The organism is Proteus sp. CD3 (assembly GCF_008808075.1).
Classification (GTDB): Bacteria; Pseudomonadota; Gammaproteobacteria; order Enterobacterales; family Enterobacteriaceae; genus Proteus; species Proteus appendicitidis.
In genome coordinates, this window is the sequence record NZ_CP019686.1 from 634,386 (window position 1) to 692,056 (window position 57,671).

A 57,671-nucleotide genomic window follows, 5' to 3' on the forward strand; every position below is an offset into this window, starting at 1 on the left:
GGCTGAATTACTTTCTCATGCACCAGAGCGTATTGTTGACGCGGTATGGGGAGAAAATTACTCCAGCGGTTATTCATTGGTAGTACGTGTTGTAGCGAATGATCGTAGTGGGTTATTACGCGATATCACGACAATTTTAGCCAATGAAAAAGTAAACGTACTTGGTGTGAGTAGCCGTAGCGATGTGAAGCAACAAATTGCGACAATCGATATGAATATTGAGATTTATAATCTCCAAGTATTAGGTCGTATTTTGGCAAAACTTAATCAGTTGCCAGATGTGATAGAGGCGAAACGCTTTTCTCACTAAATTATTAAAATGATAAGATGCCGAGACAACTATTCTCGGCATTTTTTTATCTAAAAATCAGAAAATCTGTATATTTAGTTAGTAATTTAATTGCTAGGGTTTATTTAAAATAAATATGGTTTTAAATAAAAGGGATCTAACGGATAACGATGAAGATAACTAAAAAATACTATATTAATAATATGTGTTGGGGATGGTTTATTGGCTTGTGTTTTTTATATCTTTGTTGGAATGATGAGTTTAGATATAAAACTATTTATTTAATTATTAATGTTTATGGAACTATATTTTTCCCTGTATCTAAATGGGCCGTTGAGAGTTTCTTTCTTAAATTTACGACAAGAGAATTTTGGAATCGGGGATTGTTTATGGATACACCAGGAAAAATGGGAGGGTTAGCGATATATCATGGTGTCATTTTTTTATTTACGATCCCAATTACAATTATTTATATTATAGTTGTGTTAATAAGGGGCCACTTATTAAATAAGTAACCACTTATTTAATAGAATCAAATTCCAATTAATTTATTGGCGCTTTCTACTAAATCATCATTTATTAATGCACTAACACCAGCCATGATTAATCCATAGCCTAATATCCCTATGGGGCCACCTAGAAGTACACTAAAAGTAAATCCAGCTACAGATGTAGCCGCCATTCCTACCATAATTGTTTCTGTTTTGACAAAAAAAGGACGCCAATTATCGGTTTGGATTGCTTTATATAATTCAGTAACCCAATCTGCAAAGTTAATGGCGTAAGTAGTGTAGGCCATACCTTTACTAAAATGTTTAAGGTTTTTGGCAATATCATCGATTTTGATCGATTCCAATGCAGTTGCAATAGCTTTACGATCTTTGGCATTAATTCTTCTATTGATATCCGCTTTGTATTTTTCGTAAGCTTTTAGCGCATCATCAACGTTACGGATGGTTTTTCCTCTGGCTTGTTGTGCTAAAGACTCCGCTAATTTTCTTGCTTTATCACCATAAGCATTAAACACTTCTTTATAAAAATCAGCAGTAAACTTTATTGAATCATGCAACTGCTTAAAATCATCGTTTGTTTGTTCTTTTTTATTTGCTTGTTGAGCTAAAATATCAGCAATTTGGAAATTACGACGTGTAAACGTCATATTCTTGTGGAAATTTTGGCATGCAGATTTAAAATCTTGTTCTCTGATATATTTTTGCATCTCAGGGAAATTATTTATATTGTCTGCACCTTTATCTGCATATAAGGCATGTAAAGCTAATCTAACTGAGGGTAACCAGCGGGAATATTCCCCAAATTTTTCACCTATATTTTGTAACATAGGGTCTGGATGAGGACTAAAATGAATATCAAAAAGAAAACCATTTATATAGTTCATTTTTTGGTAAAACATTCTACTTAGATTCAGGTCTGCTTCAAATATACGACCTATATTTTCATTATTTAATGGAATGTTATTTTCTTCCATATTTAATAATAGCAATGGAGAACTTTCATTAAACTCGTTTGATCTATGCATTAAAGCACGGCCATAGGGTCGCATTCTTAATGCTTTTTTTAATGCTAATTCAGTTTTCTGTTTTAAGTAAGATTTACATTCATTTTTAAACTCAGGGCAATTTTTCTTTCCGCAAACAGGGCATTCTTGTTTTTTATCCTGTATAAAATTATTACAAATAATATTTGTAGCTTGATTAAAAGAAAAACCATTATTAAAAGCATACTCAGGAATATAAGCACTATGTGGCGTTACAGTTAATGAACTAAATTGAATTATATTTTCACTCATTTTATTAATCCTTTAACAAAAATGACGTATTTATATGGTGTTGAAACGTGGATTTATAGTGAGGAGTATATTTGTAAATAACAAATTTATAGTTCAATTTAAAATGTCATTATTCTTTCAAAAAAGTTCTTTTTAAGATCTTGAGCTTGAAATGATAAGATGCCGAGACAACTGTTCTCGGCATTTTTTTATCTAAAAATATGTTAAACAGGATAAAGCTAACTCTTATTTAAAAGGCAATGTGATGTCAGAAAATCGTGAAATCTTTCGTTTATTAGAAATTATGGCACAGCTACGCGATCCTAATACTGGATGTGAATGGGATAAAGTGCAGACTTTTGATACCATTGCACCTTATACATTAGAAGAAACCTATGAAGTATTAGATGCCATTACGCGCAAAGATTTTGCTGATTTAAAAGAGGAATTAGGCGATTTGCTTTATCAAGTCGTTTTTTATTCACGAATGGCACAAGAGCAAAATCTATTTGATTTTAATGATGTCTGCGAAGCCATTAGCAATAAATTAGAACGTCGCCATCCTCATATTTTTGTATCTGAAAGTGACAATAATTTCGCCACCGAAAAGCACCGTTGGGAAAAGCTCAAAGCTCAAGAGCGTGAAGCCAAAGCTCTATTTTCATTGTTAGATGATATCCCTGTGTCATTGCCCGCTTTAATGAAAGCCGAAAAAATCCAAAAACGGTGTGCTTCTGTGGGATTCGATTGGGATGAACTAGAGCCTGTTTTAGGTAAAGTTTATGAAGAAATTGATGAAGTGATGGCTGAAGTGAAAAAAGAGCCTCAAGATGCCTCTCGAATTGAAGATGAGTTAGGTGATTTACTGTTTTCTGTGGTGAATTTATCACGCCATTTAAAACAAAAACCTGAACAAGCACTCAATCGAGCATGCAGAAAATTTGAACAACGCTTTCGTTTTGTTGAAAAAACGCTCTCAGAAGAAGGTATAGGCATAGAAAATGCCTCATTGGAAGAGATGGAGATCTGTTGGCAGAAAGCAAAAGGACAACAGATTGAGTGAATTGTGACACGCAAATTAACGCCAGCGTGACATAAAGTGCGATAAAAATAGTCTATAACATCTCGTTTTTTCAGCGATTTTTATAAAAGATTTTAAAAAGCGAAATTATAAAAGGTAATTTCGTTTTTTTGTTTTTGGGTGATTTAAAATCTTGTAGTTACATTTTATTGCATTAAAAATGTGATTAACCTCAAAAAAATTAAAAGCATGATCATAAGCAAAAGATCTCGCTATAAACCTGCTACACTTAATACCGTGAAAAAAATAAAGCATCTCTTCTTTAAAAGTGATATCTTAGCTGAAAGGATTAAGCTAAAATGCTTGAGAAATATTTTCACGGGTTTAGTTAATTGAATTTTTACTGTTTTTTCGTGTTTAAACGGATAAGTGGCGTGATGAAAAAGAACTTTATACTACTAAGAATGTTTGTAGCGAAAATAAGGTTCGGGTATACTGTGTTCCCGTCCAGTTATATCCATCATCCTAATACACCTAAACTTTCAGGTTCAGCATGAAAACGAATTATATTTTTGTGACCGGCGGGGTCGTATCCTCTCTGGGTAAAGGCATTGCCGCAGCCTCTCTGGCGGCTATACTCGAAGCCCGTGGACTCAATGTCACCATGATGAAGTTGGATCCGTATATCAACGTCGATCCAGGTACTATGAGCCCAATTCAGCACGGGGAAGTCTTCGTCACTGACGATGGTGCTGAAACTGATCTCGACTTAGGGCACTATGAGCGCTTTATTCGCACGAAAATGACTCGTCGTAATAACTTCACGACAGGTCGCGTATACTCTGAAGTATTACGTAAAGAGCGCCGTGGTGACTATCTTGGGGCTACAATTCAAGTTATTCCTCATATCACTAATGAAATCAAAGAACGTATTATCCGTGGCGGTGAAGGCCATGATGTCGTTTTAGTTGAAGTCGGCGGGACAGTTGGTGATATCGAATCTTTACCATTCTTAGAAGCGATTCGCCAAATGGCAGCAGAAGTAGGCCGCGAGCATACATTCTACCTGCATTTAACTTTGGTGCCTTATTTAGCCGCTTCTGGTGAAGTGAAAACCAAACCAACTCAGCATTCAGTAAAAGAATTACTGTCGATCGGTATCCAACCTGATGCGTTGATTTGCCGTTCAGACCGCGTTATTCCTGCAAACGAACGTGCCAAAATTGCACTGTTCTGTAATGTACCAGAGAAAGCGGTTATTTCATTAAAAGACGTCGATTCCATTTATAAAATCCCTGCACTATTGAAATCACAGGGATTAGATGATTATATCTGTAAACGATTCAGCTTAGATTGCCCAGTTGCAAATCTTGCAGAGTGGGAACAAGTTATTTACGAAGAAGCAAATCCTGAAGGCGAAGTGACCATTGGTATGGTGGGTAAATATGTTGAATTACCAGATGCCTATAAATCAGTGATTGAAGCATTAAAACATGGTGGTTTCAAAAGCCGTGTTACTGTAAATATCAAACTAATTGATTCACAAGACGTTGAAACCCGTGGCGTAGAAATGCTTAAAGGGTTAGATGCAATCTTAGTACCGGGTGGTTTTGGTGAACGTGGTGTTGAGGGCAAAATTATGGCTGCTCAATATGCACGCGAAAATAAAATCCCTTACTTGGGCATTTGCTTAGGTATGCAGGTTGCTATGATTGAGTTTGCACGTAATGTCGTTGGTATGGAAGGCGCAAACTCCACTGAATTTGCACCAGATTGTAAATATCCTGTTATTGCATTAATCACCGAATGGCGTGATGAAGACGGTAATGTCGAAATGCGTTCAGAAGACAGTGATTTAGGTGGCACGATGCGCCTTGGTGCTCAGCCTTGCCATTTAAGTGGTGATAGCTTAGTACGTACTCTGTATGGCAAAAACACCATTACAGAGCGCCATCGTCACCGTTATGAAGTAAATAATTTGCTATTAAAACGTATCGAAGATGCGGGTTTACGTATCGCAGGTCGTTCAGTAGATAACAAGCTGGTGGAAATTATTGAAAATCCAAACCATCCTTGGTTTGTTGCTTGTCAGTTCCACCCAGAGTTTACCTCAACGCCGCGTGACGGCCATCCGTTATTTGCAGGCTTTGTGAAAGCAGCCTTTGATAACCAAAAAGGTCTGCTGAAATAGGATATATGAGAAGAGATAGGGTATCTCTTCTCGGAAATTTAACTTGTACAGAGGAAAACCGAATGTCCAAAATCGTTAAAGTACTTGGTCGTGAAATTATTGATTCTCGTGGCAACCCAACAGTTGAAGCAGAAGTTCACTTAGAAGGTGGTTTTGTTGGTATGGCGGCTGCTCCATCAGGCGCATCAACAGGTTCTCGCGAAGCTTTAGAATTACGTGATGGTGATAAATCACGTTTCTTAGGTAAAGGTGTTCTGAAAGCGGTTGCTGCTGTTAATGGTCCAATCGCTAAAGCGATCCTTGGCCAAGATGCAAAAGACCAAGCTAGCATCGATAAAATCATGATCGATTTAGATGGTACTGAAAACAAATCAAACTTTGGTGCAAACGCAATCCTAGCGGTTTCTTTAGCAAACGCAAAAGCAGCTGCTGCTGCGAAAGGTATGCCTTTGTACGAGCACATTTCTGATCTGAACGGTACTCACGGTCAATATTCTATGCCTCTGCCAATGATGAACATCATCAACGGTGGTGAGCACGCAGATAACAACGTTGATATCCAAGAATTCATGATCCAACCAGTTGGCGCGCCTTCTCTGAAAGAAGCAGTGCGTATGGGTTCAGAAATCTTCCATCACTTAGCAAAAGTGCTGAAAGCAAAAGGTATGAACACTGCAGTTGGTGACGAAGGTGGTTATGCACCAAACTTAGAATCTAACGCTGCTGCATTAGCTGCTATCAAAGAAGCAGTTGAGAAAGCGGGTTACGTTTTAGGTAAAGACGTTACTCTGGCTATGGACTGTGCAGCTTCTGAGTTCTACAACAATGAAACAGGTAACTACGAACTGAAAGGCGAAGGCAAAACCTTCACTTCACAAGAGTTCACTCATTACTTAGAAGAACTGACTAAACAATACCCAATCGTTTCTATCGAAGATGGTTTAAACGAATCTGACTGGGATGGTTTCGCATACCAAACTAAAGTTCTTGGTGACAAAATCCAACTGGTTGGTGACGACCTGTTTGTAACTAACACTAAGATCCTGAAAGAAGGTATCGATAAAGGTATCGCTAACTCAATTCTGATCAAATTCAACCAAATCGGTTCACTGACAGAAACTTTAGCAGCAATCAAAATGGCGAAAGATGCAGGCTACACAGCAGTTATCTCTCACCGTTCTGGTGAAACTGAAGATGCAACTATCGCTGACTTAGCAGTGGGTACAGCAGCAGGCCAAATCAAAACAGGTTCTATGAGCCGTTCTGACCGTGTTGCTAAATATAACCAACTGATCCGTATCGAAGAAGCATTAGGTAACAAAGCGCCTTTCAACGGTCTGAAAGAAGTTAAAGGTCAAGCATAATTCTTGCACCTTTGATTAAAAAATCTTATTAATCTGAAAGAGGAGAACCTTGTGTTCTCCTCTTTTTTTTGGTTTTTTTACAGAAAAAACAGAATATTTATTCTTAACGCCTTTTAAAAAGTGTGATGCGTAAGAGAAAATAGTGTTCAATTATTACTCTTTTATTAATAAATTGGTTAATTCTCGTGGATGAGATCCCAAATATGGCTTTTGTGCGTTTTCAATGGCGAGAAATGTTTTTATATTTCACATATAACCTATTTCGTTAACAATTTAAGCTTAGTGAATCCAATGTTCATATCAGCTAATGTGGAGTATTATCATGGACGCATCCAATTTAGCCCCATCGGCGAAGTCTAGCCCGATAAACAAACGAGGGTTAATTATTCTGGCTATCGATGTGGTATTATTACTGCTTTTGCTAGAATTTTTACCTTATGATCCAAAGGCCAATGCAGGTTTAGCATTAATGGTGTTTGTTGGGGTGTTATGGCTGACAGAAGCTATTCACGTTACGATAACAGCATTATTTATTCCTATATTAGCCGTTGTACTCGGGCTAATGAATACCAATGAGTCATTAAAATCATTTGCAAATCCCATTATTTTCTTATTCTTCGGTGGCTTTGCATTAGCGACAGCGCTTCATATTCAAGGGCTAGATCGCTTAATTGCTAACCGCTTGCTGATGATTGCAAAAGGTAAACTTTCAATCGCGGTATTGTTGTTATTTGGTGTAACTGCATTACTTTCAATGTGGATCAGTAACACAGCAACGGCTGCGATGATGCTACCTTTAGTATTAGGTATTTTATCCAACTTAGATATTCGTTCAGAGCGTAATACTTTCGTATTCGTATTATTAGGTGTTGCTTATAGTGCAAGTATCGGTGGCTTAGGTACGTTGGTTGGTAGCCCACCAAATGCGATTGCTGCGGCTCAATTGAACTTAGATTTTATTACGTGGATGAAATACGGTATTCCAATCATGTTAGTGTTACTGCCTATCATGTTTATTGTGATGTACCTGATGCTACGTCCTAATTTAAAACATAAATTTGACCTCAAATTAGAAGTGTTAGAGTGGAATAACAAACGTGTTATCGCCATGACTATCTTCTTAGTTACCGTATTTTGCTGGATCTTCAGCTCTTTCATCAGCAGTGCTCTTGGTGGTGTAAAAGATTTAGATACAGTTATTGCGGTTAGTGCGGCAATTGTTATCGGTGTAACAGGTGTAGCAAGCTGGAGCCAAATCCAAGAGAATACAGAGTGGGGTGTGTTAATGCTGTTCGGTGGTGGTTTAACACTGAGCGCTATTTTACAGTCTTCTGGTGCAAGCCTTGTGATGGCAGATTTCATGAAGGAAACCTTTGGTGCAAGCCACTGGTTCGTGATTATCCTTGCGGTAACAACCTTTATCATCGTATTAACTGAATTTACCAGTAATACTGCGAGTGCCGCGTTATTAGTACCTATCTTTGCAACAGTAGCACAAGCATTAGGTATGCCAGTAATGGCGTTAACGATGATTATCGGTATTGGTGCATCTTGTGCGTTTATGTTGCCTGTTGCAACTCCACCAAATGCGATTGTTTTTGGTTCAGGTTACATTAAACAAAGTGAAATGGTACGTGTCGGTGGTGTGCTGAACTTAGTATGTATCTTAGTTATCGCTCTGTTTGCTTGGTTCTTCTGGCTATAAGTTAGTGTGCTAAATTAAGTACGCTAAATTAATCAAATAGAGATAAAAATGAAGCGCGTGATAGTTAAATATCAGGCGCTTTTTTTATTACCTAATATTTGCAATGGTAAAGGGGGAGCCATATTCAAGCAGAATAAAATAGAAGGAATAGACGAAAAGGATAAAAGGGATGAAAGGGATGAAAGGGATAAAAAGAGTGACTCATTGATAATAAAGAAAAAGCCATCTCTATTTATCACCGCTAAGGTATTAAATATATTGATGGCTTTCAAGACGTTTAAGTACAAAAACTATTTTATATACAGTGTTAATTGAGTACCCGGTTTTAACATTTTAATGTCAGCGTTCCAGCTCATTAACTGTTTTAGGTTAATGCCGTGGCGACGGGCAATACTGTAATAAGAGTCACCTTGGCGTACTTTATAGTAGCTGGGTGAAGGTTTTGCTGGTTTCGTTATCGTGGTATTACTGACACTACCAGCATTATGAATTTTTAATGTTTGACCAACCAGTAATGTGCTCTTGGCATTTAAGCCATTAATACGCTGTAAGTCTTTGACACTCATATTGTAGCGACGAGCAATAGCGTAAAACGAATCCCCTGAACGAACCTTATAAACACCTTCTTGCTTAATAGATTGATTCGTTTTGGCAACAGCCAAGCGAATTGTTTCTAATACCGCTTCATCCTCAAAAGCGTTACGGAATTGGTCAAGTTTATTGCGAGGCAACATAATGACATGAGGACCATTCGGTGCGGTTATTCCACGCTTATAACCGGGGTTATAATCTTTCACGGTATTAATAGGTAACTGACTTAATTCAGCAACTTTATTTAACGTGATTTGCTCGCCGACATCAAATGAGGCTAATGCTTTATCTCGATAGTTACTTTTTGGAAAAGTAATGGTCTGTTCGTTTTCACGAATAACTTTGCTCAACGCGAGAATTTTCGGCACATAATTCATCGTTTCTTTAGGTAAAGAAAGCGACCAATAGTCTGTTGGTAAGTTTTGACTCTCATTTGCCTTTATTGCTTGCATAACACGACCTTCGCCTGCGTTATAAGCAGCAAGGGCAAGTGCCCAATCACTATCGAACATCACATACAAGCGCTCTAGTAAATCAAGGGCTGCTTTAGTTGATGCCATAACATCACGACGACCGTCATACCATTGGTTTTGTGCCAAACCATAGTAATTACCGGTTATCGGTACAAATTGCCATAAACCAGCGGCATTTGCAGAAGAGGTAACATGGGGATTAAACGCACTTTCAACGACAGGAACAAGTGCAAGTTCCATCGGTAATTCACGTTTTTCTATTTCATCAATAATCGAATACATATAAGGTTCAGCACGAGAAGCAACACTCTGTATATGTTTGGGATTATTTAAAAAATATAATTCTTGCTGCGAGATCCTTTCATTTTCAGGGAGGTCCATTTTCAATTCACTTACCACATAACCCCATAAATTGGTTTTTACATCATATTGAGGTTGGTGAGAAGTTGAAGTCCCTTTCGTTGATGTTGGTGTGATCGCAGACAAATTAGGTTTAATGTTCTCAGATTGCTGACAGCCCGCCAATAGCAATATGGAGAACAAAATCGCTTTTGTCTTCATAATAGAAAAATTCATCCTGTGTGTTTTTTAAACCAAATGATACTTAGTGTGCCAAAATAAAACAATCAATAGAGATTAAAAGTTGTCTTTTAATTCTCTTAATTTTGTAAATGTCTTAATTGGAGCATAAGTATTAGTGGTTATATCTAAAATCCTTTGCAAATCAATATCGTCAGATTTCAAAAAAAGATTAATATTCTTTTCGTTTTTCAGTGTTATTGGCACAGTTGGTTGTGAATTTTTACGCATTTCACTAACTTGGGCTAAATAATCGGTAATAAGTGCATTTTCTGGCATGATATGATGCGCAAAGGTCATATTTGATAGGGTGTATTCATGAGCGCAACAAATTAATGTGTTATCAGGTAAAGCACTCAATCTTTGTAATGAACTAAACATTTGTTGTGCGGTGCCTTCGAATAAACGACCACAACCACCAGAAAAAAGTGTATCGCCACAAAATAAATATGGTTCACAGTAATAAGCAACATGACCTAATGTATGGCCCGGTGTGCCAATCACATTAAAAGTGAAGGTGCCAACAATGATGCGTTCTTGATTATGAATAATATTTTCAGCCCCTTTACTTTGTGTTTCTTGTGGGCCAAAAACGTCAATGTTAGGATATTTTTTTACAAGCTCGGCAACGCCACCAACATGATCCTCATGATGGTGGGTTAATAAAATCGCGATAGGCGTTAGTGAACGTTGTGAGAGCATTTCAATAACAGGTTTGGCTTGTGACGGGTCTACAATCACACATTCACTATTTTCATTACTTAATAGCCAAATGTAGTTATCGGATAAAGCAGGAATTCTGATAAGCTCCATATAAGTTACCTTACTTATAAAATATAAAGGGTTAAACGATGAAAGCAGCGCGTTCAGTAAAACCAATTACAATGCCAGACTCTTGGCGTGATATTCCTTGGGGGGAATATTATCGCATGGCGATTGAATTGCGTTTACAAAACTGGTGGCCGAAAATGTATGGCTTTCATTTGCTAAAACTCGGTCAACTCAGTGCCGAACTTGATACCAAATTAAGTATCGTTTCACATCAAGTCAATGTGACATCGAATGCAATAAATGCGGATGTTATCGCGTCCTTAGATTATCTACCCTTTGAAAATAAATCGATAGATGTTTGCCTTATGGCTCATGTACTTGATTATAGCGCAGATCCTCATTGGCTATTAAGAGAAGCTGACCGTGTTTTAATTGATGATGGCTGGATAGTATTAACGAGCTTTAACCCTATTAGTTTATTAGGGCTAGGTAAATGTACGCCTCTTTTACGACAAAAGCAGCCTTATTCAAGTCGTATGTTTTCACTTCGACGCCAAATTGATTGGCTTAGTGTGTTAAATTACGAAGTCATGACACAACAGAACTTCCAAATTATGCCATTTTCAAGACCAATAAAACGTGATGGTAGCCGCTATCACATCGGTGGCTGTTTAAATTTAATTATTGCTCGTAAAAGAACGCTTCCTTTAACACCCACGGCATTGAAATTTGCATTGCCACGCCTGAGTGTAAAAGGTCGAGTTTTAGGCGCTACACGCAATCGCTCAGAGCCATAAAATATGATTCATTGTGTTTTATCTTTCTGGCTTTCAATATAACCAGTGTCTTCTTGTGTAGGTGATTGAGCCGCCGTTTTTGCTAATTCATCACAACGTTCATTTTCATCATGACCAGCATGACCTTTTACCCAATGCCATTCGATTTCATGACGAGTAATAGCACTATCTAAGCGTTTCCATAAATCGACATTAAGCACAGGGCTTTTATCAGCTTTACGCCATTGGCGCTTTTTCCAGCTATGGATCCACTGTGTGATACCTTGTCTGACATATTGGCTATCTGTTGTCAGTGTAATTTTACAAGGGAATTTTAATGTTTCTAATGCTACGATAGCGGCAAGAAGTTCCATTCGGTTATTGGTGGTCATAAAAAAACCTTCACTTAGGGTTTTTTCATGTTGTTGATAGCGTAAAATAGCGCCATAACCACCAGGGCCTGGGTTGCCTAAGCATGAACCATCGGTGAATATTTCTACCTGCTTGTGCATAAAGGCGACTTATCCTTTTTGATTAATACGAAAAACTAACCCTAAGTCTGACATAAAAACGGATTATGAGCACTCCAATCACACGACAAATTGTACTTGATACCGAAACCACCGGTATGAATAAGCTGGGCGTTCATTATGAAGGTCATAATATCATTGAAATTGGTGCCGTGGAGGTTATCAATCGTCGATTAACAGGGCGAAATTTCCATGTTTATATTAAGCCCGAAAGATTAGTTGATCCCGAAGCGTTTGAAGTTCACGGTATTAGTGATGAGTTTTTAGAGGATTGTCCTTCTTTTGCTGATATTGCTGATGAATTTTTAGAATATATTCGTGGCGCAGAGCTGATCATTCATAACGCATCGTTCGATATTGGCTTTATGGATTATGAGTTTAGAAAGCTTAATCGTGATATTCCGCCTACCGAAACGTTCTGCCAAATTACCGATAGCCTTGCAATGGCAAGGGCATTATTTCCCGGTAAACGAAATAATCTTGATGCCTTATGTGATAGATACTTAATAGATAACTCTAAACGTACTCTTCACGGCGCGTTATTGGATGCTGAAATACTTTCTGACGTTTACTTGGCAATGACCGGTGGACAAACAGCATTAGCATTTTCAATGGAAGGCGAATCAAGTAACGAGCAAGAGCAAAATGATATTCAGCGTATCGAACGCCCAGTTTCAGGATTAAGAGTCATAAGAGCCACCGCAGAAGAACTTGCTGAACACGAATCTCGATTAGATTTAGTTGAGAAAAAAGGCGGGCATTGTTTGTGGCGTCCAGCATCAAATGATGAGTCAGTTTGAATATAAAAAAAGCATAAAGGCTTAGTTGAGATTAAAAACTATCCAAATGCATCTTTTTGTTAGAAAAACAGTTGACGACAAGGCAAGAGATTCGTAATATTCACCTCGTCCGAAAGGATACCCGGAGCGGTAGTTCAGTTGGTTAGAATACCTGCCTGTCACGCAGGGGGTCGCGGGTTCGAGTCCCGTCCGTTCCGCCAAATTATGACGCCATGCTATTTATTAGCATGGCGTTTTTGCTATTGGGATTTTATCATCATACCAGCCAGCAGTATGCCACTTTTCCGACCTTCTACCCGCAATTAAGCCAAGCGCTCACGTAAATCACGCTGTAACGTGCGTTCAGATACATTGAACTTTTTGAGCTAAACATAAGAACACAAGGCTTTCTCCTACCATTAAGCGAGCAACTAAGCGGGTAACACCAGTACTTATCCCCGTTGATATCCAAACTAGCCCAGTTATCCAGTAACACCCTGTTTATTAGACCCGCATAGTCGTTTGATTGAATATATAAATAATTACTGGAAACCAAGAAAACAGATTTTAACATTGCTTGAATAAAAAATATAAATATATTTTATGTATTTACTTATCAGACTTGTGATTAATGACGGGATATCTTTAATTGTTACCCTTCGAAAAATTACCGTTAAAATAATTAAAGCAATTAGAATAATAAAATAAATCATAATAACTAAGTGAACTAAAAAACTACAATAATGCAAATTATCACTTTTAATTAGCTTTAATTACTCTTTAGTGGATTAATTTAAAGAATTTTCAACCTATATAATAAAATTATTTTTATTTTAACTTGATTGATTTTATTTATGTTATTCCGATAAATATGTCTTTTTACAGTTAGGGGGGTTGGCTTGACGTTAAATTATTGTTGGTTTTAATGACTGTTATATTGTATAAATATATTCATATTACTAATGAATTGTGCTTTCAAGTTATACATTAATCCACAGAGCGATGGTTGAAGCTTCAAAATGAAGAGTTAGCTGAAGCAGCGAGTGAATTGCGTGCTGGGCATGTAGCGAAGGCAACAGTATTAGTGAAGCGCGGGATGGAATATATAAAACTACTCGCCCAGCAACTTGAAATCCTGACATTTATGCAACAAAGAGCCGGGAGCTAACTATGGTTGATAGAATATCAGAGCAAGAGCATCTTGATGGGGCTGATTCAAAACGTGAAAAGAGTTATAGAGTGACCACCGAAGACAGTCTATTGAATAATAGTCATCGGTGTGATGCTAGAGAGATCCTTTCTGAATTTCATAAGGTTGGAAAACATTTTGTTACCCAGCAAAAATTACAACAACTGGCAGTATATCGAGATGAATTAGCCCGCAGTTCCGCTGGTGATTGGATGCTAAGTTTTCTTAACGTCGTCTTGGATAAATTTGATGACACTTATAGTTACCGATCTTATCTAGCACTGGATTTATTACATTGGCAGAATTACACAGAAAATAGTGCTGATTATATCGATTGGCAATTGACTATTATTACTATGGATTTAATCCGTTTTGAGCTAGATGCATTGCGTAATAATGGCAGTTGGCTCTATGAAATGGCACCAGATCAGCGACTTGTTAATACGCGTTGCCGACGACTGATAAAGTGTATGGGAAAAGTATATCAACGAATGAATATACAGTGGGAAAATAATGAGCGGGATATGATAACGATCTGCGACACAATTTGTTCTGCTGTGTTTTTACGCTTATCTGATAATGAAAAATTACGCTTAGAATACTCAATGATACCCGTTTATATTAATCATGATGAGTACATTTTTCTACGTATATTACAGGCCTTTGAAACATTGTTTGATTGGCTGGCCTCTTGTTTAACGGAAGTTATTGCCTTTGCTAAATCGGATCTGAAACAAGCAACTGAACTCTTGTTTCTCAGCGCTAATCGATTGAATGAAATGGCAGCACTTTTTCCATTGTTATCGACGTTACGGGTTGATGCCTTTCATAGGTTCAGAGATTATACCGAAGGTTCTAGTGCAATCCAGTCACGCAGTTATAAGAAAGTTGAATCATTGTGTAGTAGACCTGATGCCGAAAGATTCAATTCAATAGCCTATCAAGCGGTACCGGAGGTAAGCGAGGCGATTTTATCTAACCCCGAGACGATTGATGATGTTTTTAATCTTATTCCTCAGAATAATTTGTATAAAGACGATTTTCATCAAGCGATGGAGTCGTTTGGATTAGGCATGAAAATATGGCGGCAGTCGCATTACGGTATTGCTGTAAAAATGCTGGGCGCCTCGCCAGGTACTGGCAATACTGAAGGTACTGCCTACCTTAAAGAAGTAAGAAAAATACCGGTCTTTAAAAATATCTGAACAAGGTTAGTTATAACCACATTAAATGATAATCCAATTCGGAGGGATGCCTTCCATTGCTAAACCCCAGCATTTATGCTGGGTTTTTTTGCTTTGCAGACTTTCGCGTATTATTAAGTAAGCTGTTTTTTGAAACTATTTTTCTGCAAAAATAATAATAGAAAAAAATATTCAATTAACACAGAAAAAAGAAACTTTAGGCTTATTGAAAGTCAAAATACGAAAAATATATTCTTTATTGTAATAAAATTTATAAAAACCATTCTTGGAATAACCTAATTATTTATTTTCTCACTCGTTTTGCTAAGGTAATAAGTAACATTTACGTTACCCTGATTTTTCCTTTTAGCTATATATGATGTAAATAAGATTTTTATTACTGAATCAGTGAATTATCTGCTTTTTATCTTTTTTAAGCTCTTATAATTCTACGTCTTTGTAACAAGTTCAGTTAGTTATTAGGTTATAATTAAAACAAATACGGTATTTATTTGATTTGATGGATAATTCAGCAATGAAATTTTATCTTGATTAGTCATATCAAGCTAAGGTTTAATAGCACGCTTCTCAATTGCGCAAGTCATTGCCTTTTTTGCTTTTTGTTGCGCAACAATGCGGTGGTGTAATGTTATTTTCCGCTTTGATCGTAAAAAATGCCGTGCAAATCAAAGAATTATTGCTTTATGCTAATTACGATAGCCACCTTTGTGGATTTTTTATATTGCGGTTTTTTGCCCGCATTGAGAGAATCAGCTATCTAGATGCTTTTTATCCGACTTGGAGTAGAAAATGACCACTCGTAAAACCCTTGCTAATGCGATCCGTTTTTTAAGTATGGATGCTGTGCAAAAAGCGAAATCAGGACACCCCGGCGCCCCTATGGGTATGGCTGATATTGCAGAAGTATTATGGCGTGATTTTTTAAATCATAACCCAACTAACCCTAACTGGGCTGATCGTGACCGTTTCGTTTTATCTAATGGTCATGCTTCGATGCTGATTTACAGCTTACTGCACCTGTCTGGTTATGAAGTTTCTTTAGATGATCTGAAAAACTTCCGTCAATTGCATTCTAAAACACCGGGTCACCCAGAATATGGTTACACCCCAGGTGTTGAAACAACAACGGGTCCTTTAGGTCAAGGTATTGCAAACGCAGTGGGTTTTGCTATTGCAGAACGCACATTAGCCGCTCAATTTAACCGTCCTGGTCATGACATTGTTGATCACTACACCTACGCCTTTATGGGTGATGGTTGTATGATGGAAGGTATCTCTCACGAAGCGTGTTCTTTAGCGGGAACATTACAGTTAGGTAAACTGATTGCATTCTACGATGACAATGGCATCTCTATTGATGGTAAAGTGCATGGTTGGTTTACTGATAATACCGCAGAACGTTTCGACGCTTATGGCTGGCATGTAATTAGTGGCATTGATGGTCACGATGCAGCAAGCATTAAAGCCGCAATTGAAGCAGCAAAACAGATCACTGACAAACCTTCACTGCTGATTTGTAAAACCACTATCGGTTTTGGCTCTCCTCATAAAGCAGGTACTGCGGATTCTCACGGTTCCCCATTAGGTGATGCAGAAATCGCTGAAACACGTAAAGCGTTAGGCTGGGAATACGGCCCATTCGAAATTCCACAAGAAATTTATAAAGAGTGGGATGCGAAAGAAGCGGGTAAAGCAAAAGAAGCGTCATGGGATGCTAAATTTGCTGCATACGCAGCACAATTCCCTGAATTAGCGGCTGAATTTAAACGCCGTGTTTCTGGTGAATTACCAGCAAACTGGGAAAAAGATTCCAAAGCATTTATTGAAAATCTGCAACAAAACCCTTCAAGCATTGCAAGCCGTAAAGCGTCTCAAAATGCATTAGAAGCATTCGGTAAAGTATTACCAGAATTCATGGGCGGTTCTGCGGACTTAGCACCAAGTAACTTGACTATGTGGTCTGGTTCTAAAGCGCTGAATGAAGACGAAGCAGGTAACTACATCCATTATGGTGTGCGTGAATTCGGTATGTCTGCAATCATGAATGGTATTGCATTACATGGCGGTTTTGTTCCTTACGGCGCTACCTTCCTGATGTTTATGGAATATGCACGTAATGCTGTACGTATGGCTGCACTGATGAAGATCCGCAGTATCTTTGTTTATACTCATGACTCTATCGGTCTGGGTGAAGATGGCCCAACTCACCAACCTGTTGAGCAAATGGCAAGCCTGCGTGTAACTCCAAACGTGAGCACATGGCGTCCATGTGACCAAGTTGAATCCGCTGTTGCATGGAAATATGCAATTGATCGTAAAGATGGTCCAACAGCGCTGATCTTCTCTCGTCAAAATCTTGCACAACAACCACGTACTCCAGAGCAACTGGCAAATATCGAGAAGGGTGGTTACATCCTGAAAGATTGCGCGGGTACTCCAGAATTAATCTTTATTGCGACAGGTTCTGAAGTTGAATTAGCGGTTAGCGCTTATGAACAACTGACAGCTGAAGGTCGTAAAGTACGTGTTGTTTCTATGCCAGCAACAGATGCATTTGATAAACAAGATGCAGATTACCGTGAAGCAGTATTACCAACATCAGTGAAAGCGCGTGTTGCTATCGAAGCTGGTATTGCTGACTACTGGTTCAAGTATGTTGGTTTAGATGGTGCGATTGTAGGTATGCGTAGCTTCGGTGAATCTGCGCCTGCAAACGAGTTATTTGAAGAGTTTGGTTTTACTGTCGAAAATGTGGTTACACAGGCAAAATCTTTACTTAAATAATCAATAAATGTTAACAAGAGCACATTTTTGGGAAGAATTTCTCAGATGTGCTCTTTTTTTATCCTTCCATCTTTGTTTACTATTGCGATCTTCTCTCATTTCTCGTAATCTGATTATCAGTAAGCTGAACCGTTTCAGTTAATCCTAAAATGTCGGTGACTGCACAATTTCTAGATTTACTTGATTTATCGTTGTTGATTAGTATGTTGCTCTATTATTCTAAGCGGTTGCAAATCACGAGTTATCAAGGAAGTCACATGACAATCAGAGTCGCTATTAACGGTTTTGGTCGTATAGGGCGTAATGTGTTAAGAGCGCTTTATGAATCAGGTAAACGAGCTGAAATAACGGTTGTTGCAGTAAATGAATTGGCTGATGCACAAGGTATTGGGCATCTTCTCAAGTATGACTCCAGCCATGGACGTTTTGCTTGGGATGTACGAATTAATAACGATTTATTGCAAGTGGGTGATGATACTATTCGCTTATTTCATCACGCTGATATTACGGATTTACCTTGGGGTGAACTTGGTATTGATGTCGTACTTGATTGTAGTGGTGCATATGGCTCACGAGCTGATGGCGAAGCGCATATTGCACAAGGCGCAAAGAAAGTGCTTTTTTCTCATCCCGGTACAACAGATTTAGATGCAACAGTCGTTTTTGGTGTGAATCAACACGAACTTAAAAAAGAGCACCGAATTGTTTCAAACGCATCTTGTACAACAAATTGCATTATTCCGATCATTAAAATGATGGATGACGCGTTTAATATAGAGTCAGGAACAGTAACAACAATCCATGCAGCCATGAACGATCAACCTGTGATTGATGCATACCATAAGGATTTACGTCGTACTCGTGCAGCAGGACAATCTATTATTCCTGTTGATACAAAACTGGCGGCAGGAATTACGCGGATCTTCCCGAAATTTAGGGATCATTTTGAGGCAATTTCTGTACGAGTTCCTACAATTAATGTGACGGCAATTGATTTAAGTGTCACTGTAAAAACTGCTGTAAATGTGTTAGATGTCAATCGGTTAATTCAAAAATCAGCAACTGGTGCATTTCGTGGTATAGTGGATTACACAGAATTGCCATTAGTCTCAACTGATTTTAACCACGATCCTCATAGTGCAATCGTAGATGGCACACAAACAAGAGTCAGTGGGCAACACCTGATCAAGACTTTAGTCTGGTGTGATAATGAATGGGGCTTTGCTAACCGAATGCTTGATACAACGTTAGCAATGGCTGCAACTGGTTTTAAATAATCATGTTTTAATGACGGTGTCGCGTAATAATACAAGGCACTGAACAGAAGATTACTAAATTTTAGAGAATCAATGAGAGGATTCATCATGTCTGTAATTAAGATGACCGATTTAGACCTAGCGGGTAAACGAGTTCTTATCCGTGCTGACCTGAACGTTCCAGTTAAAGATGGTAAAGTAACTTCAGATGCACGTATCCGTGCTTCTTTACCAACAATTGAAGCCGCGTTAAAACAAGGCGCTAAAGTGATGGTAACTTCTCACTTAGGTCGTCCTACTGAAGGTGAGTACAACGAAGAGTTCTCTTTAAAACCAGTTGTTGACTATCTGAAAGATAAATTAACTGCACCAGTTAGCCTTGCTAAAGACTATTTAAATGGTGTTGAAGTCAATGCCGGTGAATTAGTTGTTCTTGAAAACGTTCGTTTTAACAAAGGCGAAAAGAAAGACGACGAAACGCTGTCTAAACAATACGCTGCATTATGTGATGTTTTCGTCATGGATGCATTCGGTACTGCTCACCGTGCTCAAGCATCAACTCATGGTGTTGCTAAATTTGCACAAGTTGCTTGCGCGGGTCCTCTGTTATCAGCAGAGCTTGAAGCATTAGGTAAAGCATTAGATAAACCTGCTCGCCCAATGGTTGCGATTGTTGGTGGTTCTAAAGTATCAACTAAACTGACTGTATTAGATTCTTTATCAAAAATTGCTGACCAATTAATCGTTGGTGGTGGTATCGCAAATACCTTTATCGCAGCAGAAGGTCATCCAGTTGGTCGCTCTTTATATGAAGCAGACCTAGTTGATGATGCTAAAAAACTGATGGAAAAATGTGATATTCCAGTGCCAAGTGATGTTCGTGTTGCAACTGAATTCTCTGAAACTGCAGAGGCTGTTTTAAAATCAGCAAGTGATATCAAAGATGATGAACAAGTACTGGATATCGGTGATGTTACAGCAGAACGTTTAGCAGAGATCCTGAAAAACGCGAAAACTATCCTGTGGAATGGCCCAGTAGGTGTGTTTGAATTCCCTAACTTCCGCAAAGGTACAGAAATCATCGCTAATGCTATTGCAGATAGTGAAGCATTCTCTATCGCTGGTGGTGGTGATACGCTGGCTGCTATTGATTTATTTGATATCGCAGACAAAATCTCTTACATTTCAACCGGTGGTGGTGCTTTCTTAGAATTCGTTGAAGGCAAAAAACTTCCTGCTGTTGCAATGTTAGAAGAACGCGCTAAACAGTAATTAAGTCAGCTCATACAGGTAGAAAGCTATTTTCTACCTGTTCCAAATATAGGATCTTATTACATGTCTAAAGTTTTTGATTTCGTGAAACCGGGTGTCATCACTGGTGATGATGTACAAAAAGTATTTGCAGTAGCAAAAGAAAACAAATTTGCTCTGCCTGCGGTTAACTGTGTAGGTACTGACTCAATCAATGCTGTGTTAGAAGCTGCTGCGAAAGTTCGTTCTCCTGTTATTGTACAGTTCTCTAACGGTGGTGCTGCATTTATCGCAGGTAAAGGTCTTAAATCTGATGTACCACAGCAAGCTGCTATTTTAGGCGCAATTTCTGGCGCTCATCATGTACACCAAATGGCTGAATACTACGGTGTTCCTGTTATTCTGCATACTGACCACTGTGCGAAAAAATTATTACCATGGATTGATGGTCTGTTAGATGCTGGTGAAAAACACTACGCTAAAACAGGTAAACCACTGTTCTCTTCTCACATGATTGACTTATCTGAAGAATCATTAGAAGAAAACATCGAAATCTGTGCTAAATATTTAGCGCGTATGGCTAAAATCGATATGACTTTAGAAATCGAATTAGGCTGTACAGGTGGTGAAGAAGACGGTGTTGATAACACAGGTATGGACAGCTCTGCGCTTTATACTCAACCAGAAGATGTTGCTTACGCATACGAAAAACTGAGTGCGGTAAGCCCTCGTTTCACTATCGCGGCATCTTTTGGTAACGTTCACGGTGTTTATAAACCAGGTAACGTTCAGTTAACGCCAAAAATTCTACGTAACTCACAAGACTACGTATCTGAGAAATTCAACCTGCCACACAATAGCTTAGACTTCGTTTTCCACGGCGGCTCCGGTTCTTCAGCAGAAGAAATCAAAGAAGCTGTTGGCTATGGTGTTATCAAAATGAATATCGATACAGATACTCAGTGGGCAACTTGGGATGGTATCTTACAGTTCTACAAAAAGAACGAAGGCTATTTACAAGCTCAGTTAGGTAATCCAGAAGGTGCTGATAAACCTAACAAGAAATACTACGACCCACGTAACTGGTTACGTCATGCACAATCATCAATGGTTGTTCGTTTAGAGCAAGCATTTAAAGAATTGAATTCAGTTGATGTTCTGTAATTGGATCATTCTTAATGATTAAACTAAACCCGCTTATTTGGCGGGTTTTTTTATGCCGGGCAAAAAGCTATCAGGCAGTTTGTCTATGATGATATTTCTCTTTAAATATTAACGATGAAATGCATAGGTATAAAAAAAGCGCCTATTAATAAATAGGCGCTTATATCAAGCAATATATTGATTGAAAGATTAGCCTGTGACTTTACCGTCTCTGCTTTCTTCTTTCATCATGCGATTTAATAAAGGTACGGTTGCCCACATAACGATACCGACAATTAAGGTCACAATACCAATTTTACCAAATACATCAGTATAAATAGGTAATGTTTGTAGTGGATCAGTAATGCCTTCTGGTGCTGCGGTGAAAGTCGCTACATAACCCCCTAACAGATAAGCGGTGGCTTGTGTTAAGAACCACATACCTAAAATAAAGCCCATCATGTATTGCGGTACGAATGCTGCAACCATTGCTAAACCTAACGCACTGATCATCAGTTCACCTAAGCTCTGGAATAAGTAAACCAGAACGATAAACCAAGGAGATGTTAAGCCTTGAGCATCGGCAAACCACATACCTGATGCTGCCGCTGTAAGGAATCCTAATGAGCACAGAAGCATACCAGCAGTAAACTTCGCAGGCATTGAGAAGTCTTTACCTTTCGCGCCAAAATGGCTGTAAGCGATAGCAAGGATTGGGCTAGCAACAATGATCCAGAATGGGTTTAGTGCTTGGAAGCTTACAGGGTTAATATCAAAGCCTAAAAGCGTGTGATGAACGTTATGAATAGCAAAGAAGTTCAGTGAGGTTGGCATCTGAGCATACAGAATATAGAAAACAACAGCTTCTAACATCAGAACAAATGCAACATACATTTTATTACGAGCGACTCTGTCTTTTTGTTTAAACGCTTCACGGAAATAAATGAAGACAACAATAATAGACAGGCTGACTAAAACGATATTTGCAATCATTACGTTGTGCAGTAACCATGCACAAACAAATACCATTGCAACAGAGCCAGCAATTACTAATAACAGTTTGCTAAAGCTCATCGGTAAATGGTCTGGTTCAGAACCAATATTGGCAACCATTTTACGACAGAAGAAATAAACTAATAACGCCATGAGTAAGCCAATACCACAGATATTATAAGTCAATGCATATCCGTAACGTTCAGCCAATACAGGGGCGATAGATAAAGAAATTAAGGAGCCGATATTGATCGACATATAAAATAGCGTAAATGCACCATCAAGACGTGGATCTTTAGGTGGGTAACATTTTGCTAATAAGCTGGCAGGGTTGGCTTTAAATAAACCATTACCGACTGCGATAGTTCCTAATGCGTAGAAAATTAAATTAGGGTACATAATTGACATACCAGTCATGAAATAACCGATAGCCAAGACGATAGCACCTAAAACAATAGTTCGTTTTGTTCCTAATAAGTGGTCACCAACATAACCACCAATAGAAATAAGCCCATAAACCAGTGCAGAGAATGCACCAAAAGTAATAAAAGCCTGTTCTTGAGAGAAACCGAGTTTACTAACAAAATAAACGGCAAGAATACCTTGTACGCCGTAGTAACCAAAACGTTCCCATAATTCTACAAAGAAAATCATAAAGAATGGTTTAGGCTGTTGTAATAAACCGACTTGAGCGGGTTTATCCATATCTGTAATGCCCCTAATTATTATTTATTTTCAACAACGATGTTATTTACTCACATTCACGAGGAATGTTACACGACGGTAACATTATCTGTCGCATTTAGAGTGATGTTTGCAAATTTAAGAAGGTAATCAGCAAGTCGAGTAGACTAATATATTGATGGAATGACTTCTCAAAGGTTGATCACACTGTAGGTAAGATTAATACCAGATTGAAAAAAATATTCATTAGTTTATTTTCAAATAAAGTCATTTAATTGATCTTTGGTATAAAATATAACCAAGGAGATTATTATTTGTTTATATTTTAATCTTAATAAATTAAATAAAGATAAAGAGAAAAAGTAGAGCGAAAATATTTTTGATTATGTGACTGATTGATTCTAGAAAGAAATTTTTCATTATAATTAAAAATTAATCTTTTATAACAAACAGATGTTAATAAATATTTAATAAATATCTAAACGCTAGTGAATGTTATCTAGTTGAATAAATATTCATTTAATATAGATAAATATTTAATTTTATGATGTGATTATAATCAATAAAAAAACGCCCTTATTAAAAGTGCGTTTTTATCTTGAGGTAAAATAGGTGAACTTTAAACGGAGATTAGTACTTGTTCATTTTTAACAGAATGGAAACGACGTTTGAAATAAATAAGCCCATCACCATCTTCACGTACCGAAATATTCTTAATTTCGGTCATATAAACAAAATGTGTACCCACTTGGCGTACATCATAAATATCACCTTCTAAGCAGGCGAGCGCATTTGCTAATACGGGTTGTTGTAATTGCCCGTGTTGCCATCCTGGTTGGGTAAAACGCTCTGCCATCGCAAGCCCTGTCATTCCGGCGAAATGACATGCCATTTCTTCTTGCTCATGATTCAATATATTGATGCTTAATTTTCCATTTTCTTGAAAAATAGCGTTCATTTGACTTTTACTGTTGATGCAGACCATCACGGTAGGCGGATTATCAGTAACAGAACATACTGCTGTTGCTGTTAAGCCACAACATCCCGCATCACCATTTGTTGCCACGATATTGACCGCAGCACCTAAGCTTGCCATCGCATCCCGAAAAAGTGGGTTAGCCTGTTTTTCCTCAGACATTATTTACTCCTACTGCCAGACTTCTCATCTGTGGGCGTCTTCACTTAAAATAATTATTAGTTAGATAACTAAAAAATCACCTAACTACTCCGCTAACAAAGTTGTAATGCTATTGCCGGTTTCTTTGTTGCGTTGTTTTAAAGCCGTAACGCTACCGCGCATGAACAAAGATAGCAATCTTTCTTTGTTACAACTTGTTAACTTTATCTCAAAAAACAGTGAGACAACCTTATCGCTAAGCGCCATTATTCCTAATTTAGAGATGGGATAATAGGCAAATTAGGCTACTTTTTTTGATTGGTAAAGAGATAACACAAATTGCCAACTCATAAAAAATGCGTATAGCTCAAGATATTGTGAAAGATGACATTAATCTTAAAAAAGGAACATGAGTAATAAATTGCCCAAAGGGAAGGAAATTGCAAAAATTGAGTCAACTTTATTTATTTGTTAATATGAATAATTGTAACAATTAGTCTATTCTTAAAATATAGTTATTCTATCAACCATAAGTAGCGGTATTTTTTCACTGTCTATATTGCGTGATATTTTGTCATTTCACCTATAACACCATATAAAGAGCTTCTTGATTATGCATGAATCATTAACTATCGCGCTGCTACAAGCACGGGAATCTGCGATGGGTTTTTTTCGACCTGTTCTCAAAGAGCATAATCTGACAGAACAGCAATGGCGGATCATTCGTGTACTTGCGGATAAGCGTTCTATTGATTTCCATGAGTTAGCGCAAAAATCGTGTATTCTTCGACCAAGTCTAACGGGGATTTTGATTAGAATGGAAAGAGACGAGCTAATTTGTCGTTTAAAACCAGTAAGTGACCAACGTAAACTTTTTGTTTCGCTTTCTGCTAATGGGCAAAGTTTATACGATAAGATCCAGCCCAAAATTGAAGAAGGCTATCAATTACTTGAGCAAAAGTTTTCGACTGAAAAACTACAAAAGTTATCTGGATTATTAAAAGAACTGATTGCGCTTAACGTAGATGATGTAGAACAATCAGAGAAATAAGCTATGTGATAAGAAAAAAGGAGATGCCATGGCATCTCCTTTTTGTTGCCATTATGCAGATAAAATTATTGCTTACCTAATACATGTAAGAAGTGAATGTGTTTTTCGTACTGATCAAGGATATCGTGAATGATTTGTTCTTTCGTCCAACCCATTACATCGTAATCTTGTCCACCTTCTTTTAAATGAATTTCAGCACGATAATATTTATGCTCTTCATCTCTTTCTTCATCACTTAGTCCAGCTAAAGCAAAGGCGGGTTGAGTATAAAAACGCAGGCGAACTTCATAGAAGAAATTCATGTCATCGCCTAAATCGACTTCAAAACCAATTCGATCATCTTCTTCATTATGGATAAAACATTGTGTCGCTTGCTTACTTAATTCGGCAGACACCATTTCCATTGAGGGTTGGATCACTTCATCCATAAAACGTTTTACATGAGAGCGTTTAGGAAAATAGGCAATATTTCTTAAACGACGTTGCCAAGGGATCGGATTGCGGCTTGCTGGTGGTGCAATTGTCGTTAGCTGTTGGCTATCACGTTTATATACATCCACTCGCAATGCTTTTATTAGCCCATAAATAGAAGCAAGCAATACCATTGAGAAGGGAAGAGCGCTTGCAATGGTTACTGTTTGTAGCGCGGTTAAACCACCGGCTAACAATAAAGTAATTGCAGAAATGCCCATTAAACTCGCCCAGAAAATACGTTGCCATACTGGTGTTTCACTATCACCGCCAGAAGCTAAAGTATCAACAACCATAGCACCAGAGTCTGCCGAAGTCACAAAAAAGACAACCACCATCAACATCGCAAAGAAAGATAAAACGGATGAGAATGGGAAATAATTTAAGAACTCAAATAGAGCCAATGACACATCTTGCTGCACGATATTGGCGAGAGTTTCGGCACCTTTATCTTTGATTAAATGAATAGCGGTATTACCAAAAACAGTCATCCAAAGTAAGGTAAAACCAGCAGGAACAAATAGAACACCAATAACAAATTCACGAATAGTACGGCCTCGTGAAATACGGGCGATAAACATCCCTACAAATGGAGACCATGAAAGCCACCATCCCCAATAAAGCAGTGTCCATCCCCCTAACCAATCACTCGATTTTGGCTCGTATGCGTAAAGATTAAAGGTTTTACTGACAATTTCGGATAGATATCCCCCTGTATTTTCAACAAATGATTTTAATATCAATACAGTTGGACCGAGAATAATGACTAATAAAAGAAGAATAACCGCCAATCCTAAGTTAAGTTCAGATAAAAAACGAATGCCTTTTTCTAAACCAGAAACAACAGAAATGGTTGCAAGTGCGGTGATCACAACAATCAATATGACTTGAACAGAAGGGTCAATAGGTACATTAAAGAGGTGATTTAAACCCGCATTAACTTGCAGAACACCAAATCCGAGGGAGGTTGCGACACCAAATACGGTTCCCATAACAGCGAAAATATCAACAGCATGACCAATTGGGCCATGTATGCGATCACCAATAATTGGATAAAGTGCAGAACGCAGTGTTAACGGTAAACCATGGCGATAAGAGAAGAAAGCTAAGATCAACGCGACAATAGCGTAAATTGCCCATGCATGTAATCCCCAGTGGAAAAAGGTTAAGCGCATGGCTTCTTTTGCGGCTTCTATGGTTTGAGCTTCACCTGTTGGAGGCATCAGATAATGCATAACAGGTTCAGCAACACCAAAGAACATTAAGCCAATCCCCATTCCTGCTGAAAAGAGCATGGCAAACCAAGCAAAATAACTAAAGTGAGGGCGAGCATGATCAGGCCCTAACTTGATTTGACCAAAGCGGGAAAGCCCCAAGTAAGTCACACTCAGCAAAACCAATGCAACGGCTAGAATGTAGAACCAGCTCGCATTTGTGAAGAGGTTTTCCTGAAGATGACCCAGTTTATCATTAGCCAACTCTGGAAATAACGCAGAGAAACCAACGACCAGTAAAATTAACAATGCTGATGTATAAAAAACAGGAGGATGAATTTTCACCCTAACTTTTTGAGGGGTTATATCGTTTTGTTGACTCATAGTTAACCTATTATTGTTATTTTCCTAGAAAGAAACTTTTCGCTACCCATTGTCTGATTGCTTATGTCATCAGAAAAGAAAAGTTCATAAGAAAATTTGAATAAAGCACCAAATTGGCAAGGTGTTTTATAAAAGCACGGAAGTAAATTATTTTTTCCGCAAGATGAAGAAAACTGCAATTAAATCAATTTATTAATAAACTTATATCTTGGATGCTTTCGCTCTTTAATAGGTTTCTCCTGTTGAAAAAAGGAGAACATGGTTACATTTTTTGCTTAATCGATCAACCCTTGTCTTTTTTAGTGCAAAAAAAAGCCAGTAAAGATTTACTGGCTCTCAATTCATCAAAAAAACTGAAATCGGATTATTTGTTTTCAGCTTTTAAATCATCAATTTTTTGTTTGGCTTGATCAGTTAATTGGTCAGCTTTATCAAGCGCTTTGTTTTCAGTTTCTTGGGCTTGCTGTTTTACATCATCACTTGTTTTTGCAGCATCACCTTTTAATTGATCAACTTTCTTATCTGTCTCTTGCTTTAAGTTATCAATGGTTTTATTTGCATCTTGTTTTAATTCAGCCGCTTTCTCAGCTAATTTATCACTTTCGGCATCTAAGCTTTGTTTGATTTCATCAGCCTTAGCGGATGCAGCTTGTTTTAACTCATCTGTTTTTTCATCAGCTTGCGCTTTTAGCTCAGCCGTTTTTTGTTCCGCTTTATCTTTTAGCTCTTGAGCTTGTTGTGTTAATTCATCTGCTTTTGCTGATGCATTTTCTTTCAAGTCTGCGGCTTTATCTTTGGCTTGTTCAGTTAACTCATTAGCTTTATCTTGCGCTGTTTCAGTAACTTGAGTTGCGGTTTCCTTTGCCTTATCAATGCCCTCATCGACTTTTTTAGATGAATCATCACAACCTGCTGTAATGGTAACAAGACCCGCTAGAACCAATGAAGTAAGTAGTTTTTTATTCATTTTTTTCTCCAAAATGTGTGTTCAAAAACAATTCAGTGATATCCCGCGTAAGAACTAGAAAAGGCGAGAAGCTATTGTGTTGATTGAAAAGATTACGACAAAACTATCTGAATAAGTATAGTTCGAGTCCTAAAATCAACAAACCTAAGTATATTAAGAGTTTTTTCTTAGTCAAATTCGATGAAAAATAAAGCAAAAACAACGTGGATTTTTATCTGGATGAGATTTTCTGCTTTATAATAAGTGCAGAAATTATTGGAAATGTGAGGGGCAAATGGAATATTACTTTCTGGTTGTTATCAAATTTATTATTGGTTTTACTATCATATTAGCGCATATGAATTTATCGGGTAAAACACAACTCTCTCAATTAACACCTATTGATTTTATTGGAAATTTTGTACTCGGTGGCATTATGGGTGGGGTGATTTATACCGATGCGATCCCTCTTTATCAGTATATTATTGTCTTTTTAATTGGTGTCTGTTTTATCTCTTTGCTTAATTATATCAGTAAGCGCTTCAACTTCTTCCGTGCAGTGACCATTGGTAATCCTATTCCTATTATAAAGAAGGGCGAGTTTATAATGGAAAACATCATGGAGAAAAAGAACAAAATAGACATTTTAAACATCACGTCTCGTCTTCATGCTCAGGGTATTCATTCGTTTCAAGAGGTCAATTACGCACAAATTGAACCGGATGGACAAATCACTGTGGTATGTGATGGCGCAAAAATGCCTTCGATTATTGTTATGAAAGACGGTGTTATTCGAACATCAGAATTAGCACAAATAGAAAAAGATGAAACGTGGCTACAAGATGAGATGAAAAATCAGCATATTGATAAACCAGAAGATATTTTCTTGGCTGAATTTTGGGATGGAAAAGTCAATTTTATTTTGCAAGATGGAAAGATAAAACGAACTACGTTATAGATAAATCGCTAAAATATACGTCGATGAGTGGCGTCTGATTTATTACAGTGGCGACATATATCGCCACTGTGATATGGCAAAAGCACAATTACAACTTAAATACCTCAAAATCAGAGGCCATTTCAGTATGGCTAAAGATTTGTTGGCTTTCATTGAGTAATTCAGCACACTCTTGCGGTGAATAACGACTACTAATATGCGTGATAATCAGTCTTTTGATATTCGCATCTTTGGCTAACTGTGCCGCTTGTACTGTTGTTGAATGCCCTCGGCTGTTTGCTTGCTCTGCCATTTCATGTTTAAACGTCGCTTCATGAACAATAACATCTGCGTTATTAGCCAGCTTTAATGCATTAGGCGTAGGTTGAGTATCCCCAAAAATCGCAATACAACGACCTTTTATTTCTTCACCAATATAGTCTTTACCATTAACAGTTCGCCCATCTGGTAATGTTATGGTTTTGCCTTGCTTTAACTCTTGTAACCAAGGACCAGCAGGAATATTTTCCGCTTTCAGTTTTTCTGCATCTAATTTACCCAGTTTGTTTTCTTCTTCTAAGCGGTAACCAAAACAAGGCACGGGATGAGACAATGCCTCACAACTGACTTTTATACCTTCTTCTTCAAACAGAAAGCCGGCTTTGTCAATTTCAACAATATTAATAGGATAAGTTAAATAAGATTGGCTTAATGTTAGTGCCGTTTCTATAAAGGCTTTTATACCTGTAGGGCCATATACCGTTAAAAGTGTTTCCGTTCCACCCATTGAGCGGCTACAAAGTAATCCCGGTAAACCAAAAATATGATCACCATGTAAGTGGGTAATAAAAATTTTATTTAAACGCGGCAGTTTCACGCGGGTATGCAATATTTGATGTTGTGTCGCTTCGCCACAATCAAACATCCACATACTTTTTTGTTTATTTTGTAAATCGAGCACCATACTTGTGACATTGCGATCTTTAGAAGGAACGCCAGCATTTGTGCCTAAAAAAGTCAGCTCCATAATGAAATATTTTCTCCATGTTGAATTCACCCCTAACTTAACGTAGGAACTTTAAGCTATTGTGCCATGTATTACCGCTGTTACAATTTTCTTTTCGTGAGTTAACAAACTGTAACAATTTGTTTTTTGACGCAGAGCGTAATCACGTTAATTGATAGTGCTTAATTTTGCTATTTAGCGAGTTAAGATTGAAAAAAACAACCCTTATAGTCAACTTAATATGAGTATCTTATTTAGATAATCATGTTGAGATTTAGATATACATTAATGTAAATGAAAACAATGTATATTATTTAGGCATTAACACTATTCTTTATTCAGCGTGTAAAATATCGCCTATATACAAAGAAAATGATTAAGGGTTATCCTAAATGTTGCTTTATTTTTCAAAAATATCTTTTATTCTTATTGTAAAAATTAATATTAATTAGATTTAAGATCTTTTTTCTATCGTTATTGTTGTTTTTTGTATAAATATAAAATTAATCTTTTTTACATTATGAAACAAAATTGCTTTTATTTTATACTTTAAAATATGCAAATATATCTGATATAAATGTGGTTTTTTGCATGGATAAAAATAATACATTTGGAGTATATTTACTTATATATTAAGTAGGGATGGAAGAATGTATGAGTAATTTATTAATAAATACAGCAAATTAATTATTTAATCTTGTTTGTATTCAATATGTTACAAGCAATCCTTAAATAAGGAGTCTATTTGGGATTATTTTTTGTAACTTAGTTGTATTGAAATTGAATAATTTAATATAAAAATAATTAACATCACCATATATTAATAATTATTTAAATCAATTGGTTATCTATATTCATTAAAAAATTGTAAAAAATAAGTTAAATGGGTAATGCAGTAAGAATATAAGTAGTATTATTTTTATCCCATATCTATTTAAAAAAAGTATAAATAACATTTTAATCTTTAAATTCATTCAAATCAGAATTTAAACCCTAATCATTTCCCATATTGAACTTATTTTTAGATGATTGTTTCGATCACTCTTTATGAGTGTAATTATATTCTGAGTATTCCAATAAAAAATACAATTAATATCAGTGAATTAATAAATTTATATTTAATTAAAATTATGCGGTTTGACTTAAATAAAAACGCAGAGAATAATAAGCCTAACTTGATATGACCTGTTATCTAATTGCATAAATTAATTATTATTCAATTAATTTAATTAGCCAATTAATAATCAAGGTGATTGGGTTTGGTAAATAAATAGAATCCTGTAATTTTATTAAGCATGGTTATTTAGCCGTATTTTATGGGCTAATTTACCTGATTAATTAATTGTTGTTAATTATTATATTTTCATTAATTACTTTATTTTAGGAAACATAAAATGAAATTAAAACAACTAGGTTTGGTATTAGGTTTATCTGTAATGGCTAGTTCTGCGTTTGCAGCTGGTGATCAGGGTCATGGTACTGTCGAGTTCTACGGTTCAATCATCGATGCTCCATGCTCTATTGATCCTGAATCTGGCGCTCAACGCATTCCTTTAGGTCAAGTTTCAACAAGTGCGCTGAAAGATGGTGGCCGTAGCCATTCTCAATCATTCAAAATCAAGCTGTTACAGTGCTCTACTGAAACTTATAAGTCAGTAAAAACCACTTTTACCGGTGCAGAAGCAGCTGATGTTTTAGAAGGCTCTTTAGGTATTGAGGGCATCGCTAAAAATGCGGCTGTTGTCATTACCAATGCGGGTGGTGAGCAAATTAAATTAGGTCAAGCAAGTGCAGCTCAAATGCTAAATGATGGCAATAATGATTTAAATTTTGCCGCTTATTTACAAGGTTCAACAAAAGCTGCCGCAGTACCTGGTGATTTTACTGCTATCGCAACCTTCGCATTATCTTACCAATAATAGCAAAAGCAAACTCTGTATAAGGATATACAGAGTTTATTTTCTTAGGAGCTATTTTAAATTTTGGAGTAGAGAAAAAATCGCGACACATTGACATGATTGATATTACTAATATAAGCATGGCTTAAATATAAGTAAAATTTAAGTATTTGTCCGCGATTGGGTTCAATAAGTGTTGAAAATAGGGCGTTAAAACTGACCTGTATTATTTTGACTAAGCGTTGTTATTGGGCAACTTTATTTAGTGTAACTTCTACTCTTATTTCATGTTTTTTCATTATTGGCACGGATAGTCAAAAGCGATGATTTTCCATAAACGGGTATTTAGTATCTCGCAACACTAAATCCCCAATTTAGATATCATTAAATGGATTGGTTAGGTTTATTTATGGCTAAATTATTCAAGACTACTGACACAAAAGTTGAAGATAAGAATAAGCAGTACAGAATTCTCCCTATTGCCACACTGATCTATTGCGTTATTTGGGGCATGTCAGGTGTTCCTCATTTGGCATTTGCTACAACAAATAACGTTGAGTTTAACTCAGATATTCTTGATTTAAGAGATAGAGAAAATATTGATTTATCAGGATTTTCTCAAGAGGGGTATATCACTCCTGGTCGATACGATTTTATTATTAATATTAATAATCACGAGCTAAGTAATTCATATAGCATTGATTATCTTGTGCCTAAAGATGATCCAAAAGGGAGTGAGCCTTGTATTCCGCCGCCATTAGTTGAGCAATTTGCATTGAGACCCGAGTGGCTTACAAAAATCACATGGAAAGATGATGGCGCTTGTCTTAATGAGGCATCATTACCAGGGATGACGATAAAAACAAACTTAGGGAGTGGTGTTTTTGCAATAACCATTCCTCAAGCTTATGTGGAATATTCATCACCTAACTGGGAGCCACCTTCTCGTTGGGATGAGGGAATTGCAGGCGTGCTATTTGACTATAACGTTAATGCCAATGTCAGAAATCCCACAGATGGAAAACAAAAACAGCAAGTCACAGGAAATGGGACAACGGGAGCCAATTTAGGTGTTTGGCGTTTTAGAGCTGATTGGCAAGCAAGTTACGAACATACCACTGGGGTTTTTGATAGCACAAGAAACAGTTGGAAATGGAACCAATATTATCTCTATCGTGCGATCTCTAAGTGGGGAAGTCGCCTTATTATGGGCGAATCTTATTTACGTTCTGAGATTTTAGATAATTTCCGTTTTACAGGAATTAGCCTTAATTCTGATGATCAGATGTTACCGCCTAATTTACGAGGGTATGCACCTGAGATAACAGGGATAGCAAAAACGAATGCCAAAGTGACTGTTAGTCAGCAAGGCCGCGTTATTTATGAAACACAAGTCGCACCAGGGCCATTCCATATTCAAGATATGAATGATGCAGTGAGTGGGCGTTTAGATATTCGTGTTGAAGAGCAAGATGGCTCCATACAAGAATATCAAATGGATACAGCAAATATTCCTTATTTAACACGCCCAGGTCGTGTTCAATATAAATTATCAGCAGGTAAGCCTTCTAAGATTGATCATAAAACAGAAGGTCCTATTTTTGGTATGGGAGAGTTTTCTTGGGGTATCAATAATGGCTGGTCTTTATATGGTGCAGCGTTAGTTTCAGGTGACTATAACTCAACATCGATTGGTTTTGGTCGCGATTTAATGATGTTAGGTGCGATTTCTTTTGATGCTACTCATTCATGGGCCAAAGTTCCCAATGAAGATAAGCATTATCACGGTGGCTCCTATCGTGTTAGTTACTCAAAACGTTTTGAATCAATTGATGGGCAACTGACATTTGCAGGTTATCGGTTCTCTGATCACAACTTTATGAGTATGGATCAGTATTTAGATCGTCGTTATCGCAATGGCTCTCAAGACAATAATAAAGAGTTTTATACCGTTACATTAAGTAAGCAATTTCAGCAATGGGGATTAAGTGCCTACATTAGCTATAACCATCAAACATACTGGGATAAACCTAATAACGATTATTACAATTTCTCCTTATCAAAATATATGGATATTGGAAAATTTAAAAATATTAATCTGAGTTTATCGGCTTATCGAAATAGATTTAATGGGAATAATGATAACGGTGTTTATTTAAATGTCAGTATGCCGTGGAACGATAAAGCCACTATTAGCTATAACACAGTTATTAATCGTGGCGGTAACTCACATAACCTCAGCTATTTTGATCGTATTGATGATAACAATAACTATCGCTTAGGTGCGGGAGTCAGTAGTCGCGGTAAACCATCTGCGGATGCTTACTATACTCATTATGGTGATGCCGCATTGGTAACGGCTTCAGCAAGTCATATTAATGGTGACTACACCTCTGCCTCTTTATCTTTTCAAGGTGGGGCAACATTAACAAGTAAAGGCGGTGATTTTCATCGAAATAGTATTCCAGGTGCTGCTCGACTATTAATTGACACAAAAGGCGTCGCTAACGTACCGGTGAAAAGTTTGAATGCCGTTTCTCATTCTAATTATTTTGGTAAAGCAGTCATTCCCGATATTAATAATTACTATCTGGGAAGTGCTTCTGTCGATTTGGAAAAATTGCCAGATAATGTTGAAGCATTACGCTCAATTCAACAATTAACGTTGACAGAAGGGGCTATTGGTTATCGCCAATTTGATGTGATTTCAGGACAAAAAGCGATGGCAATTGTGCGTCTACAAAATGGAACTTATCCACCTTTTGGCGCAAGCGTTATGACATTAAATAGTCGTGAATTAGGCATCATTAATGATAACGGTAATGTGTATTTAAGCGGTATTAATTCTGGCGATACGCTAAATGTACGTTGGAACGGCCGCAATCAATGCCAGCTAATTATACCTCAATTAGCGGATGCTCAACTGATCACTTCTTTAGCATTAACGTGTGAAGGAGGATCACCTGCGATTACAACACCGCTGGTGGAAGAACATAAACCGAAAAAATTCTTTCAATCTAGCAATTAAATAATTTACAGAAAAAAGAGTAATTAAAGATGATGGCTTTGAAACGTTCATACATTGTAGCAACCACTTTATTGACGGGAATGATTTTTACTCAACAAGCGATAGCCGCGATCGCATTAGATCGTACTCGCGTTATTTTTAATGGTGGCGAAAAATCAGTAAGTCTTAATATTAGTAATCAAAATAAAGAATTGCCTTATTTAGCTCAAGGATGGATGGAAAACGAGAACGGGGAAAAAATAGAAAGCCCCCTTATTGTATTGCCACCTATCCAACGAATTGAACCAAGTGATAAAAGCCAAATAAAAATACAAGCACTGCCAGATATTTCTAAATTACCCAATGATAGAGAGAGTGTTTTTTATTTTAACTTACGCGAAATTCCGCCACGCAGCGATAAACCTAATGTATTACAAATAGCATTACAAACGAGAATTAAATTGTTTTATCGACCAAAAGCAATTTATGCCACACAAACCGATTTAAGTAATCCTTGGCAGGAAAAAATTACCTTAACTAAGCAAGGCGATAGTTACATTGTGCATAACCCAACGCCTTATTACGTCACTATTGTTGACGGATTAACAGAACTTAAAGGTGAGAGTTTAGAGGGGTTTGTGCCTTTAATGGTTGATCCTAAAGGGCAGGGAAAACTGAACTTAAAAGCTTCTGAATTTGGTGTGTTCCCCGTATTAAGTTATATCAATGATTATGGTGGACGTCCGAGATTGAAATTTAACTGCAATGGCTCTGAATGCAAAGTTGTAGAAACCGACTCTGGATATTAATAGGGTGAAATATGTTTATAAAACAGCAGTTTAATGGGATTTTGGCAATCTTTATTTTTATTCTACTTATTTCTATGGGAGGAGTAAGTTCAACTGCTGTTGCAAACGTATTTCCTAGAGCAATGGTGTCACGCGATGATCCCGTGGAGCCTATTTATCCTATTCGAATTAATATCACTGGTTATGTTATCGCATTCCCACCTTGCATGATAAATGATGGCAAAACAGTAGAAGTTAATTTTGGTGAAATACTGAGTACTCAGGTTGATGGTTCTAATTATAAGCGACCTATTAATTACAATGCTTCATGTGAGCATATGCCTATCAATACACTGAATCTCTCAGTCGATGGCAATGGAACTTTTTTTGATGCAAATGCTTTAACGACAAATATACCGGGTTTAGGTGTGCGTGTTTTGTATCAGAACAAAGAACTTAAGTTAGGTCAAAAAATTAATTTTACCTACCCTGATTTACCTGTACTTGAAGCTGTGCCTGTGCGTGATCTTTCTACTTCGTTAACCGGAGGGGATTTTTCTGCTACCGCAACATTACGTATGGAATATCAGTAGGAGGATATTTGATGTTTTCTAAATCAAAACAGGCTTTGCTTATTACTTTATTTACTGTTTTTCCATTATGGAGTGACGCTGTTGAACCTAATTTGAGGCTATTTGGCACGTTATTAATTCCACCACCTTGTGTGATTCAGGACAACGGAATGATTAGCGTCTATTTTGGCAACAATGTTGGTGCTAATCGAATTGACGGTATTAATTATACGCAACCTGTGAATTACACCTTGAAATGTGAAGGTAACTCAACGCAGTGGGCATTAGGGCTTTCAATTATAGGGATCAAAAGTCAATTCGATGATGCGGCATTACAAACCAATATCACGGATTTAGCTATACATATTACAAGAGATGGCGAGCCTTTTATTTTAAATGAACGCTTTGTTATTACGCCCAATAAACCTCCCATAATTCAAGCTGTTCCCGTAAAAAGACCCGGAAGTACTTTACAAAAAGGGGCTTTTGAAACAACGGCAACCTTACTTGCTGAATATCAATAGGAGTATGAGGATGGCATTAAAAATATTATCACTGAGTACCCTTTTATTAATAGGGAATATTTCAATGGTTAATGCAAATCCTAATATGCGTTTTTATGGCGAATTAGTGGATGATCCCTGCGTCATTAATCCAGGGGATGAAACGGTAATACTCACATTCGGCAATGTGCCAGAGAACTTTTTTTATACGGGGATCGGCAGAACAGATAGCCAAGGATTTGAGATCCATTTATCAGAATGTGATCTTTCGATTAATAAAAAAGTCCGAGTCACTTTTAAAGGAGATGAAAATCAAGCAATGGCAGGGAAAGGTTTTCTTGCATTAAGCCCAGGTAGTAGAGCTTCTGGAATTGCCATTGGGTTAGAGGACGCCAATGGAAGCCCGTTACGGATAAATCAGCAATCTAGCAGTATAGCCCTAGATTCAGGAAGCTCCGTTTTAAAATTTAGTGCTTTTATTCAAGCCGAGCCAGCAGCTATCACTAACCAGTCAATAAGACGGGGTCGTTTTAGCGCTATTGCTACATTCCATCTGAATTATGACTAGTGTCAACTTGGGGTTTATATGCTGATATTTAAACGAAGACTACTTTTTTCTTTATTCACTACCACGTTATTTTTTTCAACATCCTCACTTGCGGCGATTTTTTCTTATATTACAGAATCGAAGCCGGTTGGTACTGATGGAAAAGGTGCTGATTACACTTTTATCATCCAGCGTTGGGACCCTGAACCGCCTACAGCAATGAATCCTTGTTATAAGAAAAAACCTTGTTATATAACGATTAATCATCGCCATCAACCTAATCAATCCGGTGGTTCTGCAACGAGAACCATTCTAAGTGATGGGCATAAATACCGCACTATGGAAGATTTACGCATTGCGGTTACGAAAGAATTAGGGGGATTTCCTTATGGTCCCGATGTAGCAATACATCGATACGTTGATACGAACTCTCTTCAAGAATGTGTGGGGATTTTTTATCAGCCTAATGCTTATGGTTTTGCTGACAATGGCTATTTATTGCCAGGATCTATCTGTGCTATTGCGCCTCCTCCTATTGGGCACTGTGACATTTTAGCCGATTCTGTCGATTTAAATTACGGCAATCTTAGTGAAAATGAATTGGATGGTGCAGTGCGTTCAAAAACAGTAAATATAACGTGTAATCAAGATGTTACTTTAAATGTTATTGCAACAGGAATGATGAGCAGGGGAGTATCACTACGCAGTGATGATAGTTTGTACGCTAATTTATTTATTAATGACAGGCCTGGTGAAGAGGGGGATGTCATTTTTGTTGGCAAAGGCCAAATGACCTCTATACAAGTAAGTTCTAAATTGATAACCAATGGACATGTTGCTCCTGGTTACTTTTCTGGTTCTGGGGCGTTGATCTTAACGTTACCATAATAAAAGGTTGAAATATCATGGTGAGATATCGTCGCGCAAATATTGATGTAAATGTACTCGTAGGTAAACGGATACAGATAAAACGTAAAGAGTTAGGTTACACGGGAAGCCAATTAGCGGCTAAATTAGGTGTTAGCCAACAACAATTCTCCCGTTATGAAAGAGGAATGAATAAAATAGATTTAAGTTATCTTGTGTTATTAGCGAACTACTTAAATACCCCTATTCATTGGTTTTTTGAGGATTGTTTCTCTTCTACTTCATCAAAAAAAAGCAAACTTTTTGATAAACACAGTAATAACTCGGCGAGGAAAGCGTTAGAAGCATTCTTGTATTAGCCTTTATTAAAGACAAAACAGAGCGTGTATTTTTAATAGTAACGCCTATTTAGATAAGGCTAAGAGGGGGATTTTTCGCTGTTTCCGTCGATAAGTCTATTTTATACGCTTGATATGAGGTCTTTTTTTATATGCAACAGGTAATCACTATCCCTCTTTCTATTTCTAGGGATAGTGATTACCTAATATGTATAATATGTAGGAAAATACGACAAATAACAGCTAATAATATTTTGAATAAACTTTATCTAATATGACTCTTAGTTTGTTATAAATTATTCTAATGTATCTGGTGGTTTTTTATACCTGTTTGAAATGGCGATAATAGACATCATTAAATTTAGAATGATAAAAGATTATGCATAAAATAGGATTACTTTTCCATAAAGAATATCTTTAATTAAGCATAAAAATGTTATTTTTATATTTGATATTAAATTGTGTTAATCTTTTTTTAATAAAAAATACAAAAAATATCTTTATTCTCATTGAAAAAATATAGCCTATTATAATTAATGCAATAATTCTCGAAAACTATTTTTATTAAAAAATAAATATTAATTTATTGTATCCCAAATGTGAACAAAACGTTTTGAATTGCTTGCGGTGTAGATAACGGTATGTGAAATATTACGATGCCCTAAATAATCTTGAATTAAACGAGTATCTCTACCTAAATCAGCAAGTGCATAGCCACAGGCATGGCGTAACATATGAGGATGAGGAGTAATGGACACATTAGCTTTTTTACCTAAACGGCGAAGTAATCCATATACTTGCTGACGCGAAATAGCGCCGGTTTTTTGCGATAAAAACACCCATTCAGAATCCGCTTCTCTCCATGTTTCCCTTTTTTTCAACCAGTTAACTAACGCTTCATATTCCTCTTCTATAATCGGCTGTGTGGTTGATAAACCGCCTTTTAAGCGCCTGACATAGAGTATCCGACTTTCTAAATCAATATCGCTTAAGGTTAAATTACATAGCTCACTTACGCGAAATCCATGTAAAAAACACATTAAAAACATACAGTAATCTCTTTCTGGATATCGTCCTTCCTTTGCTTGCTTCAAAATAGAATTAATCTCAAAACGTGTAAGAAACTTGCGCTGCTTCATTTTCATAACCTTTTCAATGAGATAACAAAGAACAAAAGTCAATTGATGCATCACTATAACAAGTAATATACATCAATAAAGAGTTGTATTTTTTTTATGCTTGTACTTTTACTTGTTCATTTTAAACAAGTTTATTGAAAGTTTATTTATTTTCAGAAAATGAAAGTGATTGATTGGAAAAGCGAAAAATGAGCATGGACAGGAATTTGGTTATCTTTAGAGAAATAAACAGAATACACCAAATTGTTTACTATTATTCTCTGGCTTTTCACTTAAGTCAAATTTAATGTCTATCACTTATTTTCATTTATTTAACATATTGATATTTATCATTATTTTAAAAAGCGAACACGATTGGTTACTTTGTTTAAAATCCAGAAATAAATTTTTTTACTTTTTTCACAAATTATAGTAATTGCACTTAGAATTATAAACTCTTTTTCCGATATTTAAAGTTTGATTATCTAAATGTGTTTAATTTCGAGATGAAAATTTTTAACAAAACAATTTGGTGTATTTTGTTTTGTTTTTAACGATATTTAATTTCGTTTTGGACGGGCACAGGTATACCAAAATTCAAAAACTCAATAAATGAGTCATTCAATTAGGAATAATCCAATCCTAATGAATTTATTATTTTTAATGTCTTCGTCCTTTATATTTTAGGAAACAAAAAGATGAAATTAAATAAATTAGCGTTAGTTCTTGGCTTAGGTTTATCTGTTGCTGCGGGTTCTGCATTTGCTGCTGATCAAGGTCACGGTACAGTTAAATTTGTTGGTTCAATTATTGATGCACCTTGTTCTATTCATCCTGATTCAGAAAATCAAACTGTTCCATTAGGTCAAATTTCGACTGCTTCATTAAAAGATGGTGGCCGTAGTAATTCTCGTGATTTTAAAATTACTTTAGAGAATTGCACAACAGAAACTTATAAAACTGTTCAAACAACCTTCACTGGTTCAGAAGATGCAGACATCTTAGCCGGTTCTTTAGGTATTGAAGGTATCGCTAAAAATGCCGCTGTTGTTATCACCGATGCGGGTGGCAAACAAATCAAATTAGGCACACCAAGTGCTGCTCAAACATTACGTGATGGTAATAACGATCTGAACTTTGCTGCTTATTTACAAGGTTCTTCTGCAGAAGCTGCCGTTCCAGGTGACTTCACTGCAATCGCAACTTTCGCGCTGACTTATCAGTAAGAAAAAATAAGCACTGTACAAGGATGTACAGCGCTTTATTTCCTGTGTCTATTTTTAACGATTTTTTTCTTACGGAGAAAAATATGAATCGCAAGATGACACCACTATGGCTATGCCTTATTGCCAGCTTACTGATAACAACAGCAGAAGCGAGTGATGTAAAACAAGATAAAAACATGCATCAGCGATTTGGGGTACTTAATCTTTCAGGCTCTATTTTAGAACCCTCTTGCACGATTGCAGCAGGAAGTGGTGAACAAGTTATTCCACTAACAACGGTTTCGATTCCAATGTTGGTGACTGAAGGGCAAGGACCTATTGAGTATTTTTCTATCAGATTAACGGAATGTACGCTAATTGAACAAAAAGGTCAGGAAGCGGACAACCCTCGTTTTATTGCAACGTTTGAAGGTCCCTCTAACGATAATGGCAATTTTGCACTTTCTGGTGAAGCGAGAGGTGCGTCATTAGCAATAGCGGATCGTTATGGAAGGCGAGCTATTCCGGGTAAGCCATTACCCCCAGTTAGTATTGACTCCAAATCAATGGCGTTACTTTATCAAGCGCGATTAGTCAAAAATAACGAAATACCAAAAGCTGGAAATTACCGAACAACGCTGCGATTTAAGCTGGAATACTATTAAATGGATCGGGTTGGATAACTTATGGTTAGAACATTCAAAACTGTTGGTTTAGGGACGGAAAAAAAGAAAAAACAACATACTATTCGGCCTGTTGCTGTACTGATCTATTTAATTCTTACTGGCGCTTCCAGTATTTCAAGTTCAGCTTTAGCAAATAGTGATATTGAATTTAATGCCGATATCTTAGATCTAAAAGATAAGCAAAATATCGACTTATCAGATTTCTCTCGCGCTGGGTATATTATGCCCGGCCGATATGAGTTTGTTGTTCGCGTAAATAATAATGAACTCCCTGAACTCTACAACATTAGCTATGTTGTACCAGCCAATGATCCTAAAGGTAGCGAAGCTTGCTTACAGCCAGAGTTGATCCATCAAATAGGGTTAAAACCTGAATGGGCTGAAAAAGTGAAATATCAAGATAACGGAAGTTGTCTTGATATCTCTTCTATTCCCGGCATGACGGTAAATGCAAGTCTGGGAAACGGCAATCTTATTCTTACTATTCCTCAAGCATATCTTGAATATTCAGCACCAAACTGGGATCCACCTTCTCGTTGGGATCACGGTATTTCAGGTGTGCTTTTTGACTATAACGTCAATGCTAACGTGACTGATCCCGCGAAAGGAAAACAGCGCCAACAAGTGACAGGCTTAGGAACCGTGGGTGCAAACCTTGGTGTTTGGCGTTTCCGTGCCGATTGGCAAGCAAGTTATCAGCATACAACCGGTCTTCCTGATAGTACTGAAAATAGTTGGAAATGGAACCAGCTTTATCTTTATAGAGCTATCACGCAGTTAGGCGCTCGCCTTGTGATGGGGGAGACTTATTCGCGTTCTGACATTTTCGATAACTTCCGTTTTACTGGGATTAACTTGTCTACGGATGACAATATGCTGCCACCTAACTTAAGGGGATATGCTCCTGAAGTAACGGGTGTAGCAAAAACGAATGCCAAAGTGACGATTAGCCAGCAAGGTCGTGTGATCTATGAAACTCAGGTTGCTCCGGGGCCGTTTCGTATTCAAGACATCAATGATGCAGTGAGTGGCAAATTAGATGTACGTGTTGAAGAGCAAGATGGATCTGTTCAAGAATTTCAAATGGATACGGCAAGTATTCCTTATTTAACACGCCCTGGCCGAGTGCAATATAAATTATCTGCGGGTAAGCCGTCGGATATGAACCGTAATACAGAAGGTCCTATTTTTGGTATGGGTGAATTCTCATGGGGGATCAGTAACGGTTGGTCACTTTATGGTGGTTCATTAGTATCGGGCGATTATAACTCAGTTTCTGCGGGTATTGGTCGTGACCTAATGGCACTGGGGGCTATCTCTTTTGATGCGACACATTCTTGGGCAAAAATTCCAAGTGATGACAAGCGTTATCACGGTGGCTCCTATCGAGTCAGTTACTCAAAACGTTTTGAACAAATAAATAGCCAAGTAACATTTGCAGGCTATCGATTCTCTGAACGTGACTTTATGAGTATGAACCAATACTTAGATCGCCGTTATCGTGGTGGTGAAGAAGATAACAATAAAGAGCTTTATACCATTATGTTTAGTAAGCAGTTCCCTGAATGGGGATTGAGTGCTTACTTAAACTATAGTCATCAGACTTATTGGAATAAGCCTAATAATGATAACTATAACTTGTCATTAGCCAAAACGATGGATATTGGTAGCTTTAAAAATATCAATCTCAGTCTGTCGGCGTTTCGCAATAAATTCAATGGCACCAATGATAATGGCGTTTATATGAATGTCAGTATGCCTTGGAGCGATCGCGCAACTATCAGTTATAACACGGTGATTAATAAACACGGTAATTCACATAATGTCAGTTATTACGATCGTATTGATGACAATAGTAGCTATCGTGTTGGTGCGGGTTTAAGCAGTAACGGTAAACCATCCGCCGATGCCTATCTCATGCATTACGCTGATGCTGCATTGGTCACGGCTAGTGCAAGCCATATTAATGGTGAATACACATCAGCCACATTATCACTACAAGGTGGGGCAACATTAACACCAAAAGGTGGTGCATTACACCGTACAAGCCGTACGGGGAGTACTCGCTTACTTGTTGATACCGATGGCATTTCAGATGTGCCAGTGAAAAGTATCGGCGCTATTACGCGTACTAATGCTTTTGGTAAAGCCGTGCTGCCTGATATCAATGATTATTACCGCAGTAGTGCCAGCATCGACCTTGATCAGATGCCAGATAACGCTGAAGCATTACGCTCAATTCAACAGCTAACCCTAACAGAAGGCGCAATAGGCTACCGTCACTTTGATGTGGTATCGGGACAAAAAGCCATGGCTGTCATTCGCTTACAAGATGGAACTTATCCACCGTTTGGTGCCAGTGTCACTACCGAGAAAGGGCGTGAGCTAGGGATTGTCAATGATGGTGGGAATGTCTATCTGACGGGGATTAACAGTGATGATGTATTGAGTGTTCGTTGGAATGGTCAAGAGCAGTGCAAAGTCCGTATTCCAACATTAGTTGAAGGATTATTTATGTCTTCATTACTACTGACTTGTGGTGATGGTACAGCAACACCTTCAACAATCAATCAAAGAACAGAACCCTTACCTAAACCTCAATTGATCACGCAATAAGGTTAGGAAAGAAGGGAAAGATAAAAATAATTTCAGACAAAAAGAGTAATTTAAAATGATGTTATCAAAGCGCTTATTCATTGTAACAACCACTTTATTGACTGGAATGGTCTTTACTAGTCAAGCTCTTGCTGCGATTGCTTTAGATAGAACGCGTGTCATTTTTAATGGTGCAGATAAATCTATTAGCTTAAATGTCAGTAATCAAAATAAAGAACTGCCTTACTTGGCTCAGGGCTGGATGGAAAATGAAAATGGAGAACGTATTGACAGCCCATTATTAGTTTTACCGCCTATTCAGCGTATTGAGCCGGGCGATAAAAGCCAAGTAAAAGTGCAGTCATTACCTGACATTGCCAAATTACCTCAAGATAGAGAAAGCGTTTTCTATTTTAACTTGCGCGAAATTCCACCTCGTAGTGATAAACCCAACGTGTTGCAAATTGCATTGCAAACACGAATTAAGTTGTTTTATCGCCCAGCATCGATTTATGCCACACAAACGGATCTCACCCATCCTTGGCAGGAAAAAATCATCTTAATAAAGAAAGGTGATCGCTATGAAGTGAATAACCCAACACCTTATTACGTGACATTAGTGGATGGGTTAACAGGATTACAAGGAAAAAGCCTTGATGGTTTTGAACCAATCATGATTGCCCCTAAAAGCACAGGAACGATAAATCTGCATACTTCTGCGTTTGGCGCATCGCCTGTACTCAGTTACATCAATGATTACGGTGGACGACCACAAATGAAATTCACCTGTACTGGCAATGAATGCAAAGTTACAGAAACATCAGCAGGAAACTAAATAGGTCTATTTTATGAAAATGGAACAGCGGTTTAGCCCAAGCAAAGCAGTGTTGATTCTTATTTTGGCAACGTTTACTGGAGGCCTAAGTTTTACTGCTGTTGCGAATTTACCCGCTAGAGCGGTGAAAGATGTTATTCCGGGAATTGTTTATATCAATATTTCAGGGAATGTCATTGCACCACCGCCTTGCTTAATTAATGACGGCAAAATGATCGAAGTTAATTTTGGTGAGGTAATGAGTACTCGTATTGATGGGGTTCGTTATAAAGAGCCTGTTCACTACACCGCGACTTGCCAAAAAATGCCAACTAATGCCATGAAAGTTTATGTTACGGGGAGCGCAACGGGGTTCGATTCAAATGCGCTACAAACCAATATTACGGGATTAGGGGTGCGTATTCTGTATCAGGGAAACTTATTAGATTTAGGTAAAGCGGTAAATTTTACCTATCCCAACTTACCTGAATTAGAAGCTATTCCTGTTCGTGATCAGAATGAAAGCTTAGTGGGTGGTGATTTTGTCGCAAGTGGCACACTGCATGTGGATTATCAGTAAGAGGTCAGAAGATGAATAAATTAAAGTACCTATGTCTGATCGCATTACTGAATTCTTATTCTGTCATGAGTGCAGACGCACCTAATATGAAATTATATGGCACCTTATTAGTGCCACCCCCTTGTGTTATTAGTAACAACGAACTCATTGATGTCTATTTTGGGCACAACGTAGGTATTCATAAAGTAGATGGCATTAACTATACCGAATCGGTGAATTATCGATTGGTCTGTGATCCAAATTTAAAAGGTTGGGATTTAGGGCTTTCTATTATTGGTCCTAAAACACAGTTTGATGAAGCTGCGCTACAAACCAATATTCCAGATTTAGGCATTCATCTTACGCAAGATGGTAAGCCTTTTAAATTAAACGAGCGTATTGCGATATCACCCGATAGCCCTCCCGTGATCCAAGCGGTGCCCGTTAAAAGACCTGGTAGCACTTTGCCTGAAGGTGCATTTGAAGTGTCGGCAACACTGCTTGCCGAATACCAATAGGAGCGTATTGATGAATATAAAAAGATTATCGATCCCGTTCGTATTGGGTCTTGCCATATTTACGGGAGCCACACCAGTCGCTTTATCAGCACCAGACAATATGCGTTTTCACGGCATATTAGTTGACGAGCCTTGCACCATAAAGCCCGGTGACGAAACCGTTGAGTTAGATTTTGGCAATATACCGGACAAAAACCTTTATGCGTATCAAAGAACACCAAGCAAGTTGTTTCAAATACGCTTGTCCGAATGTGATTTAACGATTGGTAAAAGCGTCAAGATCACCTTTAAAGGGGATGAAAATCAAGCCATGGCAGGACAAGGTTTTTTAGCGATTAGCCCAAGCAGTCAAGCGGCGGGTATTGCTGTTGGACTGGAATCTGAAAATGGAAATGCACTACCTGTTAATAAAGAAACAGACAAAATGTCATTAAATGCGGATGACACGATTTTAAATTTTTATGCCTTTATTCAAGGGGAGCCGGATGCGATTGCGAACCAATCCATTAAACGCGGTCCATTTAGTGCAATCGCCACATTCCATTTGAATTATGACTAATTATTAGGGTTGAGGTTTTATATGTCCATATTAAAGCGACTTCCGGCTTTATGTATTGCAATAGGTTTGTTGTTTTCAGCACCCGCAATGGCATCTATCTTTTCTTATATTACTGAATCGACAGGAACACCCTCAAATGCGACCTATACCTATGTTATTCAGCGTTGGGACCCTGAAACAACAGGAACATTAAACCCTTGTTATGGATGGTCTACTTGCTATGCAACGATTAACCATAAACATGATCTTGATGGGTCTGGTGGATCAGCGAAGCAAATTATTACAAGAATTGAGAAGTTGCGTACTTTGGCTGAAGTTCGAGAGGAAGTTTTAAGAAATATATCCTTTCCACTTGAAGGAAAAACAAATCACGTAGGACCTGCTTTAAATTCTAATCAGGAATGTGTGGGATTATTTTATCAACCAAATTCAAGTGGAATATCGCCAAGTGGACGTTTATTACCAGGTTCATTATGTGGTATAGCGCCACCCCCTGTTGGAGCCTGCAAAATAACGGAAGGCGCAGTAAACCTTAATTATGGTGATATTGATGAATATAGCTTAGAAGGTGCTCAGCGTTATCAGAATATCAATGTTACTTGTAATTTAGCGATGAAAGTCATGGTTATTGCATCAGGTTCAGATAGCGGAAGAGTGCCTTTACGTTCAGACAACAGCTTATATGCTGATTTATTTCTTGATGATAATCCAGGTGAGACCGGCAGCATAATTAATGTTCCTGCTGGCGGCTCAATGCCTGTAAAAGTAAGTTCTACTTTACATACAAATGGTCGCGTTGCACCGGGCTATTTCTCTGGTTCAGGATCAATTATTTTAACGATGCCTTAATCATGATAATGGGTGAATATTATGATGAATTACGATTTTACAGATATTGATGTTAATGCGTTGGTTGGAAAACGAATTCAGAAAAAGCGTAAAGAATTAGGTTATACCGGTATGCAAATCGCTGAAAAAATTGGTGTAAGCCAACAGCAATTTTCTCGATATGAGCGCGGGATGAACAAGATAGATTTAAGTTACCTTGTTCTATTAGCCAACTATCTAAATACACCTATTTATTGGTTTTTTGAAGACTGTTTTATATCAAAATTGTCATCAGAAAATCAATGTACCGATAAACGAAGTAGCATCATTGCTGAAACGATGCCTGATGTTTTTTTATACTAATGCATATCGCTAAAGGATACTCAAACTTGGTGTTTTAGAGCGTATGCTTTTTCTTTGATTGATTACCAAATTGGTAAGGCAGGGGAAACCCTGCCATTTTTTTATGCTAAAAAAACTAAGTTCTGTTAGTCAAACTCAAGTTATTGACAGAGTGAATGGCAAAAAGGAAGGTATGGATAATCAATTTTTTACTCTTTTATATAGAGAAGAAAATGGGGCATAAATATAAAATTGTCATTTTATGATGATGATAATTATCTAACACAGGTATTTTTCTTGAAATGTAGGATAAGAATACTCTTAAAGCGAGTATTTGGAGAATATTGATTTCTATTAGGTTGAAAATGCCTTTTTTTTATTTCATCGTGAAAAATATAAATAAAGCTAAATTAATTTATTAAATAAAGATGCTCCAATAATGATCTTCTTATTAAGACGTATTTAGCCGAATAATTAAATACTACTAATGTAATACCCGTTTTTATTTAAATTATTAACTTATCATTATTCATCCGATAAAGGATTGTTTCTAACATATACCTTAAAACTTACTTCTTTAAATGAATTAACTATTCGAAAATGGGTTAAATCTATTCAGATAAAATAAAATTATTCCTAATTTATCGTAGGATTAAAAAAACACCAATATTCTTATTGAAAAAAAATTGATAATTAAAAAACAAGTAATAGTGATTAATATCCATACGCATTATCTGAGTAATGTTAAATTGATGCATTCGTAATGTAAACAATGTGTATTTTATTGTGTTTCTGTTTGGATAAAAAAATGTAGTTCCTATGGGAATTTAATAATATGAATAAGCTAACAATGAAATTAGTAACAATACGTAAAATAGTCAATAATCCAATAAATAATTAATTTCAATTTTTGAAGTGGCTCTTAATAAATACATTAAAAATTTTACCCAAAAAAAGTGTAATTATTTTCAATCAAATGATTAGGTTTTTGGGTTTTTTTGAGAAAAACATGAGCGTTACACGAATTTCTTTTTTGAATTATCAGTCAGTTAACATGTAAGAGTGTTCTTAATCAAAAAATGTAAATTATACGAAAAATTCGTTTTATGACTTCAATTTCTTAGGTATAAATACCTATGTCAGTGTGTTAAATTTTTATCGAAATACTCTATTCTTGATTAGCCTATCTGTATAACTAGTTACAAATCAATTGGTTATGTTTTTTTTACTTTTTTTATATCGTTTATTGTAAAAGTACGTAACTATAAAATTTGTAACCATTAAATTTTTCATTAAATACAATTAGTTATATTTATTTGATGTTTTGTTTTTAATATTTACTTCTATTTAAGATTATCATCAAAAGGCGTTATTTAATGCGGTTTCTATATGAGAGTAAATAATGATGATAAATTAATTAACAAATTCGCTATTTTGATCTGGTTATAAATCAATATATTAAGTCTGATTTGTTTCATAATGTAAAACTTCTGTTATTTTGAGTTAAAATAAATAAATAAGAAAATATTGTTTAATTGACTATTACTCCTATTCGTAAAAAGACAGTCAGATCTTTTTACTTTAAATTTCGAAATGGCAGAATTTAAATCTTAAATATCTCTTTTTAAGAGTGCCGATTTAGTTTTAAAATCCATTTCAGTCATTTTCAAGAAGTAATGTTTTGTATGAAAATGTAAAAAATACACCTAATATCAGTAAATTAATAAAAATAGACTTAATGAAATAGGGGTAGTTTGACTTAAATAAAACCTGCGAGAATAATATGTCCAACTTGATACGCTTCCTTTATCTAATTTCAAAATTAAATATGAAATTGGCTGGATGAACTTTATCAAAATATAGAAACTTTATTTAGTGAGTCATTCATTTAAGCAATCTTCTTATATTGCTTATATTGAATTTTATTATTTTAAATATCTTCGTTCTTATATTTTCAGGAAACATAAAGATGAAATTAAATAAATTAGGTTTAGTTTTAGGTTTAGGCTTAACTGTTGCTGCTGGTTCTGCATTCGCTGCGGATCAAGGTCATGGTACCGTAGAATTTTGGGGTTCAATCATCGATGCTCCATGTTCAATTGATCCTAACTCAGGCGACCAACGTGTTCCACTAGGACAAGTTTCAGCAACTGCACTGAAAGATGGTGGCCGTAGTGTTTCTAATACTTTCAAAATTAAATTACTGCAATGCTCTACTGAAACTTATAAAACAGTTCAAACTACCTTCACTGGTGCTGAAGCAGCGGCTATTCTGCCAGGCTCTTTAGGTATCGAAGGTTTAGCGAAAAATGCAGCAGTTGTTATTACTGATGCTGGTAATACACAAATTAAATTAGGTGAACCAACAAAAGCTCAAACTCTTCGTGATGGTTCAAATGAACTGAACTTTGCAGCTTACTTACAAGGTTCTTCAACAGAAGCAGCTGTACCTGGTGACTTTACTGCAATCGCTACTTTCGCATTAACTTACCAATAATAGATGTTCTTTTAGGCCCTGTATAAGGACGTATGGGGCTTTATCTTTAGTTTTATCTTTAGCTGTATTTTTAATGGTTTATCTTATGGAGTAGAAAACAATGAATCGCAAGATAGTGCCACTATTATTACTTGTTACAACAGGGCTATTTGTTAAGCCTGTAATGGCAGTGACCGATATAAAACAAGATGTGAAATCACATCAGCGATTCGGCGTGGTTAGTCTACAAGGTTCTATATTAGAGCCAACATGCACTATCTCGGCAGGAAGTCGAGAGCAAGTTATCTCTTTGAGTACTGTATCTATTCCGACCTTAGCTGTTGAAGGCCAAGGACCTATTGAATATTTCTCTATTCGATTAACAGAATGTTCTCTTGTTGATCAAAAAGGTACACAAGCTGAACGTCCTCGTTTTATTGCTACTTTTGAAGGCCCCGCACAGAACGGATTATTCCAACTTTTCGGCGATGCTAAAGGTGCTTCGTTAGCTATTGCTGACCGTTACGGAAGATTGGCAACACCGGGGAAGCCTTTACCTCCTGTGGATATTGATACCAAATCGTTGTCTTTGTTGTATCAAGCAAGGCTTGTTAAAAATAACGACATTCCACGAGCAGGTAATTATCAAGCAACCCTGCGTTTTAAACTCGAATATTATTAAATGGATTGGTTGGATTATTTATGGCTAAATCATTCAAAACTGCTTCAAGAAAAGCAGAAAAAAAGAGTAATCAGCATACAATTCGACCTGTAGCGGCACTGATCTATTTAATTATTGCTGGTATGGCGAGTGCCTCTAATATGGCATTTGCAGCTGGCGATATCGAGTTTAACTCTGATATTCTTGATCTAAAAGATAAACAAAATATTGATTTATCAGACTTTTCTCGTGCCGGCTATATTATGCCTGGCAAGTATGAATTTATTGTTAAAGTTAACAATAATGAATTACCCGATCTCTATACGATTAATTATATTGTTCCCGACAATGATCCTAAAGCGAGTATTCCTTGTATTCCTCGTGAATTAGTCAATCAATTTACGTTAAAACCTGAATGGCTTAAAGCGGTAACTTGGAAAGATGGCGGTGCCTGTCTTGATGAGTCATCAATACCCGGTATGACAACAAGTACTAACTTAGGTGCGGGTAGTTTTATTGTGACTATTCCTCAAGCCTATGTTGAGTATGCAACCGAAGATTGGGACCCACCATCTCGTTGGGATGAAGGTATTTCAGGGCTTCTTTTTGACTATAACCTGAATGCTAATGTGACCGATCCTGCTAATGGTAAGCAAAGACAACAAGTTACGGGAAGTGGTACTGCGGGTGCTAACTTAGGTGTATGGCGTTTTCGTGCTGATTGGCAAGCAAGCTATCAACACACAACAGGCGTGAATGGTAGTACTGAAAATGATTGGGATTGGAGTCAATATTATCTTTATAGAGCAATAACCCAGTGGGGCGCTCGCCTTGTTATGGGTGAGACTTATTCACGCTCTGACATTTTTGATAACTTCCGTTTTACGGGTATTAGTTTATTAACAGATGACCAGATGTTGCCTCCTAATTTAAGAGGTTATGCACCTGAAGTCACTGGTGTTGCAAAGTCGAACGCTAAGGTGACGATCAGCCAGCAAGGCCGTGTGATCTATGAAACACAGGTCGCACCGGGTCCATTCCGTATTCAAAATCTTAATGATGCCGTCAGCGGTAAGCTAGATGTTCGTGTTGAAGAGCAAGATGGTTCGGTACAAGAATACCAAATGGATACGGCAAGTATCCCTTATTTAACACGTCCGGGTCGAGTGCAATATAAATTATCAGCAGGTAAACCTTCTAATATAGACCACAAGACAGAAGGACCCAGTTTTGCAATGGGTGAGTTTTCATGGGGGGTATCAAATGGTTGGTCACTCTATGGCGGTTCATTAGTTGCTGGCGATTACAATTCTGTTTCTTTAGGTATTGGTCGTGACTTGATGGTATTAGGGGCTATTTCATTTGATGCGACACACTCTTGGGCAAAAATCCCAAATGATGATAAACGCTATCATGGAGGCTCTTATCGAGTCAGTTACTCTAAACGTTTTGAAGCTATTAATGGTCAGGTGACTTTCGCCGGCTATCGTTTCTCAGAACGTGACTTTATGAGTATGGAGCAATATTTAGATCGTCGTTATCGTGATAACAACCGCGATAATAATAAAGAGCTTTATACGATAACATTAAGTAAGCAATTCCCTGATTTAGGCTTAAGTGCTTATCTTAACTATAACCACCAAACTTATTGGAATAAGCCTAATAACGATTATTACAACTTATCTTTATCTAAATTTATGGATATCGGTAGTTTTAAAAATATTAATTTAAATTTATCTGCTTACCGCAATAAATTTAATGGCACCAATGATGATGGTGTTTATTTTAATGTCAGTATGCCTTGGAGTGATAAAGCGACAATTAGCTATAACACTGTAATTAATAAGAATGGTAATTCACATAATGTGAGCTATTTTGATCGCCTCGATGACAATAATAACTATCGCTTAGGTGCAGGTTTAAGTAGCCGTGGTCGTCCTTCTGCTGATGCTTATTATACGCGTTATGGTGATACAGCACTGGTAACAGCAAGTGCGAGCCATATTCAAGGTGAAAATACTTCAGCATCACTTTCTCTACAAGGTGGCGCGACGTTAACAGCAAAAGGCGGTGCATTCCATCGTACTGCAATGCCAGGCGCTGCGCGTTTATTAGTTGATACTAATGGGGTCTCTGGAGTACCAATTAGAAGTTTAGGGGCGGTAAGCCATACTAACTATTTTGGTAAAGCGGTACTTCCAGATATCAATAATTACTATCGGAGTAGTGCAACAATTGATTTAGATAAATTACCTGATGATGTTGATGCCGTGCGTTCAATTCAACAATTAACCCTGACTGAAGGGGCAATAGGTTACCGTGAGTTTGACGTTATTTCAGGGCAAAAAGCGATGGCGATTGTCCGCTTGAAAGACGGTAGTTATCCACCATTTGGCGCTAGCATTACTACAGAAAAAGGACGAGAACTGGGCATCGTGAATGATAGCGGTAATGTTTATCTAAGCGGAATAAACTCCGGTGATGTTTTAGATGTACGTTGGAGTGGTAAAAAACAGTGCGAAGTACAAGTACCTCAATTAGATGAAGGCATCTTTATTTCTTCACTATTATTAACATGTGGAAACACTCCATCAATCTCTTATTCAGCACAAGAGAGAACCGAATCACCATCTCAGCCACAATTAGTCAAAACTGAAGGTTGAGAAGGGAAAAATTAAACGATTTTATAAACAAAAGAGTAATTAAAGATGATGTTATTAAAGCGCTCATTCATTGTAGCAACCACATTATTGACGGGTATGGTATTTACTCAACAAGCTATTGCTGCGATTGCATTGGATAGAACTCGTGTCATTTTTAATGGAGCAGATAAATCAATTAGCCTTAATGTCAGTAATCAAAATAAAGATCTGCCTTATTTAGCACAAGGTTGGATGGAAGATGTCAATGGGCAAAAAGTGGAAAGCCCATTAATCGTTCTGCCGCCTATTCAGCGTATTGAACCAGGTGATAAAAGCCAGATAAAAATACAAGGATTACCTGATGTCGCTAAATTACCTCAAGATAGGGAAAGCGTGTTCTATTTTAACCTACGTGAAATTCCACCACGTAGTGATAAACCCAATGTACTGCAAATTGCATTACAAACACGGATCAAATTGTTTTATCGCCCTACTGCGATTTATGCAACACAAACGGATTTAACAAACCCGTGGCAGGAAAAGATCACCCTAACGAAAAAAGGGGATATCTATCAGGTTAATAATCCAACGCCTTACTTCGTGACAATTGTCGATGGGTTAACTGGATTAAAAGGTGAAAGTATCTCTGGATTTATGCCTGTCATGGTTGATCCAAAAGGTAGTGCGGATCTTAATTTGAAAGCCTCCACACTTGGCGCATCACCCGTATTAAGTTATATCAACGATTATGGTGGACGTCCTCGTTTGAAATTTAGCTGTAGCGGTAATGAATGCAAGGTTGTAGAAACAGCAATCGGAAATTAATAGGTTTATTTATGGATATGGAACAGCGGTTTAACACAAGCAAAGCAGTGTTGATTTTATTAATGACAACATTTACTGGTGTCCTGAGTTCAGCTGCTGTTGCAAATACACCACCTACAGCGAGAGCGGGTAGCACTATACCTGGGATTGTATATGTCTATATCACCGGTAATGTTATCGCTCCACCACCTTGTGTTATCAATGGGGGTAAGACGATTGAGGTTGATTTTGGTGAAGTCATGAGTACACGTATTGATGGCGTTAATTACAAAAAGCCTATTACCTATAGTGCTGAATGTAGAAAAATGCCAACAAATACAATGAAAGTCTCTATTTCTGGAAGTGGTACAGGGTTTGATTCAAATGCCTTGAGTACAAACATTACAGGGTTAGGGGTACGTCTTCTTTATCAGAATAAATTATTGAGATTGGGGCAAGAAGTGAATTTTACTTACCCTAACTTTCCTCAATTTGAGGCAATTCCTGTGCGTGATTACTCTGCATCATTAACAGGTGGTGATTTTTACGCTACTGCAACACTTCGGGTCGAATATCAGTAAGGAGTCAGTACATGCTTATTAATTTAAAAAAGGTTTGTCTGACAACATTACTTATAATGTCGCCTTTATTTGTCAGTGCGGATGAACCGAATATGAAATTATTTGGAACATTATTAATTCCGCCTCCTTGTGTGATTGAAAATAACAACTTAATTGAAGTTTATTTTGGCCATAATGTTGGTATTCATAGAGTTGATGGAATTAATTACACCCAACCCGTGAATTACAGATTAAAGTGCGATCCAAATATAAAAGGCTGGGATCTGGGGCTTTCAATTATTGGCCCTAAAAGTCAGTTTGATGATGCTGGATTACAAACCAATATTACAGACTTAGCGATTCATATGACTCGAAATGGTGAGCCTTTTATTTTAAATGAGCGCTTTACTATATCGCCGGATAAGCCACCTATTATTCAAGCCGTTCCAGTGAAAAAACCAGGAAGCACATTAGTAGAAGGTCCATTTGAAGTAACAGCAACGTTGCTCGCAGAATATCAATAGGAGTGTGAAAATGAAGCTTAAAACATTACCGCTTCCTGCTATTTGCGGGCTTTCGCTTCTAATAGGAATATTTACAACAGCTAATGCAGCACAGAATAATATGCGACTTTATGGCACATTAGTTGATGAACCTTGTGTGATAAGACCTGGCGATGAAACCATCTCTCTAGAATTTGGTAATGTGCCAGATAAAACGTTTTATATTGGCGCGGGTAGAACAAATAGCCAAAATTTTCAAATTCATTTATCAGAATGTGACCTTTCTATTAATAAAAAGGTAAGAGTGACATTTAGTGGTGCTGAAAATCAGGCAATGGTTGGGCAAGGTTTTCTTGCATTAAGTACAGGAAGTCAAGCTGAAGGTATTGCCATTGGATTAGAAAACTCTGATGGTAGTCCACTGCGGATTAATCAGGAAACAAGCAATATTGCCTTAAATTCAGGGGATTCTATTTTAAGGTTCCGCGCATTTATACAAGCCGAGCCTAATGCTATTGCGAATGAATCAATAAAACGAGGTCGTTTTAGTGCCATAGCTACATTCCACCTGAATTATGATTAATTATTAAGATTGAGGTTAATATGTTTACCCCAAAACGATTATCAGCATTATGTTTATTTAGTGTGATGATGCTCTTTTCTGCATCATCAATGGCTTCTATTTTTTCTTATATTACGGAATCTAAAGTTCTTTCTTCTTCTTCTGCAAATTATACTTTTATTATTCAACGTTGGGACCCTGAAACAACGATGACGTTGAACCCTTGTTATGGTGGCGCATCTTGTAAAATTACGATTAATCATAGGCATAATGCATCAGGACAAGGTGGGGCAGCGACAAGAACAATTTTAACCGGAGCGCAAAAGTATCGCACTATGGCAGAATTGCGTGAAGCGGTTATGCGAGTACAAACTTTTCCTACATCGCCTGCGGTAGCTCATCACTCAGGGGTGCCCAACAGTGAAATTCAAGAGTGTGTTGGTTTATTCTATGAAACTGGATCAACAAAGTTATTACTTCCGGGATCTATGTGTGGTATTGCACCACCTCCTGCTGGGGCTTGCGAGATAATTGATGGCTCTGTCAACCTTAGCTATGGCGATATTGATGAAGACAGACTAGGTGACTCAACACAGAATAAACGATCACAAACCGTTCGAGTGACATGTAATAAAGATTTATACGTTGTTATGTATGCCTCATCTCTCGATGGCCCAAATGTCAGATTACGCCCAGACGGTAGCCTATACGCGGATTTATATCTTAATAATAATCCCGGTGAAACGGGCGAGAAAGTTTTCGTACCTGCAGGGAGAGCGACACCCGTAGTGGTTAGCTCGGTATTACGTCCTTATGGTCGAGTTGCTCCGGGTTCATTTTCTGGGGTGGGCACATTAATTTTGGCAATGCCTTAATATAAACGAAGTTGGAAAACGCGATGATGGATTATGATTTTATAAACATCAATGTGAATGAACTGGTCGGTAAAAGAATACAGATAAAACGCAAAGAGCTTGGTTATACAGGCGGTCACATTGCTGATAAATTGGGAATTAGCCAACAACAGTTCTCACGTTATGAACGCGGGTTAAATAAAATAGACTTGAGTTACCTTGTGACATTGGCGATTTATTTAAAAACCCCTATTTACTGGTTTTTTGAAGATTGTTTTCACGTTGAAGAAGAGGCTGAAGATAAACACGAAAATAAGTGCATACATTTCATAGCGGAATCTACGCCAGATATTATCTTTTAATCAGCAAATATTTTCTC

The 57,671-nt window shown here is 37.2% G+C and carries 52 protein-coding genes and 1 tRNA gene (1 of these 53 only partly in view); 43 read left to right on the forward strand and 10 right to left on the reverse strand.

From position 1 onward, the window contains the following. Both relA and BTA34_RS02780 read left to right on the forward strand, forming a co-directional pair. Nucleotides 1–310 carry the final stretch of a GTP diphosphokinase gene (gene relA / locus BTA34_RS02775; RefSeq protein WP_151434406.1) on the forward strand. It extends 1,928 nt beyond the left edge of the window, so 310 of the gene's 2,238 nt are visible here — the last part of the coding sequence; its start codon lies beyond the left edge, outside the window; the stop codon is at nucleotides 308–310. Between the two features lie 182 nt (nucleotides 311–492). After that, nucleotides 493–804 carry a colicin E1 family microcin immunity protein gene (locus tag BTA34_RS02780; protein WP_265576315.1) on the forward strand — a complete coding sequence of 104 codons (312 nt, stop codon included), beginning with the start codon at nucleotides 493–495 and terminating at the stop codon, nucleotides 802–804. Nucleotides 805–821: 17 nt separating this feature from the next. Here the strand turns inward: BTA34_RS02780 and BTA34_RS02785 are convergent, their stop codons facing one another. Beyond that, nucleotides 822–2,096: a colicin-like pore-forming protein gene (locus tag BTA34_RS02785; RefSeq protein ID WP_265576164.1), complete on the reverse strand. Its 1,275-nt coding sequence runs from the start codon at nucleotides 2,094–2,096 to the stop codon at nucleotides 822–824. A gap of 244 nt (nucleotides 2,097–2,340) precedes the next feature. Here BTA34_RS02785 and mazG point away from each other — a divergent pair, with 244 nt between their 5' ends. The 4 genes from mazG to BTA34_RS02810 all read left to right on the forward strand — a co-directional run bounded on the left by mazG (nucleotide 2,341) and on the right by BTA34_RS02810 (nucleotide 8,356). After that, nucleotides 2,341–3,138: a nucleoside triphosphate pyrophosphohydrolase gene (mazG, locus tag BTA34_RS02790; protein ID WP_151434408.1), complete on the forward strand. Its 798-nt coding sequence runs from the start codon at nucleotides 2,341–2,343 to the stop codon at nucleotides 3,136–3,138. A 511-nt stretch (nucleotides 3,139–3,649) separates the two neighbouring features. Then, nucleotides 3,650–5,287, forward strand: coding sequence for a glutamine hydrolyzing CTP synthase (pyrG, locus tag BTA34_RS02800; RefSeq protein WP_151434409.1), 1,638 nt, complete (start codon nucleotides 3,650–3,652; stop codon nucleotides 5,285–5,287). 62 nt (nucleotides 5,288–5,349) lie between these two features. Then, entirely contained in the window at nucleotides 5,350–6,651 is a 1,302-nt protein-coding gene (gene eno, locus BTA34_RS02805) for a phosphopyruvate hydratase (protein ID WP_151434410.1), read from the forward strand. Nucleotides 6,652–6,973: 322 nt separating this feature from the next. Next, nucleotides 6,974–8,356: an SLC13 family permease gene (locus BTA34_RS02810; RefSeq protein WP_151434411.1), complete on the forward strand. Its 1,383-nt coding sequence runs from the start codon at nucleotides 6,974–6,976 to the stop codon at nucleotides 8,354–8,356. A gap of 290 nt (nucleotides 8,357–8,646) precedes the next feature. Here the strand turns inward: BTA34_RS02810 and mltD are convergent, their stop codons facing one another. Continuing rightward, nucleotides 8,647–9,981, reverse strand: a complete 1,335-nt coding sequence (mltD, locus tag BTA34_RS02815; protein WP_151434412.1) for a murein transglycosylase D — start codon at nucleotides 9,979–9,981, stop codon at nucleotides 8,647–8,649. Between the two features lie 75 nt (nucleotides 9,982–10,056). Beyond that, the gene (gene gloB / locus BTA34_RS02820; RefSeq protein ID WP_151434413.1) at nucleotides 10,057–10,812 is read right to left on the reverse strand and encodes a hydroxyacylglutathione hydrolase; all 756 of its coding nucleotides are present in this window, start codon (nucleotides 10,810–10,812) and stop codon (nucleotides 10,057–10,059) included. A 38-nt stretch (nucleotides 10,813–10,850) separates the two neighbouring features. On the opposite strand from gloB, the gene BTA34_RS02825 reads away from it, so the two are divergent. Next, entirely contained in the window at nucleotides 10,851–11,567 is a 717-nt protein-coding gene (locus BTA34_RS02825) for a methyltransferase domain-containing protein (protein ID WP_151434414.1), read from the forward strand. A gap of 8 nt (nucleotides 11,568–11,575) precedes the next feature. Here the strand turns inward: BTA34_RS02825 and rnhA are convergent, their stop codons facing one another. Further along, on the reverse strand, nucleotides 11,576–12,058 hold the full coding sequence (rnhA, locus tag BTA34_RS02830) for a ribonuclease HI (protein WP_023581088.1): 483 nt from the start codon (nucleotides 12,056–12,058) through the stop codon (nucleotides 11,576–11,578). A gap of 65 nt (nucleotides 12,059–12,123) precedes the next feature. On the opposite strand from rnhA, the gene dnaQ reads away from it, so the two are divergent. The 8 genes from dnaQ (at nucleotide 12,124) to fbaA (ending at nucleotide 21,704) form a co-directional block, all read left to right on the forward strand. Beyond that, nucleotides 12,124–12,876 carry a DNA polymerase III subunit epsilon gene (gene dnaQ / locus BTA34_RS02835; protein WP_151434415.1) on the forward strand — a complete coding sequence of 251 codons (753 nt, stop codon included), beginning with the start codon at nucleotides 12,124–12,126 and terminating at the stop codon, nucleotides 12,874–12,876. A 123-nt stretch (nucleotides 12,877–12,999) separates the two neighbouring features. Then, nucleotides 13,000–13,076 (forward strand) — tRNA-Asp (locus BTA34_RS02840). A gap of 785 nt (nucleotides 13,077–13,861) precedes the next feature. After that, nucleotides 13,862–14,023 (forward strand): hypothetical protein, encoded by a 162-nt coding sequence (locus tag BTA34_RS18255; protein WP_265576165.1) that lies wholly within the window; start codon nucleotides 13,862–13,864, stop codon nucleotides 14,021–14,023. Nucleotides 14,024–14,025: 2 nt separating this feature from the next. Further along, nucleotides 14,026–15,249 carry a hypothetical protein gene (locus BTA34_RS02845; RefSeq protein WP_151434416.1) on the forward strand — a complete coding sequence of 408 codons (1,224 nt, stop codon included), beginning with the start codon at nucleotides 14,026–14,028 and terminating at the stop codon, nucleotides 15,247–15,249. Between the two features lie 789 nt (nucleotides 15,250–16,038). Beyond that, nucleotides 16,039–18,033: a transketolase gene (gene tkt / locus BTA34_RS02850; protein WP_151434417.1), complete on the forward strand. Its 1,995-nt coding sequence runs from the start codon at nucleotides 16,039–16,041 to the stop codon at nucleotides 18,031–18,033. A 257-nt stretch (nucleotides 18,034–18,290) separates the two neighbouring features. Then, the gene (gene epd, locus BTA34_RS02855; protein ID WP_151434418.1) at nucleotides 18,291–19,310 is read left to right on the forward strand and encodes an erythrose-4-phosphate dehydrogenase; all 1,020 of its coding nucleotides are present in this window, start codon (nucleotides 18,291–18,293) and stop codon (nucleotides 19,308–19,310) included. 87 nt (nucleotides 19,311–19,397) lie between these two features. Further along, nucleotides 19,398–20,561 carry a phosphoglycerate kinase gene (gene pgk / locus BTA34_RS02860; RefSeq protein WP_099074324.1) on the forward strand — a complete coding sequence of 388 codons (1,164 nt, stop codon included), beginning with the start codon at nucleotides 19,398–19,400 and terminating at the stop codon, nucleotides 20,559–20,561. A 63-nt stretch (nucleotides 20,562–20,624) separates the two neighbouring features. Beyond that, complete coding sequence (gene fbaA, locus BTA34_RS02865; RefSeq protein WP_151434419.1) at nucleotides 20,625–21,704, forward strand: class II fructose-bisphosphate aldolase; 1,080 nt, start codon at nucleotides 20,625–20,627, stop codon at nucleotides 21,702–21,704. A 189-nt stretch (nucleotides 21,705–21,893) separates the two neighbouring features. On the opposite strand, the gene dtpB is transcribed toward fbaA, so the two are convergent. Both dtpB and hpaC read right to left on the reverse strand, forming a co-directional pair. Further along, the gene (gene dtpB, locus BTA34_RS02870) at nucleotides 21,894–23,381 is read right to left on the reverse strand and encodes a dipeptide/tripeptide permease DtpB (protein WP_151434420.1); all 1,488 of its coding nucleotides are present in this window, start codon (nucleotides 23,379–23,381) and stop codon (nucleotides 21,894–21,896) included. A gap of 598 nt (nucleotides 23,382–23,979) precedes the next feature. After that, nucleotides 23,980–24,498 carry a 4-hydroxyphenylacetate 3-monooxygenase, reductase component gene (gene hpaC, locus BTA34_RS02875; RefSeq protein ID WP_151434421.1) on the reverse strand — a complete coding sequence of 173 codons (519 nt, stop codon included), beginning with the start codon at nucleotides 24,496–24,498 and terminating at the stop codon, nucleotides 23,980–23,982. Between the two features lie 592 nt (nucleotides 24,499–25,090). Here hpaC and hpaR point away from each other — a divergent pair. Next, nucleotides 25,091–25,528 (forward strand): homoprotocatechuate degradation operon regulator HpaR, encoded by a 438-nt coding sequence (gene hpaR / locus BTA34_RS02880; RefSeq protein ID WP_151434422.1) that lies wholly within the window; start codon nucleotides 25,091–25,093, stop codon nucleotides 25,526–25,528. A gap of 65 nt (nucleotides 25,529–25,593) precedes the next feature. On the opposite strand, the gene BTA34_RS02885 is transcribed toward hpaR, so the two are convergent. Next, a complete protein-coding gene (locus tag BTA34_RS02885; protein ID WP_151434423.1) occupies nucleotides 25,594–27,597 on the reverse strand; it encodes a BCCT family transporter in 2,004 nt (667 codons plus the stop codon). A gap of 364 nt (nucleotides 27,598–27,961) precedes the next feature. After that, on the reverse strand, nucleotides 27,962–28,564 hold the full coding sequence (locus BTA34_RS02890; RefSeq protein ID WP_151434424.1) for a hypothetical protein: 603 nt from the start codon (nucleotides 28,562–28,564) through the stop codon (nucleotides 27,962–27,964). A gap of 274 nt (nucleotides 28,565–28,838) precedes the next feature. On the opposite strand from BTA34_RS02890, the gene BTA34_RS02895 reads away from it, so the two are divergent. Next, nucleotides 28,839–29,501, forward strand: coding sequence for a DUF421 domain-containing protein (locus tag BTA34_RS02895; RefSeq protein ID WP_151434425.1), 663 nt, complete (start codon nucleotides 28,839–28,841; stop codon nucleotides 29,499–29,501). An 88-nt stretch (nucleotides 29,502–29,589) separates the two neighbouring features. Here BTA34_RS02895 and rnz read toward each other — a convergent pair whose 3' ends face one another. After that, nucleotides 29,590–30,507: a ribonuclease Z gene (rnz, locus tag BTA34_RS02900; RefSeq protein WP_151434426.1), complete on the reverse strand. Its 918-nt coding sequence runs from the start codon at nucleotides 30,505–30,507 to the stop codon at nucleotides 29,590–29,592. Between the two features lie 1,373 nt (nucleotides 30,508–31,880). Between rnz and BTA34_RS02905 the strand changes: the two genes are divergently transcribed. The 8 genes from BTA34_RS02905 to BTA34_RS02940 all read left to right on the forward strand — a co-directional run bounded on the left by BTA34_RS02905 (nucleotide 31,881) and on the right by BTA34_RS02940 (nucleotide 39,027). Next, on the forward strand, nucleotides 31,881–32,405 hold the full coding sequence (locus tag BTA34_RS02905; protein WP_151434427.1) for a fimbrial protein: 525 nt from the start codon (nucleotides 31,881–31,883) through the stop codon (nucleotides 32,403–32,405). Between the two features lie 388 nt (nucleotides 32,406–32,793). Beyond that, nucleotides 32,794–35,412, forward strand: a complete 2,619-nt coding sequence (locus BTA34_RS02910) for an outer membrane usher protein (RefSeq protein ID WP_151434428.1) — start codon at nucleotides 32,794–32,796, stop codon at nucleotides 35,410–35,412. Nucleotides 35,413–35,441: 29 nt separating this feature from the next. Then, on the forward strand, nucleotides 35,442–36,200 hold the full coding sequence (locus BTA34_RS02915; protein WP_151434429.1) for a fimbria/pilus periplasmic chaperone: 759 nt from the start codon (nucleotides 35,442–35,444) through the stop codon (nucleotides 36,198–36,200). 11 nt (nucleotides 36,201–36,211) lie between these two features. Continuing rightward, complete coding sequence (locus BTA34_RS02920; RefSeq protein ID WP_151434430.1) at nucleotides 36,212–36,772, forward strand: fimbrial protein; 561 nt, start codon at nucleotides 36,212–36,214, stop codon at nucleotides 36,770–36,772. 11 nt (nucleotides 36,773–36,783) lie between these two features. After that, nucleotides 36,784–37,275, forward strand: a complete 492-nt coding sequence (locus BTA34_RS02925; protein WP_151434431.1) for a fimbrial protein — start codon at nucleotides 36,784–36,786, stop codon at nucleotides 37,273–37,275. Between the two features lie 10 nt (nucleotides 37,276–37,285). Further along, entirely contained in the window at nucleotides 37,286–37,822 is a 537-nt protein-coding gene (locus BTA34_RS02930; protein ID WP_151434432.1) for a fimbrial protein, read from the forward strand. A gap of 18 nt (nucleotides 37,823–37,840) precedes the next feature. Then, nucleotides 37,841–38,689, forward strand: coding sequence for an adhesin (locus BTA34_RS02935; protein WP_151434433.1), 849 nt, complete (start codon nucleotides 37,841–37,843; stop codon nucleotides 38,687–38,689). A gap of 17 nt (nucleotides 38,690–38,706) precedes the next feature. Next, nucleotides 38,707–39,027 (forward strand): helix-turn-helix domain-containing protein, encoded by a 321-nt coding sequence (locus BTA34_RS02940; RefSeq protein ID WP_285805459.1) that lies wholly within the window; start codon nucleotides 38,707–38,709, stop codon nucleotides 39,025–39,027. Between the two features lie 557 nt (nucleotides 39,028–39,584). Here BTA34_RS02940 and mrpI read toward each other — a convergent pair. Next, entirely contained in the window at nucleotides 39,585–40,145 is a 561-nt protein-coding gene (gene mrpI, locus BTA34_RS02945) for a phase variation DNA invertase MrpI (RefSeq protein ID WP_151434435.1), read from the reverse strand. 677 nt (nucleotides 40,146–40,822) lie between these two features. Between mrpI and BTA34_RS02950 the strand changes: the two genes are divergently transcribed. The 18 genes from BTA34_RS02950 to BTA34_RS03035 all read left to right on the forward strand — a co-directional run bounded on the left by BTA34_RS02950 (nucleotide 40,823) and on the right by BTA34_RS03035 (nucleotide 57,654). After that, entirely contained in the window at nucleotides 40,823–41,350 is a 528-nt protein-coding gene (locus BTA34_RS02950) for a fimbrial protein (protein WP_023581066.1), read from the forward strand. A gap of 83 nt (nucleotides 41,351–41,433) precedes the next feature. Next, entirely contained in the window at nucleotides 41,434–41,994 is a 561-nt protein-coding gene (locus BTA34_RS02955; protein WP_285805460.1) for a fimbrial protein, read from the forward strand. A gap of 21 nt (nucleotides 41,995–42,015) precedes the next feature. After that, complete coding sequence (locus tag BTA34_RS02960) at nucleotides 42,016–44,631, forward strand: outer membrane usher protein (protein WP_151434436.1); 2,616 nt, start codon at nucleotides 42,016–42,018, stop codon at nucleotides 44,629–44,631. A 55-nt stretch (nucleotides 44,632–44,686) separates the two neighbouring features. Beyond that, complete coding sequence (locus BTA34_RS02965; RefSeq protein WP_151434437.1) at nucleotides 44,687–45,445, forward strand: fimbria/pilus periplasmic chaperone; 759 nt, start codon at nucleotides 44,687–44,689, stop codon at nucleotides 45,443–45,445. A 13-nt stretch (nucleotides 45,446–45,458) separates the two neighbouring features. Further along, nucleotides 45,459–46,004 (forward strand): fimbrial protein, encoded by a 546-nt coding sequence (locus BTA34_RS02970; protein WP_109373863.1) that lies wholly within the window; start codon nucleotides 45,459–45,461, stop codon nucleotides 46,002–46,004. An 11-nt stretch (nucleotides 46,005–46,015) separates the two neighbouring features. Continuing rightward, on the forward strand, nucleotides 46,016–46,501 hold the full coding sequence (locus BTA34_RS02975) for a fimbrial protein (protein WP_151434438.1): 486 nt from the start codon (nucleotides 46,016–46,018) through the stop codon (nucleotides 46,499–46,501). A gap of 10 nt (nucleotides 46,502–46,511) precedes the next feature. Next, nucleotides 46,512–47,060 carry a fimbrial protein gene (locus BTA34_RS02980; protein ID WP_151434439.1) on the forward strand — a complete coding sequence of 183 codons (549 nt, stop codon included), beginning with the start codon at nucleotides 46,512–46,514 and terminating at the stop codon, nucleotides 47,058–47,060. Between the two features lie 21 nt (nucleotides 47,061–47,081). Beyond that, entirely contained in the window at nucleotides 47,082–47,909 is an 828-nt protein-coding gene (locus BTA34_RS02985) for an adhesin (protein WP_151434440.1), read from the forward strand. 21 nt (nucleotides 47,910–47,930) lie between these two features. Further along, on the forward strand, nucleotides 47,931–48,251 hold the full coding sequence (locus BTA34_RS02990) for a helix-turn-helix domain-containing protein (protein WP_285805461.1): 321 nt from the start codon (nucleotides 47,931–47,933) through the stop codon (nucleotides 48,249–48,251). 1,948 nt (nucleotides 48,252–50,199) lie between these two features. Next, nucleotides 50,200–50,727 (forward strand): fimbrial protein, encoded by a 528-nt coding sequence (locus BTA34_RS02995; RefSeq protein WP_151434441.1) that lies wholly within the window; start codon nucleotides 50,200–50,202, stop codon nucleotides 50,725–50,727. 100 nt (nucleotides 50,728–50,827) lie between these two features. Further along, nucleotides 50,828–51,388, forward strand: a complete 561-nt coding sequence (locus BTA34_RS03000; RefSeq protein WP_151434442.1) for a fimbrial protein — start codon at nucleotides 50,828–50,830, stop codon at nucleotides 51,386–51,388. A 20-nt stretch (nucleotides 51,389–51,408) separates the two neighbouring features. After that, a complete protein-coding gene (locus BTA34_RS03005; RefSeq protein WP_151434443.1) occupies nucleotides 51,409–54,030 on the forward strand; it encodes an outer membrane usher protein in 2,622 nt (873 codons plus the stop codon). Nucleotides 54,031–54,075: 45 nt separating this feature from the next. Further along, entirely contained in the window at nucleotides 54,076–54,834 is a 759-nt protein-coding gene (locus BTA34_RS03010; protein WP_151434444.1) for a fimbria/pilus periplasmic chaperone, read from the forward strand. An 11-nt stretch (nucleotides 54,835–54,845) separates the two neighbouring features. Continuing rightward, nucleotides 54,846–55,394: a fimbrial protein gene (locus BTA34_RS03015; protein ID WP_151434445.1), complete on the forward strand. Its 549-nt coding sequence runs from the start codon at nucleotides 54,846–54,848 to the stop codon at nucleotides 55,392–55,394. A gap of 56 nt (nucleotides 55,395–55,450) precedes the next feature. Then, the gene (locus tag BTA34_RS03020) at nucleotides 55,451–55,897 is read left to right on the forward strand and encodes a fimbrial protein (protein WP_416202678.1); all 447 of its coding nucleotides are present in this window, start codon (nucleotides 55,451–55,453) and stop codon (nucleotides 55,895–55,897) included. A 10-nt stretch (nucleotides 55,898–55,907) separates the two neighbouring features. Further along, nucleotides 55,908–56,459, forward strand: coding sequence for a fimbrial protein (locus tag BTA34_RS03025; protein ID WP_151434447.1), 552 nt, complete (start codon nucleotides 55,908–55,910; stop codon nucleotides 56,457–56,459). A gap of 20 nt (nucleotides 56,460–56,479) precedes the next feature. Next, nucleotides 56,480–57,313 (forward strand): adhesin, encoded by an 834-nt coding sequence (locus BTA34_RS03030; RefSeq protein ID WP_151434448.1) that lies wholly within the window; start codon nucleotides 56,480–56,482, stop codon nucleotides 57,311–57,313. A gap of 23 nt (nucleotides 57,314–57,336) precedes the next feature. After that, nucleotides 57,337–57,654, forward strand: a complete 318-nt coding sequence (locus BTA34_RS03035) for a helix-turn-helix domain-containing protein (protein WP_151434449.1) — start codon at nucleotides 57,337–57,339, stop codon at nucleotides 57,652–57,654. Nucleotides 57,655–57,671 lie beyond the last annotated feature (17 nt).

Excerpts from the sequence above, each read along its gene's own strand:
- BTA34_RS02780 (WP_265576315.1), top strand. The coding sequence starts at position 493 with ATGTGTTGGGGATGGTTTATTGGCTTGTGTTTTTTATATCTTTGTTGG.
- dnaQ (WP_151434415.1), top strand. The coding sequence starts at position 12,124 with ATGAGCACTCCAATCACACGACAAATTGTACTTGATACCGAAACCACC.
- BTA34_RS02990 (WP_285805461.1), top strand. The coding sequence starts at position 47,931 with ATGATGAATTACGATTTTACAGATATTGATGTTAATGCGTTGGTTGGA.
- BTA34_RS02965 (WP_151434437.1), top strand. The coding sequence starts at position 44,687 with ATGATGTTATCAAAGCGCTTATTCATTGTAACAACCACTTTATTGACT.
- BTA34_RS03000 (WP_151434442.1), top strand. The coding sequence starts at position 50,828 with ATGAATCGCAAGATAGTGCCACTATTATTACTTGTTACAACAGGGCTA.
- BTA34_RS02920 (WP_151434430.1), top strand. The coding sequence starts at position 36,212 with ATGTTTATAAAACAGCAGTTTAATGGGATTTTGGCAATCTTTATTTTT.
- fbaA (WP_151434419.1), top strand. The coding sequence starts at position 20,625 with ATGTCTAAAGTTTTTGATTTCGTGAAACCGGGTGTCATCACTGGTGAT.
- BTA34_RS02980 (WP_151434439.1), top strand. The coding sequence starts at position 46,512 with ATGAATATAAAAAGATTATCGATCCCGTTCGTATTGGGTCTTGCCATA.
- BTA34_RS03035 (WP_151434449.1), top strand. The coding sequence starts at position 57,337 with ATGATGGATTATGATTTTATAAACATCAATGTGAATGAACTGGTCGGT.
- BTA34_RS02940 (WP_285805459.1), top strand. The coding sequence starts at position 38,707 with ATGGTGAGATATCGTCGCGCAAATATTGATGTAAATGTACTCGTAGGT.
- BTA34_RS03005 (WP_151434443.1), top strand. The coding sequence starts at position 51,409 with ATGGCTAAATCATTCAAAACTGCTTCAAGAAAAGCAGAAAAAAAGAGT.
- epd (WP_151434418.1), top strand. The coding sequence starts at position 18,291 with ATGACAATCAGAGTCGCTATTAACGGTTTTGGTCGTATAGGGCGTAAT.
- BTA34_RS03010 (WP_151434444.1), top strand. The coding sequence starts at position 54,076 with ATGATGTTATTAAAGCGCTCATTCATTGTAGCAACCACATTATTGACG.
- BTA34_RS02910 (WP_151434428.1), top strand. The coding sequence starts at position 32,794 with ATGGCTAAATTATTCAAGACTACTGACACAAAAGTTGAAGATAAGAAT.
- rnhA (WP_023581088.1), bottom strand. The coding sequence starts at position 12,058 with ATGCACAAGCAGGTAGAAATATTCACCGATGGTTCATGCTTAGGCAAC.
- BTA34_RS02955 (WP_285805460.1), top strand. The coding sequence starts at position 41,434 with ATGAATCGCAAGATGACACCACTATGGCTATGCCTTATTGCCAGCTTA.
- mltD (WP_151434412.1), bottom strand. The coding sequence starts at position 9,981 with ATGAAGACAAAAGCGATTTTGTTCTCCATATTGCTATTGGCGGGCTGT.
- BTA34_RS02895 (WP_151434425.1), top strand. The coding sequence starts at position 28,839 with ATGGAATATTACTTTCTGGTTGTTATCAAATTTATTATTGGTTTTACT.
- pyrG (WP_151434409.1), top strand. The coding sequence starts at position 3,650 with ATGAAAACGAATTATATTTTTGTGACCGGCGGGGTCGTATCCTCTCTG.
- rnz (WP_151434426.1), bottom strand. The coding sequence starts at position 30,507 with ATGGAGCTGACTTTTTTAGGCACAAATGCTGGCGTTCCTTCTAAAGAT.
- BTA34_RS02970 (WP_109373863.1), top strand. The coding sequence starts at position 45,459 with ATGAAAATGGAACAGCGGTTTAGCCCAAGCAAAGCAGTGTTGATTCTT.
- mazG (WP_151434408.1), top strand. The coding sequence starts at position 2,341 with ATGTCAGAAAATCGTGAAATCTTTCGTTTATTAGAAATTATGGCACAG.
- BTA34_RS02995 (WP_151434441.1), top strand. The coding sequence starts at position 50,200 with ATGAAATTAAATAAATTAGGTTTAGTTTTAGGTTTAGGCTTAACTGTT.
- dtpB (WP_151434420.1), bottom strand. The coding sequence starts at position 23,381 with ATGGATAAACCCGCTCAAGTCGGTTTATTACAACAGCCTAAACCATTC.
- BTA34_RS02890 (WP_151434424.1), bottom strand. The coding sequence starts at position 28,564 with ATGAATAAAAAACTACTTACTTCATTGGTTCTAGCGGGTCTTGTTACC.
- BTA34_RS02825 (WP_151434414.1), top strand. The coding sequence starts at position 10,851 with ATGAAAGCAGCGCGTTCAGTAAAACCAATTACAATGCCAGACTCTTGG.
- BTA34_RS02925 (WP_151434431.1), top strand. The coding sequence starts at position 36,784 with ATGTTTTCTAAATCAAAACAGGCTTTGCTTATTACTTTATTTACTGTT.
- BTA34_RS02935 (WP_151434433.1), top strand. The coding sequence starts at position 37,841 with ATGCTGATATTTAAACGAAGACTACTTTTTTCTTTATTCACTACCACG.
- tkt (WP_151434417.1), top strand. The coding sequence starts at position 16,039 with ATGACCACTCGTAAAACCCTTGCTAATGCGATCCGTTTTTTAAGTATG.
- BTA34_RS02905 (WP_151434427.1), top strand. The coding sequence starts at position 31,881 with ATGAAATTAAAACAACTAGGTTTGGTATTAGGTTTATCTGTAATGGCT.
- BTA34_RS02960 (WP_151434436.1), top strand. The coding sequence starts at position 42,016 with ATGGTTAGAACATTCAAAACTGTTGGTTTAGGGACGGAAAAAAAGAAA.
- mrpI (WP_151434435.1), bottom strand. The coding sequence starts at position 40,145 with ATGAAGCAGCGCAAGTTTCTTACACGTTTTGAGATTAATTCTATTTTG.
- BTA34_RS03025 (WP_151434447.1), top strand. The coding sequence starts at position 55,908 with ATGAAGCTTAAAACATTACCGCTTCCTGCTATTTGCGGGCTTTCGCTT.
- BTA34_RS03030 (WP_151434448.1), top strand. The coding sequence starts at position 56,480 with ATGTTTACCCCAAAACGATTATCAGCATTATGTTTATTTAGTGTGATG.
- BTA34_RS02975 (WP_151434438.1), top strand. The coding sequence starts at position 46,016 with ATGAATAAATTAAAGTACCTATGTCTGATCGCATTACTGAATTCTTAT.
- BTA34_RS02885 (WP_151434423.1), bottom strand. The coding sequence starts at position 27,597 with ATGAGTCAACAAAACGATATAACCCCTCAAAAAGTTAGGGTGAAAATT.
- hpaR (WP_151434422.1), top strand. The coding sequence starts at position 25,091 with ATGCATGAATCATTAACTATCGCGCTGCTACAAGCACGGGAATCTGCG.
- BTA34_RS02915 (WP_151434429.1), top strand. The coding sequence starts at position 35,442 with ATGATGGCTTTGAAACGTTCATACATTGTAGCAACCACTTTATTGACG.
- BTA34_RS02950 (WP_023581066.1), top strand. The coding sequence starts at position 40,823 with ATGAAATTAAATAAATTAGCGTTAGTTCTTGGCTTAGGTTTATCTGTT.
- BTA34_RS02930 (WP_151434432.1), top strand. The coding sequence starts at position 37,286 with ATGGCATTAAAAATATTATCACTGAGTACCCTTTTATTAATAGGGAAT.
- pgk (WP_099074324.1), top strand. The coding sequence starts at position 19,398 with ATGTCTGTAATTAAGATGACCGATTTAGACCTAGCGGGTAAACGAGTT.
- BTA34_RS02845 (WP_151434416.1), top strand. The coding sequence starts at position 14,026 with ATGGTTGATAGAATATCAGAGCAAGAGCATCTTGATGGGGCTGATTCA.
- BTA34_RS03020 (WP_416202678.1), top strand. The coding sequence starts at position 55,451 with ATGTCGCCTTTATTTGTCAGTGCGGATGAACCGAATATGAAATTATTT.
- BTA34_RS03015 (WP_151434445.1), top strand. The coding sequence starts at position 54,846 with ATGGATATGGAACAGCGGTTTAACACAAGCAAAGCAGTGTTGATTTTA.
- BTA34_RS02985 (WP_151434440.1), top strand. The coding sequence starts at position 47,082 with ATGTCCATATTAAAGCGACTTCCGGCTTTATGTATTGCAATAGGTTTG.
- BTA34_RS02785 (WP_265576164.1), bottom strand. The coding sequence starts at position 2,096 with ATGAGTGAAAATATAATTCAATTTAGTTCATTAACTGTAACGCCACAT.
- gloB (WP_151434413.1), bottom strand. The coding sequence starts at position 10,812 with ATGGAGCTTATCAGAATTCCTGCTTTATCCGATAACTACATTTGGCTA.
- BTA34_RS02810 (WP_151434411.1), top strand. The coding sequence starts at position 6,974 with ATGGACGCATCCAATTTAGCCCCATCGGCGAAGTCTAGCCCGATAAAC.
- eno (WP_151434410.1), top strand. The coding sequence starts at position 5,350 with ATGTCCAAAATCGTTAAAGTACTTGGTCGTGAAATTATTGATTCTCGT.
- hpaC (WP_151434421.1), bottom strand. The coding sequence starts at position 24,498 with ATGTCTGAGGAAAAACAGGCTAACCCACTTTTTCGGGATGCGATGGCA.